This is a genomic window from Tissierella creatinophila DSM 6911 (genome assembly GCF_001940565.1).
Taxonomy (GTDB): Bacteria; Bacillota; Clostridia; order Tissierellales; family Tissierellaceae; genus Tissierella_A; species Tissierella_A creatinophila.
The window spans coordinates 1-57,671 of the sequence record NZ_LTDM01000004.1; the positions used below are offsets into that span (position 1 = coordinate 1).

General features: G+C 30.0%; 55 protein-coding genes (1 of these 55 running past the window's edge). 46 read left to right on the forward strand and 9 right to left on the reverse strand.

Going from position 1 to position 57,671, the window contains the following annotated elements:
- The first annotated feature begins 221 nt into the window (after window positions 1–221).
- From TICRE_RS01465 to hdhA, 16 genes are all read left to right on the forward strand, one after another.
- Window positions 222–890 (forward strand): response regulator transcription factor, encoded by a 669-nt coding sequence (locus TICRE_RS01465; protein WP_075724404.1) that lies wholly within the window; start codon window positions 222–224, stop codon window positions 888–890.
- Between the two features lie 2 nt (window positions 891–892).
- The gene (locus TICRE_RS01470; protein WP_084191718.1) at window positions 893–2,257 is read left to right on the forward strand and encodes a sensor histidine kinase; all 1,365 of its coding nucleotides are present in this window, start codon (window positions 893–895) and stop codon (window positions 2,255–2,257) included.
- A 144-nt stretch (window positions 2,258–2,401) separates the two neighbouring features.
- On the forward strand, window positions 2,402–3,829 hold the full coding sequence (locus tag TICRE_RS01475; protein ID WP_075724406.1) for a spore germination protein: 1,428 nt from the start codon (window positions 2,402–2,404) through the stop codon (window positions 3,827–3,829).
- A 1-nt stretch (window position 3,830) separates the two neighbouring features.
- Window positions 3,831–5,054, forward strand: coding sequence for a Ger(x)C family spore germination protein (locus TICRE_RS01480; protein ID WP_075724408.1), 1,224 nt, complete (start codon window positions 3,831–3,833; stop codon window positions 5,052–5,054).
- Entirely contained in the window at window positions 5,051–6,154 is a 1,104-nt protein-coding gene (locus TICRE_RS01485) for a GerAB/ArcD/ProY family transporter (RefSeq protein ID WP_075724411.1), read from the forward strand. The genes TICRE_RS01480 and TICRE_RS01485 overlap by 4 nt, the downstream gene beginning before the upstream one ends.
- Window positions 6,155–6,249: 95 nt before the next feature.
- Window positions 6,250–6,792, forward strand: coding sequence for an NADPH-dependent FMN reductase (locus TICRE_RS01490; RefSeq protein WP_075724413.1), 543 nt, complete (start codon window positions 6,250–6,252; stop codon window positions 6,790–6,792).
- A 91-nt stretch (window positions 6,793–6,883) separates the two neighbouring features.
- A complete protein-coding gene (locus TICRE_RS01495; RefSeq protein WP_075724565.1) occupies window positions 6,884–7,729 on the forward strand; it encodes an NYN domain-containing protein in 846 nt (281 codons plus the stop codon).
- A 171-nt stretch (window positions 7,730–7,900) separates the two neighbouring features.
- Complete coding sequence (locus tag TICRE_RS01500; RefSeq protein ID WP_075724415.1) at window positions 7,901–8,842, forward strand: C39 family peptidase; 942 nt, start codon at window positions 7,901–7,903, stop codon at window positions 8,840–8,842.
- 246 nt (window positions 8,843–9,088) lie between these two features.
- On the forward strand, window positions 9,089–9,694 hold the full coding sequence (locus tag TICRE_RS01505; RefSeq protein WP_075724417.1) for a sortase: 606 nt from the start codon (window positions 9,089–9,091) through the stop codon (window positions 9,692–9,694).
- A 21-nt stretch (window positions 9,695–9,715) separates the two neighbouring features.
- Window positions 9,716–10,630: a LiaI-LiaF-like domain-containing protein gene (locus TICRE_RS01510; RefSeq protein WP_143583002.1), complete on the forward strand. Its 915-nt coding sequence runs from the start codon at window positions 9,716–9,718 to the stop codon at window positions 10,628–10,630.
- A 191-nt stretch (window positions 10,631–10,821) separates the two neighbouring features.
- Window positions 10,822–11,061 (forward strand): hypothetical protein, encoded by a 240-nt coding sequence (locus tag TICRE_RS01515; RefSeq protein ID WP_075724421.1) that lies wholly within the window; start codon window positions 10,822–10,824, stop codon window positions 11,059–11,061.
- Window positions 11,062–11,071: 10 nt separating this feature from the next.
- Complete coding sequence (locus tag TICRE_RS01520; protein WP_075724423.1) at window positions 11,072–12,430, forward strand: tripartite tricarboxylate transporter permease; 1,359 nt, start codon at window positions 11,072–11,074, stop codon at window positions 12,428–12,430.
- A gap of 17 nt (window positions 12,431–12,447) precedes the next feature.
- A complete protein-coding gene (gene mvk, locus TICRE_RS01525; protein WP_075724425.1) occupies window positions 12,448–13,398 on the forward strand; it encodes a mevalonate kinase in 951 nt (316 codons plus the stop codon).
- Window positions 13,388–14,350: a diphosphomevalonate decarboxylase gene (mvaD, locus tag TICRE_RS01530; RefSeq protein WP_075724427.1), complete on the forward strand. Its 963-nt coding sequence runs from the start codon at window positions 13,388–13,390 to the stop codon at window positions 14,348–14,350. Before mvk ends, mvaD begins: the two co-directional genes overlap by 11 nt.
- 13 nt (window positions 14,351–14,363) lie before the next feature.
- On the forward strand, window positions 14,364–15,446 hold the full coding sequence (locus tag TICRE_RS01535) for a phosphomevalonate kinase (RefSeq protein WP_075724429.1): 1,083 nt from the start codon (window positions 14,364–14,366) through the stop codon (window positions 15,444–15,446).
- Window positions 15,447–15,600: 154 nt separating this feature from the next.
- Entirely contained in the window at window positions 15,601–16,398 is a 798-nt protein-coding gene (gene hdhA / locus TICRE_RS01540) for a 7alpha-hydroxysteroid dehydrogenase (protein ID WP_075724431.1), read from the forward strand.
- A gap of 77 nt (window positions 16,399–16,475) precedes the next feature.
- Here the strand turns inward: hdhA and TICRE_RS01545 are convergent, their stop codons facing one another.
- The 3 genes from TICRE_RS01545 to TICRE_RS01555 form a co-directional block, all read right to left on the reverse strand.
- The gene (locus tag TICRE_RS01545) at window positions 16,476–18,746 is read right to left on the reverse strand and encodes a transglutaminase TgpA family protein (RefSeq protein ID WP_075724433.1); all 2,271 of its coding nucleotides are present in this window, start codon (window positions 18,744–18,746) and stop codon (window positions 16,476–16,478) included.
- A complete protein-coding gene (locus TICRE_RS01550; protein ID WP_075724435.1) occupies window positions 18,730–19,869 on the reverse strand; it encodes a DUF58 domain-containing protein in 1,140 nt (379 codons plus the stop codon). Before TICRE_RS01550 ends, TICRE_RS01545 begins: the two co-directional genes overlap by 17 nt.
- Window positions 19,870–19,936: 67 nt before the next feature.
- Complete coding sequence (locus TICRE_RS01555; protein ID WP_075724437.1) at window positions 19,937–20,878, reverse strand: AAA family ATPase; 942 nt, start codon at window positions 20,876–20,878, stop codon at window positions 19,937–19,939.
- A gap of 291 nt (window positions 20,879–21,169) precedes the next feature.
- Here TICRE_RS01555 and TICRE_RS01560 point away from each other — a divergent pair, with 291 nt between their 5' ends.
- Complete coding sequence (locus TICRE_RS01560) at window positions 21,170–22,948, forward strand: SLC13 family permease (RefSeq protein ID WP_158016376.1); 1,779 nt, start codon at window positions 21,170–21,172, stop codon at window positions 22,946–22,948.
- Between the two features lie 70 nt (window positions 22,949–23,018).
- Here the strand turns inward: TICRE_RS01560 and TICRE_RS01565 are convergent, their stop codons facing one another.
- Window positions 23,019–24,470, reverse strand: a complete 1,452-nt coding sequence (locus tag TICRE_RS01565) for a sodium:solute symporter family transporter (protein ID WP_075724441.1) — start codon at window positions 24,468–24,470, stop codon at window positions 23,019–23,021.
- A 519-nt stretch (window positions 24,471–24,989) separates the two neighbouring features.
- On the opposite strand from TICRE_RS01565, the gene grdA reads away from it, so the two are divergent.
- The 21 genes from grdA to TICRE_RS01680 all read left to right on the forward strand — a co-directional run bounded on the left by grdA (window position 24,990) and on the right by TICRE_RS01680 (window position 44,581).
- The gene (gene grdA, locus TICRE_RS01575; RefSeq protein ID WP_084191724.1) at window positions 24,990–25,469 is read left to right on the forward strand and encodes a glycine/sarcosine/betaine reductase complex selenoprotein A; all 480 of its coding nucleotides are present in this window, start codon (window positions 24,990–24,992) and stop codon (window positions 25,467–25,469) included.
- Window positions 25,470–25,511: 42 nt separating this feature from the next.
- The gene (locus TICRE_RS01580; protein ID WP_075724447.1) at window positions 25,512–25,907 is read left to right on the forward strand and encodes a GrdX family protein; all 396 of its coding nucleotides are present in this window, start codon (window positions 25,512–25,514) and stop codon (window positions 25,905–25,907) included.
- A 27-nt stretch (window positions 25,908–25,934) separates the two neighbouring features.
- Window positions 25,935–27,221, forward strand: coding sequence for a glycine/sarcosine/betaine reductase component B subunit (locus tag TICRE_RS01585; protein WP_075724449.1), 1,287 nt, complete (start codon window positions 25,935–25,937; stop codon window positions 27,219–27,221).
- 21 nt (window positions 27,222–27,242) lie between these two features.
- On the forward strand, window positions 27,243–28,541 hold the full coding sequence (locus tag TICRE_RS01590) for a glycine/betaine/sarcosine/D-proline family reductase selenoprotein B (protein ID WP_084191726.1): 1,299 nt from the start codon (window positions 27,243–27,245) through the stop codon (window positions 28,539–28,541).
- 272 nt (window positions 28,542–28,813) lie between these two features.
- The gene (locus tag TICRE_RS01600; protein ID WP_075724455.1) at window positions 28,814–29,893 is read left to right on the forward strand and encodes a YkvI family membrane protein; all 1,080 of its coding nucleotides are present in this window, start codon (window positions 28,814–28,816) and stop codon (window positions 29,891–29,893) included.
- Between the two features lie 110 nt (window positions 29,894–30,003).
- A complete protein-coding gene (locus TICRE_RS01605; protein ID WP_075724457.1) occupies window positions 30,004–30,273 on the forward strand; it encodes an acylphosphatase in 270 nt (89 codons plus the stop codon).
- Window positions 30,274–30,388: 115 nt separating this feature from the next.
- Window positions 30,389–31,450: a Glu/Leu/Phe/Val family dehydrogenase gene (locus TICRE_RS01610; protein ID WP_075724459.1), complete on the forward strand. Its 1,062-nt coding sequence runs from the start codon at window positions 30,389–30,391 to the stop codon at window positions 31,448–31,450.
- A gap of 42 nt (window positions 31,451–31,492) precedes the next feature.
- A complete protein-coding gene (locus tag TICRE_RS01615) occupies window positions 31,493–32,014 on the forward strand; it encodes a TDE2712 family protein (RefSeq protein WP_075724462.1) in 522 nt (173 codons plus the stop codon).
- Between the two features lie 255 nt (window positions 32,015–32,269).
- Window positions 32,270–32,587: a hypothetical protein gene (locus tag TICRE_RS01620; protein WP_075724465.1), complete on the forward strand. Its 318-nt coding sequence runs from the start codon at window positions 32,270–32,272 to the stop codon at window positions 32,585–32,587.
- 10 nt (window positions 32,588–32,597) lie between these two features.
- Window positions 32,598–33,647, forward strand: coding sequence for a V-type ATPase subunit (locus TICRE_RS01625; RefSeq protein WP_075724466.1), 1,050 nt, complete (start codon window positions 32,598–32,600; stop codon window positions 33,645–33,647).
- A 5-nt stretch (window positions 33,648–33,652) separates the two neighbouring features.
- The gene (locus tag TICRE_RS01630; protein WP_075724468.1) at window positions 33,653–35,605 is read left to right on the forward strand and encodes a V-type ATP synthase subunit I; all 1,953 of its coding nucleotides are present in this window, start codon (window positions 33,653–33,655) and stop codon (window positions 35,603–35,605) included.
- Complete coding sequence (locus TICRE_RS01635; protein ID WP_075724470.1) at window positions 35,602–36,024, forward strand: ATP synthase subunit C; 423 nt, start codon at window positions 35,602–35,604, stop codon at window positions 36,022–36,024. The genes TICRE_RS01630 and TICRE_RS01635 overlap by 4 nt, the downstream gene beginning before the upstream one ends.
- Window positions 36,025–36,026: 2 nt before the next feature.
- Window positions 36,027–36,332, forward strand: coding sequence for a V-type ATP synthase subunit F (locus TICRE_RS01640; protein ID WP_075724472.1), 306 nt, complete (start codon window positions 36,027–36,029; stop codon window positions 36,330–36,332).
- Window positions 36,333–36,343: 11 nt separating this feature from the next.
- Window positions 36,344–36,973 (forward strand): V-type ATP synthase subunit E, encoded by a 630-nt coding sequence (locus tag TICRE_RS01645; protein WP_075724474.1) that lies wholly within the window; start codon window positions 36,344–36,346, stop codon window positions 36,971–36,973.
- A 19-nt stretch (window positions 36,974–36,992) separates the two neighbouring features.
- Complete coding sequence (locus tag TICRE_RS01650) at window positions 36,993–38,738, forward strand: V-type ATP synthase subunit A (protein WP_408645639.1); 1,746 nt, start codon at window positions 36,993–36,995, stop codon at window positions 38,736–38,738.
- A gap of 11 nt (window positions 38,739–38,749) precedes the next feature.
- Window positions 38,750–40,135: a V-type ATP synthase subunit B gene (locus tag TICRE_RS01655; protein WP_075724478.1), complete on the forward strand. Its 1,386-nt coding sequence runs from the start codon at window positions 38,750–38,752 to the stop codon at window positions 40,133–40,135.
- A complete protein-coding gene (locus tag TICRE_RS01660; RefSeq protein ID WP_075724480.1) occupies window positions 40,136–40,747 on the forward strand; it encodes a V-type ATP synthase subunit D in 612 nt (203 codons plus the stop codon).
- 164 nt (window positions 40,748–40,911) lie between these two features.
- Window positions 40,912–42,057 carry a baeRF6 domain-containing protein gene (locus TICRE_RS01665; protein WP_075724482.1) on the forward strand — a complete coding sequence of 382 codons (1,146 nt, stop codon included), beginning with the start codon at window positions 40,912–40,914 and terminating at the stop codon, window positions 42,055–42,057.
- 241 nt (window positions 42,058–42,298) lie between these two features.
- A complete protein-coding gene (ypfJ, locus tag TICRE_RS01670) occupies window positions 42,299–43,150 on the forward strand; it encodes a KPN_02809 family neutral zinc metallopeptidase (RefSeq protein WP_075724484.1) in 852 nt (283 codons plus the stop codon).
- 97 nt (window positions 43,151–43,247) lie between these two features.
- A complete protein-coding gene (locus TICRE_RS13705; RefSeq protein ID WP_075724486.1) occupies window positions 43,248–43,718 on the forward strand; it encodes a methylated-DNA--[protein]-cysteine S-methyltransferase in 471 nt (156 codons plus the stop codon).
- Window positions 43,719–43,759: 41 nt separating this feature from the next.
- Window positions 43,760–44,581 carry an undecaprenyl-diphosphate phosphatase gene (locus tag TICRE_RS01680; protein WP_075724488.1) on the forward strand — a complete coding sequence of 274 codons (822 nt, stop codon included), beginning with the start codon at window positions 43,760–43,762 and terminating at the stop codon, window positions 44,579–44,581.
- Between the two features lie 42 nt (window positions 44,582–44,623).
- Here the strand turns inward: TICRE_RS01680 and TICRE_RS01685 are convergent, their stop codons facing one another.
- Both TICRE_RS01685 and rpsD read right to left on the reverse strand, forming a co-directional pair.
- Complete coding sequence (locus tag TICRE_RS01685) at window positions 44,624–45,226, reverse strand: GerMN domain-containing protein (protein ID WP_075724490.1); 603 nt, start codon at window positions 45,224–45,226, stop codon at window positions 44,624–44,626.
- A 103-nt stretch (window positions 45,227–45,329) separates the two neighbouring features.
- Complete coding sequence (gene rpsD / locus TICRE_RS01690) at window positions 45,330–45,929, reverse strand: 30S ribosomal protein S4 (RefSeq protein ID WP_075724492.1); 600 nt, start codon at window positions 45,927–45,929, stop codon at window positions 45,330–45,332.
- A 192-nt stretch (window positions 45,930–46,121) separates the two neighbouring features.
- Here rpsD and TICRE_RS01695 point away from each other — a divergent pair, with 192 nt between their 5' ends.
- From TICRE_RS01695 to TICRE_RS01720, 6 genes are all read left to right on the forward strand, one after another.
- Window positions 46,122–46,541 carry a DUF1893 domain-containing protein gene (locus tag TICRE_RS01695; RefSeq protein WP_075724494.1) on the forward strand — a complete coding sequence of 140 codons (420 nt, stop codon included), beginning with the start codon at window positions 46,122–46,124 and terminating at the stop codon, window positions 46,539–46,541.
- An 11-nt stretch (window positions 46,542–46,552) separates the two neighbouring features.
- Window positions 46,553–47,083 carry an ECF transporter S component gene (locus TICRE_RS01700; protein WP_075724496.1) on the forward strand — a complete coding sequence of 177 codons (531 nt, stop codon included), beginning with the start codon at window positions 46,553–46,555 and terminating at the stop codon, window positions 47,081–47,083.
- Window positions 47,084–47,094: 11 nt separating this feature from the next.
- Entirely contained in the window at window positions 47,095–48,384 is a 1,290-nt protein-coding gene (locus TICRE_RS01705; RefSeq protein ID WP_075724498.1) for an amidohydrolase, read from the forward strand.
- A gap of 84 nt (window positions 48,385–48,468) precedes the next feature.
- Complete coding sequence (locus TICRE_RS01710) at window positions 48,469–49,905, forward strand: spore germination protein (RefSeq protein WP_075724500.1); 1,437 nt, start codon at window positions 48,469–48,471, stop codon at window positions 49,903–49,905.
- On the forward strand, window positions 49,898–51,124 hold the full coding sequence (locus TICRE_RS01715; RefSeq protein WP_075724502.1) for a Ger(x)C family spore germination protein: 1,227 nt from the start codon (window positions 49,898–49,900) through the stop codon (window positions 51,122–51,124). The genes TICRE_RS01710 and TICRE_RS01715 overlap by 8 nt, the downstream gene beginning before the upstream one ends.
- Window positions 51,117–52,238 (forward strand): GerAB/ArcD/ProY family transporter, encoded by a 1,122-nt coding sequence (locus TICRE_RS01720; RefSeq protein WP_075724504.1) that lies wholly within the window; start codon window positions 51,117–51,119, stop codon window positions 52,236–52,238. The genes TICRE_RS01715 and TICRE_RS01720 overlap by 8 nt, the downstream gene beginning before the upstream one ends.
- Here TICRE_RS01720 and TICRE_RS01725 read toward each other — a convergent pair.
- Window positions 52,216–53,571, reverse strand: coding sequence for a sensor histidine kinase (locus TICRE_RS01725; protein ID WP_075724506.1), 1,356 nt, complete (start codon window positions 53,569–53,571; stop codon window positions 52,216–52,218). The genes TICRE_RS01720 and TICRE_RS01725 overlap by 23 nt on opposite strands.
- Before the next feature lie 112 nt (window positions 53,572–53,683).
- On the opposite strand from TICRE_RS01725, the gene TICRE_RS01730 reads away from it, so the two are divergent.
- On the forward strand, window positions 53,684–54,016 hold the full coding sequence (locus tag TICRE_RS01730; protein WP_075724508.1) for a hypothetical protein: 333 nt from the start codon (window positions 53,684–53,686) through the stop codon (window positions 54,014–54,016).
- A 54-nt stretch (window positions 54,017–54,070) separates the two neighbouring features.
- Here TICRE_RS01730 and TICRE_RS01735 read toward each other — a convergent pair whose 3' ends face one another.
- Window positions 54,071–54,763, reverse strand: coding sequence for a response regulator transcription factor (locus TICRE_RS01735; RefSeq protein ID WP_075724510.1), 693 nt, complete (start codon window positions 54,761–54,763; stop codon window positions 54,071–54,073).
- A gap of 152 nt (window positions 54,764–54,915) precedes the next feature.
- On the opposite strand from TICRE_RS01735, the gene tkt reads away from it, so the two are divergent.
- Window positions 54,916–56,886 carry a transketolase gene (gene tkt, locus TICRE_RS01740; protein WP_075724512.1) on the forward strand — a complete coding sequence of 657 codons (1,971 nt, stop codon included), beginning with the start codon at window positions 54,916–54,918 and terminating at the stop codon, window positions 56,884–56,886.
- Between the two features lie 73 nt (window positions 56,887–56,959).
- Here the strand turns inward: tkt and mnmA are convergent, their stop codons facing one another.
- On the reverse strand, window positions 56,960–57,671 hold the 3' portion of the coding sequence (gene mnmA / locus TICRE_RS01745; protein ID WP_075724514.1) for a tRNA 2-thiouridine(34) synthase MnmA. 398 nt of this gene lie beyond the right edge of the window; only the last 712 of its 1,110 coding nucleotides appear in the window; its start codon lies off the right edge, out of view — the gene reads right to left on this strand; it ends in the stop codon at window positions 56,960–56,962.

Here is a 57,671-nt window from a genome sequence, read left to right on the forward strand (position 1 = left end):
AGTACCTTTATTAGTCATGCCTTCAGGTACTAAAACCATATAGGCAGAGGCTCCATATCAATGGCAAATCGGAAACAACGGAATATATTTTTTATACTAAATGCGACAACTTGCTTGACAAACTCCGATAATGACAATGAACATTACGAAGATTAGAAAAATAGGGTATAATAAATGGTGAACCTGAGGGTTCACCATTTATTTATAAGAGGAGCTAAAAGATGAAAAGAATACTAATAATTGAAGACGAGACATCCATATCAGATTTCATAAAAAATGAGTTAGAATACGAAGGATATAGTGCCATAATTTGTGCCGATGGGAAAGAGGGATTAAACGAATCTTTAAATAAAGATTATGATTTGATAATATTAGATCTTATGCTACCAACTTTAAATGGATTTGAAGTATGTAGACGTCTCAAAAAAGAAAAAGATACACCCATAATAATGTTAAGTGCAAAAGATAGTGTTATGGATAAGGTTGCAGGACTTCAAATTGGTGCAGATGATTATTTAGCGAAGCCTTTTGCAATTGAGGAACTTCTTGCTCGTATTAATGTTATCTTTAGAAGAAAAGAAAATAGTGGTTCAATAACAATTAAATTTAAAGATTTATTAATTGATCAAGGTTCTAGAGTAGTAAAAAAGGAGCAAGAAGAATTAAATTTAACAACTAAAGAATATGAATTATTAGTTTTTTTAATTAATAATCAAGATAGAGTTGTATCCAGAGATTCATTACTAGAAAACATATGGGGCTATGACTATGACCCCAAAACCAATGTTGTTGATGTCTATATTAGATATTTAAGAAATAAGCTTAATCCCAACGATAAGGAAGAATATATTCAAACAATTAGATCAGTTGGATATATTATGAGGTCATAAATATGAAGAATAAAACAAAACTTCCAGTGTTTATGGAACTTACATTTGTATCATTAGGTATAATTACTACTATTTTGATAGTGTATATGTTTATTCAGCTTATAAGTCTGAATTTTTTTAGTATTGATTACCAGAAGGAACAAATAAGAAATAAATATCATGATATTGAGCTATTATTATCCTATGCTAATATCGAAGAAGATAAATTCATTAATCTTAATGAGTTTATAAAGGGAAGAGAAGAATTTATACGTATTTATCAGGGTGGAACTATTCATTATTTCACACCTTCTAATGTGTGGGATAACATTCCGTTAAGTGTAGAAGATATTAAACTTAAGACATATACTCAGCTTATACAATTTAAAAGATATATAATATTAGATTCTCCTATTTCAATAAATGATACTGATTATAGAATTCAAATCATCCAGCGTGAAAGCATATTCAATGATTTTATTGAAAGCTTTTTTTCAACTTTTATATATGCACTATTAATAGGACTAGTACTTAGCATTATTGGAGCTATTTATGTTACTAAAATATTTTTAAAAAGACTAAACAATTTAACTGACACTATGAAACAAGTAAAAGACAAAGGGATAGAACATAGAGTAGAAATTTCTACTAAAAATGATGAGTTTGACAAGATAAATATAATTTTCAATACAATGATGGATGACTTAGAAGATTCTTTCAATAAACAAAGCAGACTTATTGCAGATGCTTCTCATGAATTTAGAACACCATTAACGGCTCTTAATGGACATTTAAATATGATTCAAAGATGGGGGAAATATGATGAAGAAAGGTCTGAAAGGTCTATAATGATCTGTTTACAGGAGGTTGAGAGATTAACTAAGATGGTAAATGACTTATTAGTACTCTCAAAATCAGATAATACCAATATTGATATAAATGGAATAGAAGCTATAAATTCCAAAGATTTAATAACAGAAACTATTGAAAACTATAAGATATTAAATCATAAGGTAGAATTTAATCTTGATATTCAAGAAAACATTAAGATTAAGATAAGAGAAGAACATTTAAATCAACTGTTAATGATATTTATTGAAAATGCAATAAAATATAATGACAAAGAAACTGTTATTATAGATATAAAATTATATAAAGAGAAAGAAAAAACTACATTATCAGTAAAAGATAACGGAATAGGTATTCCAGAGGATGAAATACCATTTATAACGGATAGATTTTATAGAGCTGATAAATCAAGAGGTAAGTCAAATAACTCTTTTGGACTAGGATTATCAATAGCTAAAAATATAGTTGAAAACTATAAAGGTCATATTGTTATTTTAAGTGAATTGGGAGTTGGTACTGAAATCAAAGTGGAAATATAATTTATGGTATAGCTAAGACATTATCATAAATTTTTCTCATCACCACAAAAGATTTAATGGGTTAACAAGGTCAATCTTAAAGTTATAGATTATATTTTAAATGGCAATACTAATATATAATGGTGTAATGAATGGAGGGCCTTTATGATATCCAGGAATATAGATGAAAATAAAATAAAAATAAAACAACTTTTCAAAAATTCATCAGATTTAGTCTTATATGAGTTTAAGACTCTAGCAAATGGTATGGCCTTAGTTGTTTATTTGAATGGATTTATAGATAAAGAGGCTTTAAATCAGCATATATTGGAACCTTTAATGAACAATTTAAAATCCTCATTAGATATTAAATCGACAGTATCAATTTCTGGAATGGAAGAAACTGATAATATGGATGATATCATATCAGCAATAACTTATGGAAACGTTATACTCTTTCATGAAGGTCTTGAAATATGTTATATATTTAATCTTGCCAGCTATGAAAAGAGGGCAGTAGAAGAATCTCAAAACGAACAGGTCCTTAAAGGTCCAAAAGAGGCCTTTGTGGAGGATATAAGTGTAAACAAAACACTTATAAGACGTAAGATTAGAAATAACAATTTGATTTTCGAAGATTTTATTTTTGGACAAGAAACAAATACAAAAGTATCCATAGTTTATATAGATGGGATAGTCAATGAAGACATCTTAGCAGAATTAAAGGCAAGGTTTAAAAAGATCAAAATCGATGCAATTCTTGATATATCCTATATTGAAGAATATATTGACGATGCACCTAAGAGCATGATAAATACTATATTTAATACTGAAAAGCCTGATGTGTTAGCTGCTAAAATTTTAGAAGGAAGAATAGGGATTTTATGTGATGGTTCACCTAGTGCTTCAACTTTGCCAAGTTTTTTTATAGAAAATTTTATGGTGCCAGAGGATTATTATGTTAAACCTAGCCATGGTACATATCTAAGGATTGTTCGATTCATATCTTTTTTGATAAGTATTACATTAGCTGGTGTATATATAGCTTTGATAAACTTTCATCAAGAAATGATACCTAAAGAATTATTGATTTCCATGGCAAGACAAAGGGAAGGTGTACCTCTTCCCAGCTTTTTAGAGGCATTACTTATAATCTTTTTCTTTGAGTTATTGAAGGAAGCAGGAATTAGACTACCTAAACCTGTAGGTCAAACAGCTACTATAGTAGGTGGCTTAGTAATAGGTCAAGCAGCTGTAGAAGCAGGTCTTATAAGTGCAGTTATGGTCATTGTAGTTTCAATCTCTGGAATAACAGAATTTGTAAATCCACAATTAAAGCAAATGATTATTATGAATAGATTGTTTTTATTTTTATTAGCTGCTTCCTTTGGATTATATGGTATAGTCTGTGGAATATTAATATTGACATTTCATCTTGTTAGTGTTAGATCTTTTGGAGTTCCATATCTTTATCCAATAGCTCCCTATGATAAAGAAGGAATGAAAGACTTTATAAAGAGAGCTCCTATGAAAGAGCTTAACTATAGACCAAAGTATATACCTAACAAGTATTCAAGAAGAAGGAGCAAGTAAAATGATAAAGAAAGCAATATCTATAATTATTTTAACTTTAATGCTAATGGTATGTACTTCTTGTGCTGGATCACGTGAATTAAATGAATTAGGTATAATAACAGCTACAGCATTGGATATAGAAAATGAAAAGATAATACTCACTAATGAAGTTGTCATACCACCAGCTACTGAACCAGGTAATCCTATAGAAGATAAAGTGGTGTATGTTCAGAGTACAGGTGATACTATTTTTGAAGCATATAGAAATGCCACATTAGAGTTTGATAGAAAGTTATACACAGCTCACAATATGGTGGTTGTTTTTGGAGAAGAATTTGCCAAAAGAGGGATTGGAGATTATATAGTTGATTTTTTAAACGATTCTGAACCAAGAGAGGCATTATATATGCTAGTAGCTAAGGGTGATAAAGGATACAATTTACTGGGGATTAATGCAGGTGTAGCATCTACTTCAGGCGATTATTTGATAGGACTAATTGAAAATTTTAAATATACTTCAAAAACTAGAAGTGTTACTTTATATGAATATTTTAAGTATTTCTATAAAAACAAGACTCCCCTGCTAGGTGTTGTCCAAAAGGTAGAAAAAATAGAAACAAATAAAAAGAAGGTTAAAGATATACCAAGCAAAACTGTGCTAAATGTAATGGGAGGTGCAGTTTTTAGAAGAGATAAATTAGAAGGATACTATACAGCGGATGAGATGATAGGATTTAATTTTATGACAAATAAAGTAAAAGGTGGCCTTATAGTATTTGAGGTGCCTGATGGCAAAATCGATAATAAGCTTATCGCCACTAAAGGGAAATTTACTACGATGGAGATTATAAGTAGTAGGACAAAAAAGGATATTGAAATAGTGGACGGACAGATACATCTAAATATAAATGTAAGACTTAAAGGAACTTTGGGGGAGGAAACAGAGGGACTCAGAGTTACTGAGTTAGATGTTAAGAATTCTATACAAAAGGCTTGTTCAAAAAGAATAGAAAAATATATTGAAACAGTTATGAATAAAGCACAAAAAGAATTTCAAATTGATAACTTAGATATAAAAAACTTAGTATATATCAAATATCCTGAAGTATGGAATGAGATTTCTGATGATTGGGACAAGGAGATATTCCCAGATATAATTTACACAGTAAAAGTAGAAACAAATATGGTAAGAACAGGTTTAACAAATATTCCCCCAAATCTTGAGAAGGGAAGAGAAAAATGATAGTGGAAAAGATAACTACAAGACAGATGATGCTATATATTATGGCAACTAGAGTATCGATTTCTATATCTGTTTTGCCAGCAATTAATCTTCCACCATATAATCATGATATATGGATAATGGTGATGTTATCGATTACCCATACATTTATTGTGATGATTCCATTACTATATTTAGCAAATAAATTTACTGAATATAGTGTAATTGGATATATGAAAAAGATATTTGGTAAAAGTATAGGTAAAATTTTGGGTATATTATATGTATTGTATTTTATAATGCTTTCAATCAATGGAATAACCATACAATCTGAGTTAGTAGCAACTAGCTTTTTAGTGGACACATCTAATATTGTTATCATAGGGGTTATGGTCATAACCTGTATATATTTAGTTACTAGAGGTATTAAAAATATTTTGACAGCATCAGAGATATTAATTCCAATAGCACTATTTATAATTACCTTATTAGTATTATTAGGTCTTGTTAAAGTAGATTATTCTATCCTATTACCAATATTAAAATATTCATCTTTTAAAGATATGAATTTAGGTGCTATACAATTAACATTTTTTTATACTGATATATTTTTATTAACTATGATTGTACCTGAACTTGAAAATAAAGAGGATATAAATAAAATATTTTTTATAACTACTGTATTATCATTATTATTTTCAGCAATAATAATTGTTGTAGTTTTTGGATCACTAGGTGTAGAACAATCTAGACATTCAAATTTTGCTTTTCTTTTATACACAAGATCCTTAAAGGACATTAAGATTTTAGAGAGAATTGATCCAGTATTTGTTATAGCTTGGTTAATTACTAATTTTATGAGGCTGACGGGATTTCTTTATTTAGCAACTAGAGTTCTAAGGGAAATATTCAATAAAGATGAAAAAGATAAGATCATTGTTTTTATAGTAGGGGGAATCAGTGCAGTGGTTTCTATGCTAATACTAAATGAAAGATCTGTTATTGGAATCAGGAAGCAATTTGATCTATTTTATGGTATTTTATTTGTAATTTTTGTAATTGCAATTCCTGTTTTGACATGTATTGTTTATTTCTTTAGAAGAAAATCTCTTAATAAATAAATTGTTTTTTAACCCCAAAAAATAACTTGCTTATTAAATATACTTAAAATGGGTAATATCTACATTAAGAGTATTAATATATGGGAGGATTTAAAATGAAAATTATTATAATAGTTGGAAGTTTAAGGAAAGAATCGTATAATAGAAAGGTAGCTCATTTTATAAAAGAAAGATATAAGGATAAACTAGAGATGGAAATTCTTTTATTAAATGATTTACCAGTATTTAATGAAGACATTGAAGAAAATCCACCAAACCCAGTAAAAGAATTTAAAGAGAAGATTAAACAAAGTGAAGGAGTACTCTTTTCTACACCAGAGTATAATCACTCAATACCAGGGGGATTAAAAAATGCCCTGGATTGGTGTTCAAGAGGTGATAGGGTTTTATCAAAGAAGCCAACATTTATAGTAGGTTCTTCCAGTGGAGATATTGGAACAGCAAGGTGTCAATCAGATCTTCGTAAGGTTTTAGACTGCCCTGGAGTAGCAGCTTTAAATCTCCCAGGTAATCATGTATTAATAGGAAATATACAAGATAAGTTTGACCAAAATGGAAAATTTAATGATGACACAACTATAAAGCGTTTGGATAAAGTTTTAGATAATTACATCGATTGGGTAAAAAAGATTAAGTAATCTTAAAATTAAGACCCTATAGATTAAAGGAAGAATTTTCTATAGGGTCTTATACATAAATTGACAATAAAAATTAAAGGGGGGAATAATGTTGGCTGAAGATAAGAAATTTGCAGTACTTATAGATGCAGACAATGTATCAGCAAGATATATTAAATATATAATGGATGAAATATCAAACTATGGTGTGGCTACATATAAGAGAATTTATGGTGACTGGACAAAACCAAATGCTGGATCATGGAAGGAAATCCTACTTGAAAACTCTATCACTCCTGTTCAACAATATGGATATACAGTTGGTAAAAATGCTACAGACTCGGCTATGATAATAGATGCCATGGATATATTGTACTCTAATCATGTAGATGGCTTTTGTATAGTTTCTAGTGATAGTGATTTTACTAAGCTTGCATCCAGACTTAGAGAATCAGGTATGCTTATTGTGGGAATGGGTGAAAAAAAGACTCCAAAACCATTTATTGCAGCTTGTAATCAATTTAAATATTTGGATGTTCTTGCTTCTACAAGTGAGAATACGCAATCAATAAAAACTAGCAAAAAAACAGATAGTAGTTCTAATAGTTCTAAAAGCAAGAAGACAGATGATGAAGAAGAAAAAGGAATGACTGATATAAATGTTATTAAAGCAGCTATAATTAAAATGATAAATGAATCAGATTCAGAGAATCAAAGTATAAATATGGCAGAACTTGGTAATAGATTGGCAAAAAGATATCCTGATTTTGATGTTAGGAACTATGGAGATACAAAGTTATCAAGATTTTTAAAGAAGATGGAATTTCTTAAAATTGAATCAGATAAAAGTGAAGGTAATTCTATATGGGTTTCTCTAAAAAGTGATGAGGATATAGAACCTATAAAAACCCCTACTATAGTTAGTAAAAAAGGTAAAAACCATTATAAGAAAAAATAGATTTGTTTATATACTTTGAGGTAATGAACTTTTAATATTTAAAGTTAAAAAAGAGTAAATTTTATGATTGTAACAGCTGCTTTATGTAATTATCATTTATATTGACATTAATTTTATTCCAAGTTATAATAAATTGTTGTAAATTGATTTGAAGGGATGGGATAAAATAAAATGAAAAAAGTAATGGCTTTATTTGTAGTATTGTCAATGATAGGTTTAAGTGCATGTACTTCTAACCCAAAAGCAGATAATGTAAAAAAACAAAAACCAGAATTAATTTCAGGTAAAGATTATGATGCTAATGGTGGTGCAGATTCTTATTCAAACGCTGGAGATAATGAAAAATCTAAGTATTATCTAAATCCAGATTTTTATAATATGAAATCTGATGATGAAGTTGTAATAATTCCTAAGTTTAAAACTATGCAGCAAACAACGGAATGGAGCTGCGGTAATGCAGCTGCTCTTATGGTACTAAATCACTTTGGTACAACTGATATTACTGAAATGGACTTAGCGGTAGCTATGAAATCATCAACGGATTTAGACACTCCTAATGCAAAACCGGGTAGTGCAAATAACTTTTATGAATATGGAACAGATGTAAAAAGGATGTATAATTATTTTAATAATCTAGAAGGATTTAAAGTGGTAGAAACGAGTTATAAAGAAAATTATAAAGATAGTGATTTAATAAAAGAAGTTGATGGAACATCACCAGCTGATATAGGAAATCTAAAACCTGTTTTTTCTTCTATGAGCCTTTATTCTAGTGAAAACAGCGATGATACAGATAAATTTGTAGATGATGCAGGTGAAAGCTACTTTGTAAAATGGCTTAGAAATAACTTAGATAAAGGACGCCCAATTATGGTAGAATGGGGTGATTGGGATGGACATTGGCAAACTATTATTGGTTATGACAATAATGGGACACCATCTATCGGTGACGATATATTAATATTTGCAGATTCTTATGATACATCTGATCACTGGCAAGATGGATACTATTACTATCCACTAGAGAGATGGTTTTATATGTGGAAAGATAGAAATATTGCTTCAAAACCTTATCAAATTCAGCCATATATTATAATTGATACTGTAAAATAAACTATTTTAATTTCCTTAGGTTTTTACTTAAGGGAATTTTTATTTATGACTATGTAAAAAATAGGTACATTAGAAATAAATTAACATGAAAATCCTAATATAGAAGTATTATATAATAATACAGATTTTGGAGTAGGAGACTAATAGTAAATAAGATATCTAAACTTTTAAAAGTTTAGATATCTTATTTACTATATAGAGGATTGGCTATATAATTTGGGTATATTATTTAAAGAGGTGGGATAGATGAAAAAACGTAAAATAATTGGATTTACTATAATATTAATTGGAATATTAACTATGGCTTATCCTATAAGGCTTAGGTTCTTTGCAAATATGGAGCAAAAAAAACTAAAAGAAGAATTTATAGAAAAAAAACAAACTTTAAATGAATCAGTCCAAAAAGATGGAAAAGAACAAAAGGAGATAAAATATGATAGATGGCCAGATACTCTTATGAACATCCCTAAGATAGATTTAGAAGCTATGGTAGTTGAGATGGAGGCAAGCAATATAGATGTTTTCGCTCAAAATGCAAACTATCCTCCAGCTCACTATAGAGATACAGACTTTCCAGGGGGAAGGAGTAATGTCGCTATAGCAGCACACAGAACAGGACCTGCGGATTACTTTAGAAATCTAGATAAACTGGAAGAAGGAGATAAGATAACTTTGGAAACATCTCAGGGAATTCATGAATATATTGTAGAAAAGGTATTTATAGTAGATCCTACAGATATTTCAGTTATAAATGCTACAGACTATGGTGCCTTAACACTTACTAGCTGTGAAAGAGAAGATGGAATAAGCAATAAAAAAAGAATCATAGTCCGTGCAAAGCTAAAAGATTAGTATATAAAATAGTTCAAAGGGGTGATTAAAATAAAAAATAAAAAGGTAAATCTAGGTATTGTTTTAATTGTAATAGGAATCATATGGATTTTAAGTAATTTAAACTTAATCAATGTAAACGTTTATAATATCGTGAATTATATGATAAGAGGAGTATTTGATTTGTGGCCACTTATTTTAGTTATAGTGGGAATTAATATAATGTTTAAAAGAGAAGGTTTAAACACCATATTGTGGATTTTATTTTTTATTGTATTAATTGTCTATAGTCTTTTTATAAAGGGTAATATATTGGAAAAAACTTCCAATGGCAATTTAAAAGATGAAATATATACTGTAGAGATGAGGGAGGATATAGAAAAAGGAAAACTTGATTTAGATGTAGGGGCTACAAGTTTTAATATAGATCCAATAGATGATGATTTTGCAAAACTAGAACATGATGGAACTTTTAATTATAAGTTTAGTAGAAAAGGAAATGAAGAGAATCTTTATATTTCAAATGAGATTCCAAATGATATTTTGAATAATAAGAATAAAAGGAGTTTTGAACTCGGATTAAATAAAGAAATTCCATGGGAACTTGATCTAGATGTAGGAGCTATATCTGGAAATTTAAATTTAAAAGATATAATGGTAAAAAAGTTAGATGTAGATATGGGTGCTGGTAAAATTGAAATAACACTTGGAGATAAGGCGGAACTTACTTCTATGGATATAGATGCTGGAGCTTCTCAAATAATCTTAAATATACCAGAGAGTTCAGGATTAAAGTTAAACTATGATGGTGCATTAAATAGTACCAATTTTGATGACTTGGGACTTATAAAAACTGAAAATGGTAAATATGTTTCTGATAATTTTAATGCTGCAAGTTCAAAATATGAAATAGAAGTAGACATGGGAGTAGGACAATTTTCAATAAATTATTATTAAAAAATAGTTTAATATATGGAAGCTAGAGTGACTTAGAAGCACATCTAAAGGAGAGAATTAATACTACTTAGATGTGCTTTTCATTGTCTAAATAAAGACAAAATATAAATTGTTGTAAATATATGTTAATATATAGTTTAGAAAGATTTTATCTATTATATAAGTATATAAAAATATAAAGGAGTTGGAAAATGGATAAGAAAAAACAAATGGTTGAAATTTGGGGAGATGTAGTTGAAATAAAGTCACTGATAATAGCTATAATTGTTTCTATAGTTTCTACTATGGGATTTTATGCGATAGCTCCAAGTGATGATAAAACAAAACAACTATTCTTTGGTCTAATAGGTGCAGTTATAGGATTTACTATTTCAGCAATTTTTATTAAACCAAAGAGAATTATAGTAATAGAGGAAAAAATAGAAGAATAAGGGGAAGTTTATGGATACTACAATTATAATACAGATGATTTTAATGTCTTTAATAGCGGTCTTTATATATACGTTTATAGGTTTTATACCGGGAACTGATGAAACTTCAGTGCTTATGCCTATAACTCTTGCAGTTATATTAGCAGGTACACCACCTGTAGTTATACTTAGTTTTTTTATAGCAGCTATAGTTACATTAAATCTTGTAAATGCTATACCAACAGCTTTAGTTGGACTTCCAGGAGGGGTTATGTCAAGTCCTATGATGGAGCATTCTCTTTATCTAAAGGAGAAGGGATTATCTGCTTTAGTTATAAGAAAGATGGCGGTTGGTTCTTTGATAGGAACTATTATCTCTATTCCTATATCTTTAATCTTATCGGGTATCTTAGCTCCCTTTGGAGCTAAGATAAAAATAATTGCTCCACTACTTTTTTTTATAGGTGCAATATTTTTATCGCTAATAGGAAAAAACAAAACACTATCACTTTTTAGCATAATACCTATGGCAATACTTTTTATGGGTTTAAGGCATCTTTACTGGGGTATTGGGATAGTGCCAGAAGGAACAAATATTACAACTTCATTTTTCTTAGGGATTACAATAGGACCACTGATAGTGTCGCTCTTTAACCTTTTAAATAAGAAGAACAGAAGTATTGTAACTACAAAAGACAAAAAAGAAATTTCAATACCAAGCAATAGTAGAGTGAGTAAAACATTAAATCCTTTTAAAATATTATCAGAAGAAGAAATTAAGAGTTCTATTATTGGGGCTTTAGTGGCAAACTTTTTATTTGTACTTAGTCCAGTAGGTCTTACTATTTTATTTGGGGAATCACTTTCAAATAGGATAAAAGACCCTACAAAGAAGGCAACTACTGCTATTACAACTATGAGTGCATTAGCCCAATCAACATATCTTTCTGGTATAATAATTCCACTAATTGCTATAGGAATACCACTTTCTCCTACAGCAATTGGTCCTGGAGGAGCCCTTTTTAATGCTCCACCTGTTTTCTCATTAGAAAATAATATACATCATTTATTGAGTAAGGGAGAATTTGTTGCAGCAATCCTTATAGGAAGCCTTATAGCAGTTTCTATAACTTATTATATTACAAATAGATTTGCAAGTAGTATCTCAGCATTCGTATTAAAAAAGATACCTCATGAGGCAATACTAGGTATTTTTATATCACTTATATTTTTATTAGCTTATATGGATGCAGGACTTATAAACATATTTGGAGTGCTTTTAATAGGGTTAACATGTGGTAGTTTAAACAAAATGGGAGTAAACTATGGGATACAGTTTATGACACTCTATGCAGCACCTTTTATAATAGAAAAGATAATCTTATTCTAAGATTAAAGGGGTAAATTATGGATAAAAAAATATCATATGGAAGTGCAATTGGAAAGATAATACTTATGGGAGAACATTCTGTTGTATATGGAGAACCTGCTATAGCTATTCCCTTTCCGAGTGCAAAGATAAAGACAAGTATTTATAAGAGTAATGGTGATACGGTTTTAAATTGCTTCTCATATAATGGAGCTTTACTAGAGGCACCTGAAGAATTTTCTGAACTTAAATCGGTCATTAAAAAGGTAGTAGAAGATCTTGATGAAAAATTAAAGGACTTTAATATAGATATAAAATCTACAATACCTTCTGAAAGGGGAATGGGTTCTAGTGCTGCTGTAGCGGCTTCTGCTATAAGAGCTTTATATGATTACTTTGATATACGGTTAGATAATAATACTCTTACATCTCTAGTAAACTTTTCTGAAATAATAGTGCATGGAAATCCTAGTGGGATAGATACGGCTATTGTAGTGGGTGAAAAACCACTTTACTATATAAAAGGTAAACCTTTGGAAGTCTTTAAATTTAAACTAGATGCTTATTTAATAGTTTCTGATACTGGAGAAAAGGGTATGACAAAGTTTGCAGTTTCAAAGGTTAGAAAGTTTATAGAAGATAATCCTGCTAGAGGTAAAGAGCTAATAGAGAGTTTAGGAAAACTCTCTAGTGATGCAAAAAAGATTATAAAAGAAGAAAAAATAATAGAACTTGGAAAAGCCATGAATAACGCCCAAAACCTATTAAAAGAGCTAAGGGTTAGTAATGAGACTATTGATAGTTTAGTAAGAGTGTCAATCGATAATGGGGCTCTAGGATCCAAGTTAACTGGTGGAGGTCTTGGGGGATGTGTTATAACACTTTGTTCTACTAAAAAAGAGGCAATAAGTATTTCGAATACACTATTAAATAATGGAGCTAAAAATACTTGGATTTCTAATATGGGAGTTGAGGAAGATGAAAGCTAAAGCAAGGGCTCATGCAAATATTGCACTTATAAAATATTGGGGTAAAAGTGATGAAAATTTGTCACTACCTATGAATAGCAGTCTTTCACTTACACTTGATGCTTTTTATACAGAAACAGAGGTTGAATTTACAAATTCTATTAATGAGGATGTTTTTTTCCTAAATGGAGTAGAAGATAAAAATACATTATCTAAGATAAGTAAGTTTCTAGATCTCTTTAGAATTGCTAGGAATATGAATGAAAGAGCAATAATTAAAACTATAAACTATGTACCAACAGCAGCTGGGCTTGCCTCTTCAGCTTCAGGATTTGCAGCTCTTGCTGCCGCTACTAATAAAGCGAGCGGATTAGATGTAAATAGTAGAGAACTTTCTACATTTGCTAGAAGAGGTTCAGGAAGTGCTACTAGAAGTATATATGGAGGAATTGTAGAGTGGCAAAAGGGGATAAATGATAAAACTTCTTTTGCTGTAGAAATAGATGATGCATCTTGGGATATAGGAATGGTGGTTGTAATAGTAAATAGGGAAGAAAAAAAGATGTCTAGTCGTGAAGGAATGAAAAGTACTATACTTACATCCCCTTTTTATAAAAATTGGCCTGAGGATTCTCAAAAGGATTTAAAAGAAATAAAGATTGCAATAAAGGAAAAGGACTTTGAAAAGATGGGATATATTACAGAGAGAAATGCCCTGAAAATGCATGCTACAATGCTCGGAGCAAATCCACCTATAATGTACTTTGAGCCCAAGAGTATTTTAGTTATGCAAATAGTTCATGAACTTAGAGATAAAGGTATACCTTGTTTTTTTACTATGGATGCAGGTCCAAATGTAAAGATACTTTGCAGATTATCCCAAGGTGAAATGATAAAAAATAGACTTATGGAAGATTTTAAAGAATATGAAATAATAGTAACCGGACCAGGTCCTGGTGTTGAAATCATCTAAAGGAGAAGATAATATGATTAGTAGTACTTCCCCTGGAAAACTTTATATAGCTGGAGAATATGCTGTGGTGGAAAAAGGTTATCCAGCTATTATAGTGGGAGTAGATGGGTTTATAACAGTTTCTCTAGAAGAAACTAAAGATATGGGAAGTATAAAAGCTTATGATAATACACCCATATCTTTTAAGAGAAAAGATGAAAGGCTCATTTTAGATTATAGAGATAATAGACTTTTTTATTTAATAAATAGTATAAATATAGTTGAAATTTTAGTAAAGGAGATGGGAAAAGAGCTTAAATTTTATAATTTAAAAGTAGAAAGTGAACTTGAAGATCTAGAAGGTAAAAAATATGGACTTGGCTCAAGTGCTGCAGTTACTATAAGTACCATAAAAGTTTTATGTAAGTTTTATGGTATAGAAACTACTAAGGAAAAACTATTTAAACTAGCATCATTAGTTCACTTAAAGGTAAATAGTAACGGTTCTTGTGGAGATATAGCTGCTAGTGTATATGGTGGATGGATTTCTTTTAAAACATTTGATAAAAACTGGGTTCTAGAAAAAAGAGCAAATCTCACTATTAAACAATTATTAGATAAAAAGTGGCCGTTTTTAGAAATTAAAAGATTAACTCCTCCTGAAGATTTAAATCTTTTAATAGGATGGACAGGGAGACCTTCTAGCACTACTATCTTGGTTGATAGGGTAAATAAAAGTAGACAAGATAATAGTCAGTTCTATAAAAGTTTTTTAGAAAAAAGCAAAGCTTGTGTAGAAAATATTATAAAAGCTTTTGAAAAAGGCGATTTACTAGGAATTCAAAATGGAATAATGATAAATAGAAATTTATTAGTAAATATGGGGCAAGAACTAGGCATACAAATAGAGACACTTGGATTAAGTAGATTGTGTGATATAGCCTTAAAATTTAATGGTGCAGCTAAATCTTCGGGAGCTGGTGGGGGAGACTGTGGTATCGCCATTTTTAATGATAAAAGTAATTTAGAAAAACTTATATATGAGTGGAAAAAGGAGGGTATAACTCATTTGCCATTAAAAGTATATATTGAGGAGGAATTAAAAAGTGATCAATAGAAAAGAAAAAAAGATAAAAAACTGGGGTATAGAAAGAGATATTTCTTATAAGGATTTTTTAAATATGATTATTGCAAGTAAAACTTAATTTTAAGTCTTTATTTTGAGTTTTAAATAAGCTTGCTATATTAAAAAAAGATGAGGGAGTGTTAAGATGAGATTAGAAGGAAAGGTAGTTTTAGTAACAGCAGCAACAAATGGAATAGGAAAAGCCATAGCCCATCTTTGTGGAAAAGAAGGGGCGAGCGTTTATCTTGGTGCTAGAAACATGGAAAAGGCAAAAGGAGTAATTAAAGAATTTGAAGATGAAGGTATAAATGTAAAAGCAGTATACAATGATGCTTCTAAAAAAGAAACTTTTGTTAGTATGATTGAAGAAGTAGTAGAAAATGAAGGCAGAATAGATGTACTTGTAAATAACTTTGGAGGATCCAATCCAAGGAAGGATTTAGATATAAAATCAACTGAGTATGAAGAGTTTATAAATACTGTTGATTCAAATCTATCAAGTGTATTTATATCTTCTCAAAAGGCGATAGAATATATGGCAAAACAAGGTGGAGGGTCTATAATAAATATTTCTTCTGTAGCTAGTACAAGCCCTGACATTAGTCAAATAGGATATGGTGTTAGTAAAGCAGCTATAAACTATTTAACAAAGATTATAGCAACACAGTCTGCTAGGGACAATATAAGATGTAATGCCGTACTCCCAGGGATGACTGCTACAGATGCAGTTAAAAACAACTTAACTCCTGAATTTAGAGACTTTTTCTTAAAACACATACCTATTAAAAGAATGGGAGAACCAGAAGAGATTGCGGCAGCTGTAGTATATTTTGCAAGTGATGAGTCCAAATATACAACTGGACAGATAATGGAAGTTTCAGGTGGATTTGGAATACCTACACCAGTATTTGGTGATTTAGCAGAAAGTAAAAGCAAGAGATAATTATAAAAGAAGAATATAAGAGAGACTAAATAGACCTATTTAGTCTCTCTTATATTTTGTAGCAACTTAATAAAGCATTAAGGTATTTCTTTTCTCTTTTTAAAATAAATATTGATATATTTCCTATATAGATAATTAGATTTTCCAAGAGTGTTTTTAAGCCTATTATCTAATTCATGTTTATATTTTAAGAGAGATAAAACATCTTTCTTTGTAGCTTCTATATCGCTATATTTAAGCTTAACGAATATAGCAGTTATATCTTTTATTCCATAGTCTTTAAAATCTATAAATTTGTATGCAATCCGATTCGCGTAGTCAAAGTGAGTTTCTCCATTTTGTATTGGAAATCCTAAGATAGTTAATAGATCTAAAACATCTTTATATAGATATATAATCTTTTCTTTGTTTGGTAATGAAGCCAAAAATTTTTCTTTAGAACGATACTTTAAAGATCTCCATATAATTCTTATAATAATAAATAATAAAACGCTTAAAATTGAGCTTAATGAGATAATTATCCATAAATTTTTAACTTTATTTTCATTTGTATCTACTACAATATTCTCATCTTTTATAGGAGTATCTATTTCTTCTTGAGGTTTCTTTGGAATATCCTCTTTTTCTGGAATTATATCTTCTTTTGTATCAGGTTTTATTTCCTCTTCTTCTTTTTCTGGATTTTCTAAAGAATCATATGCGGCGGTAGGTTCAAAACTCATCCATCCTACAGGTTCTATAAAAGCTTCAACCCAGGCATGGGCATGTTTTTGTCTAACTTGGTATTTGTTTTCATCGATTTTTTCATCTACAATATATCCTTCTACATATCGTGTGGGAATATCTTCCAAACGAAGCATTACTGCCATAGCACTAGCATAGTAGGTACAATAACCCTCTTTCTGTTCAAATAAAAAGTGGTCTATAAATTCTGCATTCTCGGGTAGTGGAGGTACATTTAGATTGTATTTATAATTATTTCTTAAATAATTTTGTATGGTGAGGGCCTTTACATAATCATCTTCTATACCTTCTACTAAAGACTTTGTTAAATCTTTAGTTCTATCTGTAATTATTCCTTCAGGCAATCCCAAATAAAAATCTAAATCTATCAATTCTAGTTTTCTTTTATTTACTCTATTAAGTATTAATGATTCATATGGTAAAGGTTTTAAAAACTCAACTGTATACCCTTCATTTTTATATATACCGTTTTGAGATGTAACTATCTCATCGTTATCTACAAGTATTGAAAAGTCTCTATTTGAACTTATACTCGTAGCTTTATATGGAGTAAATATACTTTTAGATGTAAAGGAGTCAAAAGTTATAGTTATTTCATCTCTTATATAATATCTATCTTTTTCTGGCTGTGATAATTTGCTGAAGTCTTGTCTTAAATTATATTCCCATAACAAAGAAGACATATTCACCCAACTTCTACCTGTATAAAAATGTTTAGTATTACCTCTTAAATAGAGAGGTTCGTTAGTGTCTACAGTCATTACTTTTCTTTCACTTTGAACAAGAGGACCGCCTAATTCTGAATCTATATTTTTATCTGAAAAGCCAGATTTGGAAAAATTAAATAGATTTGCGTTTGCAGTTTTTCTATTATAATCTTTATAGTATCTTAAGTCCTCAACTACAGGAAAACTATTGTATACTTTTTCTTGAAGATAAGGCCAACCTATATAGTTATTTGACTTTGGTATAAGAAAGGCAATAGATACAATTATTATACTGTAAGTAATGGCAATACTAATCCATCTACCAAAAACTTTATTATCATTTAATTTACTCTTCTTATACCCTTCAAATCCTAATAAAATTAAAAAGAGAAATAAAAATACAACTGTGAAATTATAAGCTTCATCTATAAATGAATACCAATAAGTCAGAAATACAAATAGATAAATGGGTATTAAAAGAAATATGTTTTTCATTCTATAGATTATGATAGAGGTATAAACAGAGGTAGAAGCTACAATAATAAAATACATTATAAATAGGTTTTCTTCTAGTATAGGCACTCCATTTTGAATGTTTATTATTAAGTTTGAAAAAATCAGTATTACTCTATTAGCCATATAGGGAAATATTGGGAATCTATAAGTGTTAATAAACAGCATTATTAAAAACCCTACTATTAAACTTATAAAAATAAGGATAGGATATTTAGTAAAGTATTTAATTATAGTAGATATTATAATAACTATAATTAATTGTCTAAATATATCTATTTCAAGCCCTATAACCTTTCCAACCAAACTTGTTAAAGTAAATATTATAGCTATATACAATAAGTTTAATAAAAACCTTTGCCTTTTATTATATATTTTTTCCATGCTTTATCTCCAACTCTTCTTTGATATTTGAATTATAATCTATAAAATATAGTTCTATATTTTCCTCGGTTAATCTATTTTCTATATCTTTATTTATAAGCGGATCATTATTTTCTTTATCAGTTACTATAATAAAAATAGGAATTAAGTTTTTCATTTTAAGTTTTAGTGCTATTTCGCCCATTTCTTTGTCTAAATTTGGAGTTATTATCATTATCATAGAATTATCTATAAAAGAATACATCTTTTCTTCTATTAAATCTATTATGGAGGATTCTCCATTTCCTTTAAAGCGTGCAAACATTTCTAGGAAAACTTTTAAATTCTCCTTCTTTATATTAGAAATTTCTATTAGCTCTTTTTTAGAAAATGTATTTAAAGATAAATCTATATCTAAATTTAGAAGATAGTTTACAATAGCAAGTGAAGTATCAACTATTTTATCTTCTATATGACGATCAAAGTCATCTTTAAAATAAAGTTTGTTATTATTTATAAATATATTTAAATTAGCATTACTCACAGGTTCAAAACTCTTTACCATAGGAGTTCCTCTTTTAGCAGAGACTTTCCAATGGATTTGATTTATAGAATCACCCTCTGTATATTCTTTTATAGAAGATATACTAGTCTTGTCCTCAAATATAGAGTCTTGCATAGATAATTCTCCTAAGTTTTTATTAGAATAGATTTTAAAACTATCAAGTTCAATTATATTTGGATATACTAAGAGATTAGTTTTATTGTGGAATTCTTTTTTAAATGTAAAAAGAGAATATATATCAGATATCTCTACTTTTAAATCCACAAGTTCATAGAAACCTCTTCTTTTTAATCTTATTGTATCTCTAAATCTAAAGTCTTCAAAAGGTCCTAGTGATAATGTTTTAATTGTTGTCTTTTTACCACTTAGTATTTTGCTTATATCACTAGAAAAATTAATCATTGGAATAGAAAAAAAGTTTTTATTTTTTAACCTGTATTCTATTTCTATTTTAACACCAGTGTATAGAGAATCATCCGGTAAATTTATTTGAGCTTTTATTCCTATAAATGATAATAAGAGATGAACTAGAGGAACTAAAAAGCTTAAAATAGAGATATAAAATAGAAAATAGGGCATAGGTCCTCCTACAAAAAAAGCAAAAGAAAAGCTTAGTATAAGCAAAAATATATAAGAAAGCTTAATCTTATGCATCTTTAATTACCGGTATAGAGATATTATTTAAAATGTTTTTTAAGATAGTATCTTTATTCTTTCTTTCGATTCTAGCACCAGGAGATAGGACGATTCTATGCAAAAATACAGGATAGACCATTTGTTTAATATCATCTGGAATCACATAATTTCTTCCTGATAAAAATGCTTTAGCTTTTGATGCTTTTAATAAATCTATGGAAGCCCTAGGACTTGCTCCAAGTTCTAAGTCTTTACATTCTCTAGTAGCATTTGAGATATTTACTATATAATCCATTATATCCTCATGAACTGTTAAATTATCTATAAACCCTTGTATTTCTAATATATCACAGCTTTCTAATACTGAACTTATAAGACTTAAATCTCCAATACTACTATAGTTTTTTAGTATCTCTTTTTCATTTATCTTATCCGGGTAGCCTAAGGATATCTTCATTAAAAATCTATCAAGTTGAGCTTCTGGAAGAGGAAAGGTACCCCCATATTCAAGTGGGTTTTGAGTTGCAAGCACCATAAATGGTTTTTCTAGGATAAAGTGAGCATTTTCTGTAGAAATTTCCCCTTCTTCCATGGCCTGTAAAAGGCTCGATTGTGTTTTAGGGGAGGTTCTATTTATTTCATCTGCTAAAAATATTTGACTAAAGATAGGTCCTTTTTTAAAAGTAAAATTACCAGTGTGCTTATCATAGATGCTAACTCCTATTATATCTGAAGGCATGATATCTGGTGTAAATTGAATTCTTTTGTAAGATAGATCCATACTCTTTGCGAGTGCCTTTACAAGGGTAGTCTTACCTACACCTGGTACATCTTCTATAAGAAGATGGCCTCTAGAAAACAAAGTGATTAAAACAAGCTCTAATACTTCTTTCTTTCCCTTTATAACTTTATTTAAATTTTCAAGTAAGATTATAGTTTTTCTATTATTCATAAATACCTCCCTAAATATCTATATTTAAATAGATTATATCATAGATATATAAATAATTATTCTGATATTATAGAATTCTTTTAGCTTTAATATTTCTATGGTTCCATAAAATGGCATAAAAAACTTGATTATCAAAATAATTAAATAAACATAGAGTATATATTAAACAAACTTAATAGAGAAGAAGATTATATAGATGAGAAAATTAATTTTTCAAATGGGTATATACATAATATGTATTTTTCTTATAAAAAAATATAAAAGAAATAAAATCTGAAGAGGTGAATTGATTTGAACGCACAAATTATTGTATTTATAGTTATATTTGCTACTCTTTATCTTTTTATAGATGGAAGAGTACGCTATGAATTTGTTTCTTTATCTGGACTTATAGTTCTTGTTATAGCGAGGGTTATTGACCCTCAAGATGCATTTTTAGGTTTTAGTCATCCTGCAGTTATAACTGTAGCATCTGTACTTGTAATAAGTAGTGCTCTTGTAAAGTCAGGAGTAGTGGAACTTTTAGTAGTGTTTTTAAATCAAAGGAGCAAGAAAACTACAACTAAAATAATGAGTCTTATGGTTGTTACATCAATACTTTCAGCATTTATGAACAATGTAGGAGCACTTGCTCTTATTATGCCTATTGCTATAAAGGTAGCTAAAGATAATAAATTATCTCCATCTATATTGCTTATGCCAGTATCATTTGCATCTCTTTTAGGAGGAATGATAACAGAAATTGGTACACCTCCAAATTTGATTGTTTCAAGTTACAGGACAATAGGGGGAGGAGAATCCTTTAGATTTTTTGACTTTGCCCCTGTAGGTATAACACTCACATTAGTAGGTATTTTATTTACTATACTTATTGGGTGGAAACTAATACCAAGGAGAAAATCTCAAGATGAGAAAAGTTTATTTAATATTGAGAGTTATCTTTCTGAAGTAGTTGTAACTGAATCATCTAAAATGATTGGAAGAAATTTAATGGATTTTTCTAGAGTCTATAAGCTTGAGTTAAATGTTTTAAGCATAGTGAGAGAGGGAAGAAGGATAGTAGCTCCAAATGCTTATGAAACTTTAATGTTAGGAGATGTCCTTATAATTAGAGCTATCACATCCGAACTTAGTGATCTTGTAAAAAGGACTGGACTTTCTTTAAAAGGTGCAAAGATGGATCCTTCTTCTTCACTTAGTTCAAAGGAGATGGCTTTAGTTGAAGTTGTTTTAAGAGAAGATTCATTTTTAATAGGTAGGACTGCCCTACAATTAAAACTTAGAAATAGATTTAATGTAAATCTAATAGCAATTTCAAGAAAAGGAGTATCTTCTATTGAAAGACTTAAATCATTTAGATTTAAGTCAGGAGATATACTTCTTATGCAAGTTCCAGTTAGTATTCTTCAAGATACCTATTCTAAACTTGGATGTCTTCCATTGGCTGAAAGAAAAATCGAAATAGAAGGTAACAAAGATAAAAAGAAAGAAGTACTTCCTTTACTGATTTTTATTATATCCATTGCAATAACTACTGTTGGACTTTTACCAGTGCAAATTGCATTTTCACTTGCAGCTATAAGTTTAGTACTTCTAAAAGTAATTACTCCTAGAGAATTTTATGAGGCAATAGAATGGCCAACGATTTTAATGTTGGGTGCTCTTCTTCCTTTAGGAAGTGCACTTCAAAGTAGTGGTGGATCAAAAACTATAGCCAATATCCTTAGTAGGGTTTCAATAGTATTGCCACCTTATATGATGGTAGTGCTTGTTATGTGTATAACTATTATCCTTACAAATCTTATAAGTAACTCGGCATCAGCAGTTTTAATGGCACCTATTGCATTTAGTTTAGCCAAATTTATGGGAGTATCACCTGATGCACTTCTTATGAGCGTATCTGTAGCATCTTCATCAGCTTTTTTAACTCCTATAGCTCATCAATCAAATATGCTTGTAATGGGTCCTGGAGGATATAAGTTTACTGATTATTGGAAACTAGGTCTTCCTTTAACTATATTAGTTTTAGTGATAGGAACACCTCTAATTCTATATTTATGGCCATTATAAAAACAAAGATATTATAAAAGGCTACTAGAAAACGATTAATCGTTTGCCAGTAGCCTTTTATATATCTAATTTATGCTTTTAATGTTTTATTTGAATATACTTTACTTAATATAAACATAACTGTAGCTGAAATTAAAACAGCTAGCATAGAAGAGAACCAAAGATTAACATTTAAAATCATTTGGAATATTATATATGCTATAGGACCTACTATACAAGCTCCAAGTGCCCCTTCTTTTGTAGCTCCAGGCCACATAAGTGATGCAAAGAGTGGAACTGCAATAGATGAACCTATACCACTTAAACCTAGATATAAGAATATTGATAAAAATTCTGGTGGATTAAGCCATGTCATTACTAGAACAATTACACTAATTATTCCAACAGCGGCTCTTGTAATATTTATTACTGTTTTTCCAGATGCTTTTGGATTTATAGTTTGTACATAAAGATCATTTGCTATGGCTTGTGCTACTACTAAGAGCATAGCTTGAGTAGTACTCATCATTGCACCAAATATTCCTATCATCATAACTGCTGATAAAACAGTTGGAAGATAATCTATAGCTAGTTGTGATGTAATATAGTCTCCTGGAAGGTCTGGATAAAGTATTCTTCCTGAAAGACCTGTAAAGTATAATGTGTTTAATGCTATGGTTAATACTAAAACAACTATTAAAAAAGTTCCTATAGTTTTTTTGCTAGTATCTTTTATACTCATAAATCTAGCTGCAAGATATGGTTGAGATACAAACATGATTGCCCAATAGAAAAATACTCCTATAATTCCCTCTATAGGAAATAATGCACCTGGACTTCTAGGCTCAACTATCTTTAACATATTTGGGTCTATTGCTTTAAGACCTATTTCTATTCCTTCAAATCCCCCTACTGCTTTAAGAGCAGTAACTACTAATATAATGGCTATGAAAAACATTGGAATTCCTTGGATAAAGGAAGCCAAAACAACAGAATTAAGACCACCAAACGCTACATAAAAACCAATAAATACTGTGAATATAACTATCCCTGTATTAAATGGGATATTAGTAAAAGATTCCAATAAAACAGCTGCACCTTTAAACTGTGCCACTAATGGAAATAAGTAAAATACACATATTGCAAGCGCTATCACGATTCTTACGCCATCACTTTTATAGTGTTGTCCTAAATACTGTGGAATCGTAAGAGAACCAAGTTCCTCTGATTTAGTTCTTAGTTTTTTCATTAAAAGTAATGCTGGAAATATCATCCCTGGTATAATAGCAACAACTATCCAATAATAAGGCCAACCTACTTGTGACATAACTCCTGGTTCCCCCATAAATGCTGCGGCACTTACAGAACCAGTAACATAAGAAAATGCTAACATAACGGGACCTGTATCTCTTCCTCCTAGATAATACTCTTCCCCTACATCTCCTGAAGAATTTTTACTTTTTTTAGCTGACATTATTCCTGTAATAACCATTGAACCTAAAAAAAGTGCAAACATTATTATAGACCAAACTTTTAAACTCATATTAATTTTCCCTCCCAGGTGTAATCATGTAAACAATTATAGCAATTAAAGAAATAGTAGTGGTTAGTGCTTGAAGTCCAAGCATAATTTTCCATGTAGCCATAATTTACCTCCTCATTTGTATTTTTTTTAAACATAAGTGAGATTATATACTAAACTTTCTATCTTATAAAACGAATAAAAATAGAGAAAATTCGATATTATTCGACAAACCTCTATGTAAAAATTCGCTCAAACATATTGAGAACATAAACTCTAAAACGATTGCATATTTTTAATTATTACAAGTAAAATATTAACCTTGAATATAACGAATTTAATTATAAATATTATTATAATATGTTGAAATTTCAATTATTTAAAGGGTTTTAAAATAAATATTTTAAAATTATTATATGTTTTTATAAAATGCACTTGAAATACAAGTGGAAAACATATACAATACTAAATATAAACAGTTGAAAAACATTCAACACAATTTAAAAATCAATACAATATATTTTAAAGGGAGGTTACAATATGTCAATTTTCAATAAAGATTCAAAAGTAATAATTATTGGAGATAGGGATGGTATTCCAGGACCAGCTATGGAAGCATGTGTAAACACTACATCTGCAGGTGAGATAGTTTTTTCATCTACAGAGTGTTTTGTCTGAACGGCTGCAGGAGCAATGGACCTAGAGAATCAAAGAAGGGTAAAAGAAATCGCAGATAAACACGGTGCAGAAAATGTAGTTGTGATTATAGGCGGAGCAGAAGCAGAAGCGGCAGGGCTAGCTGCCGAAACCGTAACTGCAGGAGACCCTACTTACGCAGGCCCATTAGCAGGAGTTCCGTTGGGACTTAAAGTATATCACGCAGTAGAACCAGAATTTAAAGCAGAAGTAGATGCTGAAGTTTACGAAGACCAAATCGGTATGATGGAAATGGTATTAGACGTAGATGAGATTATAGAAGAAGTAAGTGGAATTAGAAATGAGCATGGAAAATATAACTAATTAAATAAATATATAACAGAACGTATGGAGGGAGGTAAACGCATGGAAAATACATTTGATTATGATATAGTAACAAACAATCCAAGTGTAAAAGATAAATATGAAAATATTATATTTGTAGATGGTGGTTTTAAAGATGTATTATTTAAAGTTAGGGACTTAGTTCATAATGGTGCTGAACTTATTAATCATCCACTAGGAGCAAGTATAAGAATGTTCTTCTCCCCATATCGTTCTATTATAATAAGAGAGAAATCTGAGGGAAATTCTGAGATAAATAAAGAATACTATATAAATACTATTGAAAATAGTATAGAAAACTATAACAAGCAGATGGAGAATAGAAATCCAGATGTAGTAAATAGTGAAGATTATTCTTTAATTGATGAAAATCTATTAGAATCAGCTATAGGTGAATTCAAAAGAATGCAGAATTAAAAAAAATAAATGTGGAGGTGACTTTCCTTGAGACTAGAACAAAGAAGAATCCATATCAAGGATATACAATTAGGAAATGAAACTAGTGTAAAGAGTGGAGTTCTGACAGTAAACAAGGAAGAATTAATAAGCAAGCTTAAAGAAGATAAAAAGATTAAAGATGTTAAGCTAGATGTAGCTAGACCTGGCGAAAAAACAAGAATTATACCAGTAAAAGACGTTATTGAACCAAGAGTGAAAATAGAAGGAGACGGAAACGGTTTTCCAGGAGTTTCTACAAAAATGGCTCAATTAGGTGATGGAAAAGTAAATATACTTTATGGTGCTGCAATAGTAACTGTAGGGGATATAGTAGGTTTCCAAGAAGGTGTAGTAGATATGTGGGGCGAAGGTGCAAAATGGACTCCATTTTCAAGTACTTACAATCTAGTGGTAGATATTATACCAGTAGAAGGCTTAAAACCACATGATCATGAAGCTGCTGTTAGACTTGCAGGACTTAGAGCTGCTGAGTATGTAGGAGAAGCTGGAAGAGATGTAGAACCAGATGAAGTAAAAGTATATGAAATGGGAAGCCATGTTGAGGAAGCTAAAAAATATCCAAATCTACCAAAGGTAGCTTATGTAGAAATGCTTATCTCTCAAGGTCTACTTCATGATGGATATATATATGGAGTAAATAGTCAACTTATACTTCCAACTCTTCTTCATCCAAATGAAGAATTAGATGGAGCAGTTATAAGTGGTAACTGTGTTGCAGCTTGTGATAAAATCACAACTTATCAACATCAAAACAACTCATCTATCTTAGACTTATATGAGCAACATGGAAAAACTATAAACTTCTTAGGAGTTATCCTTACTCCAGAACTTACTACTCTAGAAGGTAAGTTTAGAACTTGTGATTATACAACTAAACTATGTATGAACCTTGGAGCAGATGGAGTTATAGTATCTGAAGAAGGATACGGAAACCCAGACTCTGACCTTCTTATGATTTGTAAGAAATTAGAAGATAATGGAATAAAAACTGTTTTAATAACAGATGAATGTTCAGGAAGAGATGGCATGAGCCAGCCTCTAGCAGATACTACTAAAGAAGCAGTAGCAGTAGTTTCAACTGGAAACGTAAGTCATGTTGTAAAATTACCACCAGCAGATAAAGTAATCGGAAATGATAAAGCGATTGCAACATTAGCAGGAGGATGGGAAGGCGCTCTAGAAGAAGATGGATCATTACAGTGTGAGTTAAATGCTGTTATAGGAGCTACTTCAGAAATAGGATATCACAATTTAACAGTTAAATTATATTAATTTTAGAGAGGAGGATGAAATATGAAATTCAAAGTATTATATTATGTTAATCAGTTCTTTGGACAAGTAGGTGGAGAAGATAAAGCGGGAATGGCTCCAGAATACAAAAAAGAAAAAATAGGACCTGCTTTAGGATTCAATGGTCTTCTAGGTGATGAAGGTGAAGTAGTAGGAACACTAATTTGTGGAGATAACTATTTCAACGAAAATAACGAAGAAGCTTTAGAATATATAAAAAATGTAATAAAAGAAGAAAACCCAGATGTAGTAGTAGCAGGACCTGCTTTTAATGCAGGAAGATATGGTATGGCATGTGCAGGAGTTGTAAATGCAGCAGCAGAGATGGGTAAAAAAGTTGTTACTGGAATGTATATAGAAAACCCAGCAGTAGATCATGCTAAGGGAAATGCTATAATAGTAGAAACAAAAGACTCAGCAGCTGATATGAGAAATGCTCTTCCTAAGATGGCAGCAATAGTTAAAAAACTAATGTCAGGAGAAGAAGTAGGAACTCCAGCAGAAGAAGGATATATAGCACAAGGAAAGAGACTTACAGTATTTGCAAAAGATAGAGGTTCTAAAAGAGCAGTTGATATGTTACTTGCTCGTTTCAATAATGAAGAATTTGAAACTGAACTTCCAATGCCAGTGTTTGATAAAGTAGATATAGCTCCAGCTATTAAAGATTTATCAAAAGCTACAATAGCTTTAGTTACATCGGGAGGAATTGTTCCAGAAGGAAACCCTGATAGAATTCAATCAGCAAGTGCTCAAAAATGGGGTAAATATGATGTAAGTGGTGTAGATTCACTTCAAGAAGGTGGATATGAAACTATCCACGGTGGATATGACCCAGTTTATGCAAATGAACTTCCTGATAGAGTAGCTCCATTAGACTTTATGAAGCAAGCTGAAAAAGAAGGAAAGATAGGTAAAGTATTCAAATACTTCTATACAACTACTGGTACTGGTACTGCTGTAGGAAAATCTATAGAGTTTGGTACTGAGATAGGAAAAGAGTTAAAAGAAGCAGGTGTCGATGGTGTAATCCTTACATCTACGTGAGGTACTTGTACACGTTGCGGTGCAACAATGGTAAAAGAAATAGAAAGATACGGTATTCCAATAGTTCATATGTCTACTATCACTACGATTTCAGAATCAGTAGGTGCTAATAGAATAGTTCCAACTATTGCTATTCCTTATCCAGTAGGAAATCCAAATCTTGACAAACAAGAAGAAGAGGATTTAAGAAAAGATATGGTAAATAGAGCATTAGATTGTTTAGCTACAGAAATTACAGAAACAACACAATTCTAATATAAATCAAAATCAAGAGAAAGTATATTTATACTTTCTCTTGATGGTTTTTGTTATAATTAATAGAAATTTAACAATATCAAATCTTTCTAGTTAAGATAAAATGAAACTTCTACTATTTACCTTTTAATACTTTAATGATATAATGTGTTAAAGTGACTTTGAGATGTTTAGCCTTTAAAATTTATTATGTAAATTAAGTAAAGATTAGTATCCATTTAAGGATTTTAAATTGATATTAGTTTGTATTTAAAAAAGCGAGGAGGGAATTTATGTTAAAAGGAAAAATTGATTTAAAAATGGTTTTTAGTTATGCTGGGGCATTTATTGCATTTTTAATAGGTTCTGGTTTTGCAACAGGTCAAGAAGTATTACAGTATTTTAGTTCTTATGGTTTCAAAGGATTGCTTGGAGTGTTAACGGTATCTTTATTATTCTTTTATGTAGGAAGTAGCTTTATGAGTGTAGGACAGGAGCATAAGTTTGAAAACGGAAATGAAATATATAAATACTACTGTGGAAATAAAATAGGAACCTTTTTTGATTATTACTCTATAGTTTTTATATATATGTCATTTATAGTAATGATAGCAGGTGCTGGCTCGGCTATAAATCAGCAATATGGATTGCCCATCCCCATAGGAGGAATAGCACTTGGAGTAATTGCAGGGGCAACTGTAATATTTGGACTAAGCAATATAGTAGATGTAATAAGCAAAATAGGACCTGTTATTATCCTTTTAACAATAACCCTTGGTATATTTGCAATTGCAAGAAATCCAGAAGGATTAAGGAATGCAAATACTATTCTCTCTCAAGTTGAAGTTTTAAAGGCATCTACAAATTGGTTTTTTGCAGCACTATCATATGTAGGGTTTTGTATGATATGGTTAGCAGGATTTTTAGCTTCTATGGGAAGTACAAGTAAAAGCAAAAGAGAATCTGTTTTAGGAATACTCTTTGGTACTCTAGGATTTGGTTTAGCATTAGCTATTATAGTTTTAGGAATCCTAGCTAATATAAAAGAGCTAGCTGGATCACAAGTTCCTAGTTTAGCATTGGCTCAAATGATACATCCTATTTTGGCTATTATTTTTTCAGCTATAGTAATAGCAGGTATATATACAACTTCAGTTCCTCTACTTTGGCAAGTAATTGCTAGGTTTGCAGAGGAAAAAACAAAAAAGTTTAAAACTTTAACAATTTCTTTAACAGTAATTGGAACTACTATAGGAGTATTGATTCCATTTGATAAGCTAGTAAATAAGGTATATGTAATAAATGGATATATAGGTATTATATTAATAGGATTTATGATTTTTAAAAGTATAAGAAACAAAAGTCTGTTTTAACAATATAAAAAAGGAATACTTGGATCTTTTCTTTCAAGTGTTTCTTTTTTTAATATCTATACAATAATATATAGACAGAACTTGGGTATATATATTTAGAGGTGAGATATATGAGAAGAGTAGTTATAAATGTATTTGGTAGAGTTCAAAGGGTAGGCTTTAGATTTAGTACCCTACAAAAGGCGAGAGAATTTGATATAAGTGGATTTGTAAAAAATTTAAGAGATGGTAGCGTTGAAATAGAAGCTCAAGGAGAAGAAGAAAAGATAGAAAAATTTATACAATGGTGTAAGGTAGGACCAATTTATTCAGAAGTAAAAAAAGTAATGGCAGAAGATATAGAAGTTATAGATGGAGAAGATGAATTTAATATATTTTAATTTTAACATTAATCAATAGATGTTTTTATATCTATTGATTAATGCGTTTAAATAAGTTAAAATAATTGTAAGAGAAAATGATTTCCAGCAAGATATATAAAGAGGAGGCGTTTTAATGAATATATTTGACTACTTAAAAGAATATGATTATGAGCAAGTTGTATTTTGTCAAGATAAGCATAGCGGATTAAAGGCTATTATAGGAATACATGATACAACCCTAGGACCTGCCCTTGGTGGAACGAGAATTTGGGACTATAAATCAGAAGAAGAAGCAATTATAGATGTATTAAGATTAGCTCGTGGAATGACTTATAAAAATGCTGCTGCAGGACTTAATCTTGGTGGAGGGAAAGCTGTAATTATAGGAGACCCAGAAAAGATAAAAAGTGAAGAACTCTTTAGAACTTTTGGCAGATTTGTAGAAAGTCTTGGTGGAAGATACATAACTGCAGAAGATATGAATGCAGGGACTAAAGATATGGCTTATATAAACGAAGAAACAAACTATGTAGTAGGACTTGAGGGTAAAAGTGGTAACCCATCGCCTGTTACAGCTTTTGGTGTATTTAAAGGAATTTTGGCTGCAGTAGATGAAGTATATGGTAGTGAAGGTTTAAAAGGAAAGACTGTAGCAGTACAAGGGCTAGGAGCTGTGGGATATGGACTATGTGAATATCTTCATAAGGCAGGAGCAAAACTTCTTGTAACTGATATTAGAAAAGATAGTATAGAAAAGATAGTAAATGAATTTGGAGCTAAAAGTGTAAATCCAGATGATATATATGGCGTAGATTGTGATATATTTGCACCCTGTGCTATGGGTGCTATTATCAATGACTTTACTATAGACAAATTAAAATGTAAAATAGTGGCAGGGTGTGCAAACAATCAATTAGCAGAAGAAAAACATGGTGATATGCTAATGGAAAAAGAGATTTTATATATACCTGATTATGTAATAAACAGTGGCGGAGTTATAAATGTATATGAAGAATTAAAAGGATATAATAAAGAAAGAGCTATGGATAGAGCAGCGGGAATATATGATAGCGTTAAAAAGATAATAGAAATATCTAAAAGAGATAATATTCCAACTTATAAAGCAGCAAATAGAATGGCAGAAGAGAGAATCGCTGCAATTGGAAGAGTAAAGAAGATGTATTTAAAAAAATAATTAAATAAATAGTTAAATAAATGATTAGGGAGATGGGGAAAAATGGTAAAAACAATAACAGTAAACTTAGATGTAGTAGAAATGATGCTTTTTTATTGGCAATCTATTAGAGATAGACAAAAGGTAAGTGATGCTTTTATGATAGAGGTTGCAGAAAAAGAAGATATGAAATATCTTTATAATGACAACTTTAAAGAGGAGTCTGTAAGAAAAGTGCTTTCTGCTATTTCAAATAGAGAAAAAGTAAATCATCCTACTAAAGAAGAATCAAGATTTTGGAGCCATAATATGTGGATGCTGGAAGATTTAGATAATATGAATAATATGGTAAGACCTATAAAAGTTTTAAATTTAGATTATTTAAAGGAAGATTTAGAGAGCAATTTTGAAAAATTAGAAGTTGTATTTATACCAGGGCATTTAGAAGAATACTATATTGATGGAAACAAACTAATAATCAATTTCTTTAATATTATGGTAGATAGTATGGATGAAACAAAAGTGAATCTAGCTGGAAAACCTATTGAAAAATATGTAGAAGAAAAGTTGAAAGAATTAAGATAATATTTTAGCTAGAAGAATATACTTTAAAAGGTGTATTCTTTTTTTATAATTATATATTTAAATAGCACTAATTTATAATTTATTTAAGAATAGCCGTAAAACGGAGAAAATCAATGTATAAGCATAAGAAACAAGTGAAATATGACTAATCCTCTACACAAAATCACTTTTAGGTTTAAAACAACTTAATAGCTAATATTTGTAAATTTACTTAATTAATATTAAGAGTATAATAGGGTAAATAGGAGGGATTGCATGAAAGAAATAATAAATAGAATTATAGAAATTGATAAAGAAACAAACTCTATAAGAATAGAAGTAGAAGAGCTTATAGAAAAACAAGAATTAGAATTAAAAAAAGCCATTTATAATTTGGAAAAAGAATCTAGTATCAAAACAAAACTAGAAAGTGAAAAAATATATGAACAAATTATTAGTCAGGGAAAAGAAGAAGTGAAAAAACTGGCAAATAAAGATATAGCATTACTTAATAAGATCCATATTAACTACAATAAACAAAAAGAAAAGCTAGTAGAAAAAGTATTTGAAAACCTTTTCCTAGGTCAAGAATAGAGGGATTTATATGAGTAATGAAAGAATATTTTCAGCTATAAACACCAAGATAAGAGTTTTAAAATCAAATCTCTTAAATGAGTTAGATTATATAAACTTAATGAAGAAAAAAGATTTAAAATCTCAGATAGAATATCTTATTGAAAACACTGTGTATAAAAAAGAGATGGAGTCAATAGACGATATAAATAGTTTAGAAGATGTAGAATTTGCATTAAGAAATCATATAATAGATCAATATGAAAAGATATTAAACTTTTTTACTGATGAATATAGAGATCTATTTAAAACTTTGTTATTGCGATATGATATTGAATTTTTAAAAGTTTATATAAGGATATTAGAAAGAAAAGATGAGTCTATAAAACTTGATAAATATACATTTTCAAATGAAAAGTATCATAGTTTTAATTTAGCAAAAATAATGAAAACTTCTAATTTAGAAGAATTTGTAGATAGTCTAAAAGGAACAATTTATTACAATGCATTACTTTCTTATAAAGATCAAAAAGATAAAAAGACAATATTTTATATGGAAATGAATTTAGATAAATTATACTTTAATCTCCTATATACTAAATCTAAATTTTTAGGTAAAAAAGATAGAGATTTATTTCAAGAAATTCTTGGTATCAATGAAGACCTCTTAAACATTGAATGGATTTATAGAGGAATTAAGTTTTACAAGCTTCTTCCAGAGGAACTAATAAACTTTACACTCACCCATGGCTTTGTATTTAAATATAACGATTTAAAAAAGATGGCTTATGGAACTGAAGAAGAACTAATAGATAGGGTCTTAGCTACTAAATATGAGTTTTTATTTAATAGTGAACAAGAGATAGATTTGTATATGGATAGAAGGATACACAGATATCTTTATTATATGTTCTTAAAACTGTTAAAAGCAGGAGGACTCAATATAGTTCTTTCAATTGCATATATTCATCTTTTAGAATATGAAGCTAAAGATATAATTTCTATATTGGAGGCGAAAAGATATGGATTAGATATTGAAGAGATCAAAAAATATATGATAAGAAGTATTGAAAGGGGGTAAATATAATGGCTGTAGAAAAAATGCTAATGATGAATGTAATTGGTAGAATTGAAGATGTAGATAGTGTATTAGCGGATATAATATTGTCTGAAAAGGTAGAGTTAGTATCAGCCCAATCCCAAATTGAGGCAAACAACTTTGTATTTAAATTAAAAGATGAAAATATAGACAAAGCTATAGATTTAAACTATATTACTGAATTTGAAAAGGATAATATTTATGAAAATGAATTAAAAAGAGCAAGTGAATTAAAAGAAATGTTAGATATAAAATCAGATTATTTAAAAGGGCTTTCTAAGAAGAAATTTAATCAAATAAATGATAATGATAGATTTAATAAGATTTATGATAAAGTTAAAAATTGCTATGATAAACTAAATAAAAATAAACTCAAGTTAGAGGAAATAGACAATATTTATAAAAGTTTTTGTAAAATATCTAATATAGATATAGATATGGAAGATCTTGGTAACCTAAACTATTTCGACTTTAAATTTGGAATTTTATCTAAAGAAGATAGAATAAAGTTGAAAAAGAATTATGAAAATATATTGGCAGTTATCTTTCATACAGGGACAAGTGATGAAGGTGAAGTATATTTAGTCCTATATCCTTGTAATATAGAAGAAGAAATGGGTAGAATTTTGCGTTCTTTAAACTTTAAAGAACTGATGGTTCCAGATGAATATACAAATACACCAAAAAGTGTAGAAGATACACTTGCAGAAACAAAGATTAATTTAGAAAAAGATATAGTTATATTAGAAAAAGATTTACAAAAACACAAGGAAACATATAGTGAAGATATAGGTTTTATTTATAATAACTTAAAGATTAAAGAAAGAATAGAAGAATTAAAAATTTATATGTCAAAATCCAATAAATATTTTTATCTATCTGGATGGATTGGTATTAAAGATAAAGACTATATAGTGGATATGTTATCACAATATAAGGACCTTTTAATAATATTTGAAACCGAAGGTGGAACAACTCCTCCTACAAGATTAAAAAATTTAAAAATTTTTAAGCCATTTGAGATGCTTGTAAAGATGTATGGAACACCATCTTATGATGAACTTGATCCCACTCCGTTTTTAAGTCTTTCTTATATGTTTTTGTTTGGTGCAATGTTTGGAGATTTAGGTCAAGGTTTAGTATTAATTTTGGGAGGGATCTTCTTAGCTAGAAAAAACAAGATGTTTGGAGGACTGCTTTCACGGTTAGGGTTTAGCTCTATGATTTTTGGAGGATTGTATGGTGCAGTATTTGGGTTTGAAGATATTATCCCTGCCCTACTTATTAGACCCTTTGAAAATATAAATACAGTTCTTGCAGCTGCTGTATTTATAGGAATTATTCTGATACTGATCTCTTACATCTATGGACTTATAAATAGTGCTAAGAGAAAAGATATGGAAGATGGATTGTTTGGTAAAGAAGGGGTTGCAGGATTGTTGTTTTATATAACACTACTTCTATTAATAGGAGGTAAACTTATAAATAAAACTATATTAAGTATGTGGATAGGCATACTCATTATAATAATATGTATAGTAGCTATGGTCTTTAAGATGCCTTTAACTCATCTTATCAAGGGAAAGAGACCTCTTCATTGTGAAGATATATCAGGATATTATATTGAATCTGTGTTTTCCATTATAGAAACTCTCCTTAGTATGTTAAGTGGAACAGTTTCTTTTATAAGAGTAGGGGCCTTTGCTTTAACCCACGTGGGATTATTTATAGCATTTGAAACAATTGGAGAAATGATAGGAACTACTTCTGGAAATATAATAGTACTAATCATAGGAAATATAATAATCATTGGTCTTGAAGGTCTTATAGTATTTATACAAGGATTAAGACTTCAATATTATGAATTATTTAGTAGATATTATAAAGGAGAAGGAAGAGAATTTAAATCAGTTAAAATTAATGGAGGGGAAATAATATGAAATTTATATTGATATCAGTAAGTTTAATAGTTTTATTAACAATTGGAACTGGAATTTTTATGATCTATAATGATATGTCCGCTAGTAGAAAGAAGCTTAAAAAAATTTTAAGAGCCAATCTTTTTGTTTTTTTACCTCTTTTAATAATATCTATAATAACTTTAGTACCACAGGCTATAAATGCCACATCAGCTCAAGCATCTGATCCTTCAGGACTTGGATTTATAGCAGCAGCTCTTTCTACAGGGCTTGCAACAGTAGGAGCAGGATATGCGGTAGGAATAGTAGGTTCTTCTGCTCTTGGAGCTGTTTCAGAAGATCCAAGCATACTTGGTAAAACATTAATATTTGTAGGACTTGCAGAGGGTATAGCTATATATGGTCTTATAGTTTCTATATTGATCTTAGGAAGAATATAAAAATGAAATCTTTTTTAATTAGTGATAATAAAGATACCCTATGGGGACTTAGACTCTCTGGTATAGAAGGAGTTTTAGTTAATACTGATGAAGAAATAAAAAGTGAATTTAAAAGAGTTATAAACAATCCTGAGATTGGTATTGTAATTTTAACAGAGGATATATTTGAAGAGATAAAGGATGAAGTACTAGAGTTTAAACTATCCTCTGATACTCCTCTTATAACTACTATTCCAGATATTGGTGGATTGAGGGATAAAAACTTTATAATGAGGTATGTAAAAGAGTCTATAGGTATAAAAATTTAGGTGGTGATTTTTTGATTACTATTGAAGATAAATTAGATATTTTCTATAAATTGGTATTTAAGAATGAAGAAGAAAAAGCTCAAGAAAGATTAGAAAATATAGAGATACAACATAAAAGGATTTTAAATGATAAGATAGTAGAATTAGAAAAAATGAAGGAACAAAATATTAATAGAAGAAAAAACTTAGCACAAATTCAAAAAAACGAAATGATATCTAAAGCTATTGGAGAGGATAAACGCAAACTTTTAATAAAAAGGGAAGAGCTTCTAAAAGATTTAATTAGTTCTCTAGAGATAAAAGCTAAAGAATTTACTAGTACAATAGAGTATAGAGAATATATGTTAAAAAGATTAAAAGACACTTTAAAGGAATCAGATGAAAAAGATATAATAATAAAATTAAACAAAGAAGATAGTAAAAAACTACAAAAAGAATTATTAGAAGTAGCTAAAGAGTTCAACGAAAACTTATCTTTTGAAGAATTAAATAAAGATGCAATTGGCGGATTTGTAATAACAGATAAAGCTAAGACTTATAGCTTAGACAATAGTTTTAAAAGTATTATTGAAGAGAATAGATATAAGATAGGGAAAGAACTTTATACATCTTTAGAAAAGATAGGTGATTTAAATGAGTAGCTTGGTGGGGAAAATCTCTATGATAAATGGTCCTGTAATCCTAGGGGAAAATATGACTGGATTTAAGATGAGAGAGATGGTTCTTGTAGGTGAAAAAAAACTTATAGGAGAAATAATTTCAATAGATAAAGACAGTGGTATTATACAAGTATATGAGGAAACAGAAGGACTAAAAAGGGATGAAAAAATTGTATCTACAGGTAAGCCTTTATCACTTAAATTGGGTCCTGGAATGCTAGGAAATATGTTTGATGGTATTCAAAGACCCCTTAAAAGTATAAAAGATAATTTTGGAGATTTTATTCCAGAAGGTATAGGGCTTATATCTATAGATGAAGAAAAAGAATGGGATGTAGAAATAGATGTAAAGGTAGGAGATACCGTTAAAGAAGGAGAGATATTTGCAAAAGTGCAGGAAACAGAATTAATAAAGCACAAACTTTTAGTTAATATAGGAGTAAATGGTAAGGTTACTAAAGTTATAGAGGATGGAAAGTACAATATAGAGACAGATCTTGTAGAGGTGGAAGATGAAAAGGGTAAAAAACATAATCTAAAGATGTATCAAGAATGGCCCGTTAGAATTCCAAGACCTATAAAAGAAAGACTTCCTATAGATAAACTACTAGTTACAGGGCAAAGGGTATTAGATATATTTTTTCCAATAGCAAAGGGTGGTACTGCTGCTCTCCCAGGGGGCTTTGGTACTGGGAAAACTATGACGCAACATCAACTTGCAAAATGGTCTGATGCAGATATTATAGTATATGTAGGTTGTGGTGAGAGAGGAAATGAGATGACAGAAGTACTAGAAGATTTTCCAAAACTGATAGACCCTAAGACTGATAAGCCTATAATGCAAAGAACAATCCTTATAGCCAATACTTCAAATATGCCAGTAGCAGCGAGGGAAGCAAGTATATATACGGGTATCACTATGGCAGAATACTTTAGGGATATGGGTTATCATGTAGCTGTTATGGCGGACTCGACTTCTCGTTGGGCTGAGGCACTAAGGGAAATATCAGGTAGATTAGAAGAGATGCCTGCAGAAGAAGGATATCCTGCATATCTTCCATCTAGACTTGCACAGTTTTATGAAAGAGCTGGCTATGTAGAATCCCTCTCTGATAATGATGGTTCTGTAACTATAATAGGTGCAGTTTCACCTGCTGGAGGAGACTTTTCAGAACCTGTTACAGAAAATACTAAGAGATTTGTAAATGTGTTTTTAGGATTGGATAGAGAACTAGCTTATTCAAGGCATTATCCTGCTATCAACTGGCTAAATAGCTATAGTGGATATATGAATATGCTTAAAAATTACTATGAAATGAACCTTGATGAAGATATAGAAGATTTAAGAGCTAAGATGTTAAAGGTTTTATATGAAGAAAGTAGATTGCTTGAAATAGTGCTTCTGGTAGGAGAAGATGTACTGCCTGATGAACAAAGACATATTCTTGAGATAGCCAAGGTAATAAAAATTGGATTTTTACAACAAAATGCTTTTCATAGAGAGGATACGTACGTACCTCTGCAAAAACAATTAGAAATGCTAAAGACAATAGACTTACTATATGAAAGAGGTCTTGAAGCTATAAAGATGGGGATTCCTATTTCTAAGGTAAGAAATGGAGAATTGTATGATGAAGTTATCAAGATGAAATATACTATACCAAATAATGATATAGAAAAAATTGATAGAATTAAAAATCTAATAAATAATTTTTATGATAAATTAGAATTAGATTATTCTAGATAGTGGGTGATTTTTTGAAAAAGGAATATTTAGTATTAGATAAAGTAGCAGGTTCTATTATAGAACTATCAAAAGTTCATAGGGTAGGGTATGGAGAAATAGTGCATGTAGAAGATAGTGAAGGAGAAAAAAAGCTAGGGCGAGTAATTAAAATAGACAAAGATAAAGTAATAGTTCAAGTATTTGGAGCAACGCTTGGTCATTCAATAGAAAATACTAAGGTAAGTTTTGCAGGTAGGCCTTTTGAGATACCACTTTCAAAAGATATATTGGGAAGAACCTTCAATGGTGTAGGGGAAGCCATAGATAATGGAGGGGATATATACTCAGATAAATTTTATAATGTAAATGGTAGACCTATAAACCCTGTAGCAAGAGAATATCCAAGAGACTATATTCAAACAGGAATCTCCACTATTGATGGACTAATAACGCTTATTAGAGGTCAAAAGCTACCTATATTTTCTGGTTCGGGTCTTCCTCACAATGAGTTAGCCGCTCAAATAGTTAGACAAGCAAAGATACAAACCAAGGAAAATGAAAGTAATAACTTTTCTATAGTATTTGCAGCTATAGGGGTAAAACATGATGAAGCATTTTTCTTTAAAGAAGCCTTTAAAAAAGCAGGAGTAGAGAGTAATGTGGTTATGTATATAAACTATGCAGATGATCCTATAATGGAGAGGATAATAGCACCAAGATGTGCACTTACGGCTGCAGAGTATTTAGCTTTTGAAGAAAACAGACATGTATTAGTAATAATGACAGATATAACCAGTTATGGTGAGGCGCTTAGAGAAGTATCATCTTTAAGAGAAGAAGTTCCTAGTAGAAGAGGGTATCCGGGATATCTTTACTCTGATTTAGCAAGTCTTTATGAAAGGGCAGGTATGCTTAAAGATGGAGAGGGTTCTGTAACGCTAATTCCCATTCTGACCATGCCAAATGATGATATAACTCATCCTATCCCAGATCTTACAGGATATATAACGGAAGGACAGATAGTTTTATCAAGAGATCTTTTTCAAAAAAATATCTATCCTCCAATAAATGTACTTCCTTCACTTTCAAGACTTATGAAAGATGGTATAGGAGAAGGATATACAAGAGAAGATCATCCAGATATATCAAACCAACTTTTTTCTGCTTATTCTAAAGTACAAGATATAAGAGCACTAGCACAAATAGTAGGAGAAGAAGATTTATCTGAAAATGATAAAAAATATATGGAGTTTGGAGAGGCTTTTGAAAAAGAATTTGCAAATCAAGAGTATAATGAAAATAGAGATATAAATGATACACTAGATCTTGCTTGGAAAATAGTATCTCTATTACCTAAAGATGAGTTGGATAGGCTTGATCCTAAGACAATACAAAAGTATATGAAAACAGGTGATTAGATGGCAGTATATAAAATGACTCCCACTAAGGCTAATCTTATAAAAGCTAAAAACTCATTAGAATTTGCTAAAAAGGGATATGAGTTACTAGATAGAAAGAGGACTGTATTAATAAGAGAAATGATGAGCCTAATAGATAAGGTAAAAGAACTTCAGGAAAATATTGATAAAAAGTTTCAAGCTTCTTATGAAAATTTAAAATTTGCCAATATAACTATGGGTTCTGAAGCAGTTGAAAAAATAGCATTATCTCTTGAAAAAGAAGATCAATTTGAAATATTATTTAAATCCGTTATGGGAGTTGAGCTTCCAACTATAAAGAGAGATGATACATCATTTACTACAGAATATGGTTTTTTTAGAACAAATCCTGCATTTGATAAAGCAGTTTTAAGTTTTGTAGATATTAGAAAGCTTATATATGAACTTGCAGAGTTAGAAAACTCAGTATATAAACTTGCAATGGAAATAAAGAAGACTCAAAAAAGAGCTAATGCACTAGATAAAATTCAAATTCCAAAATATATTTCTACAATTAAATATATAGAGGAAGTACTTGAAGAAAAAGAAAGAGAGGACTTCTTTAGACTTAAAAGAGTTAAAGGAAGATAAAGATAAAAAATGATTGAACTTTAGATATATGAGTTCAATCATTTTTTATTTTGCTATATAATCAGTTGATAATAAATTATACAATATAGAATTTATTTAATAATTATAAATTGGGTAAGAGAAGAAAGAAGGGGAAAAAAGAATTAAACGGAGGGATGAAAGTTATGTATGAAATAGTAAAAGATTTTCCAAATAAGATAATATTTGAAAAAGAAGGACCATTTATGAGTCTTTATCAGCCAACTCATAAATCACGTCCTGAAAACATGCAAGATCCTATTAGGTTTAAAAACTTAGTACAACAACTAGAAAACTCATTAAAAAAAGGGTATCCTGAACAAGTAGATAAGCTTATGAAACCATTTTATGATATAGCAGAGGATAAAATCTTTTGGAACAATACAAGTGAAGGGCTAGTGGTTCTTGCTAATAAAAATAAATGTGTAGTCTATAAATTAAATAGGAGCGTAGATGAATTAGCAATTGTAGCAAATAGTTTTCATATAAAACCACTTATTAGAAATTTTCAATCTGCCGATAATTATCATGTACTTGGTATAACTAGAAATGACTTTAATATTTATGAAGGAAATAGATATGGAATTGAAATGATAGATCTAGATAAAGATACTCCAAAGACATTAGAAGAAGTATTAGGTGATGAATATACACAATCTCATATTAATACGGGTAGATATAGTGGTGGAGTCACTGGCTCACCAGTATTTCATGGACATGGTGGAAGAAAAGATGAAGTTGAGATTGACACCGAAAGATATTTTAGGTATATAGATAAGTTTATACTAGAAAACTTTTCCAATGAGATGAAACTTCCCCTTATATTAGTTGCACTTGATGAACACCAAGGAGAATTTAGAAATATAACTAAAAATAAATATTTATTAGATGAAAAAGTAAGTAAAGACCCTGAAGCACTAGCAAGAGAGGAGATAAAAGAACTTACTTGGAATAAAATGGAGACTTTATATATTCAAAAGACAAAAGATTTAGTTGATAGATACGGTCTTCAAAGCTCTAAGTTTTTAGGAACCGATGATTTAGCAGAAATAGCTAGGGCTGCACTTGAAGGTAGAATAGATACACTTATGATAGAGTCAGGACACATAGAACCAGGTATGGTGAATAGACAAACTGGAGAAATTGAAAGAGGAAATTTAGATAATCCGGAATTTGATGATATACTAGATGACTTAGGAGAAATGGCACTTAAATCTCAAAGTGAAGTAGTAGTCCTCCCCAAAGAAAGAATGCCAAGTAATAGAGGCATAGCTGCAATATTTAGATATTAAAATGACAACAGTTATGTTTATATCACTATTGTAAAGTAAATGTTTTATAATAAAAAATTAAGCAGTCAAAGCTCGATATTATGTCGAACTGAGGCTGCTTAATTTTTTTATAGTAAACATTATTATAAAAACAAATATAATTGTTTTACTATCAAAATATCAGGTATAAATTATATAAGTAGAATAATAATAAAACAAATGATTATTTATAGATATATAATAAATGCAGGAGGAAAACATTATGAAATGGCAAGGTAGAAGAAGGAGTTCCAATGTAGAGGATAGAAGAAGTAGTGGGGGAGGTGGACTTGCCTTCGGAGGTGGAGGAATAGGACTTATAATAATAATAGTTCTATCTCTACTTGGTGGAGGAAATATAGGAGATATCTTGGGAAATATAACTGGAGGAGATACAGGAGGACAAGTCCCCTATGAAGAGACTTCTAGAGATAAAGAGCTTGCAGAATTTGTTTCTGTTGTACTTGCTGATACAGAAGATGTTTGGAAAGAAGTATTTAGAAAAAATGGTTTAGAATATAGAGAGCCAACATTAGTACTTTTTAGTGGAAGTGTACAATCTGCCTGTGGAGTAGCAGGGTCAGCTACTGGACCATTTTATTGCCCTCCCGATGAAAAACTATATATAGACTTAAGTTTTTATGATGATTTAAACAGAAAGTACGGAGCACCGGGCGACTTTGCAATGGCCTATGTAGTAGCTCATGAAGTAGGTCACCATGTACAAAATTTACTCGGAATATCAGAAAAGGTTCAGGCTCTTCGTCCAAAGCTTAGTGAAAAAGAGTATAATAAGTACTCAGTAAAACTAGAACTTCAGGCAGATTATTTAGCTGGTGTATGGGCTCATTATCAAGAAGATATGGGACTGTTAGAGGAAGGAGATTTGCAAGAAGCACTAGATGCTGCAAGTGCTGTTGGAGATGATAGGCTACAAAAGCAAGCTACAGGAAGAGTCGCTCCAGATAGCTTTACTCATGGTACTTCTAAGCAGAGGATGGAATGGTTTTATAAAGGATATAATCTTGGAACATTAGAAGGTGGAGATACTTTTAATGATAGAAATTTTAGGTGAGAAATAAAAAGATGGTAGAAAAATTAATTTTTCTACCATCTTTTTTATTTTGTAGTAAAATAGTATATAGATAAATATAATAGGAGGGAAAGATTGGATGAAAAATTTATACTTTTATGATACAATACTTGGAGTAGTTGGAATAATTGACGATGAAAGTTCGATAATAGAAGTATTTTATGGTAAAGAAGAAAGAGAAGGATGCTATGTTTATGAGAGCCCTCTTATAAAGGAGACTTATAGACAACTAAAGCTCTATTTAGAAGGACAACTTAAAAAGATTGATGTTCCAATACATTTTGAAGGAACTGAGTTTCAAGTTAAAGTATGGAAGGCTTTAATGGATATACCATATGGAGAAACTAGGAGTTATAAAGATATAGCTAAGAAGGTAGAAAGCCCTAAAGCATATAGAGCAGTAGGTATGACTAACAATAAAAATCCTATATCCATAATAGTTCCATGCCATAGAGTAATAGGTGCAAATGGTAAATTAATAGGTTATGGAGGTGGGATAGATATAAAGAAAAAATTACTAGATATAGAAAAATCCAATTTGGATCTATAGAATCAGATAAAATACATATTTACATAATAAAGGAGAAAATAATGAATCTTTTAGAAACTATAAAAATAATTATACTTGGAATTGTTGAAGGAATAACTGAATGGTTACCTGTTAGTAGTACGGGGCACATGATACTTGTAGATGAATTTATAAAATTAAATATAACACCAGAATTTAAAGAGATGTTTTTTGTTGTAATACAACTTGGAGCTATAATGGCCGTTGTACTTCTTTTCTTTCATAAGCTAAACCCTTTTTCACCTAAGAAAAACAGTAGAGAAAAGATTGATACATTGGTACTATGGATTAAAGTGTTAATTGCTGTAATTCCAGCAGGTGTTATAGGAGTATTTTTTGATGATTGGATAAATGAAAGATTTTATAATTATATAACTGTAGCTATAACATTAATATTATATGGAGTGTTTTTTATACTTATAGAAAATAAGAATAAAAATAAGTTACCCAAGATAGATAAATTTTCAGAACTTAGCTATAAAACTGCATTTTTAATAGGAGTATTTCAAATCTTATCTCTTATACCAGGAACATCAAGGTCTGGAGCAACTATAGTTGGTGCTATGCTTCTTGGTACTTCAAGATATATTGCAGCGGAGTTTACTTTCTTTTTAGCTATACCTGTAATGTTTGGAGCAAGTCTTCTTAAAATCCTTAAATTTGGATTTGTATTTACAGGATTGGAGATATATATTCTTTTCTTAGGAACTATTGTATCCTTTATAGTTTCAGTAATTACTATTAAATTTTTAATGAGTTATATAAAGAAAAATGATTTTAAAGCTTTTGGATATTATAGAATAGTACTAGGCATTATAGTTTTATTATATTTTAGTTTAAGTTAATTAAAAAAAGTTATGGAATTTAAATTCCATAACTTTTTTTAATTATTCGCTAAATGTAAAAGGTTTATCAATTGAAACATGACCCATAAGGGAGTCCGCTTCCTTTCCATCAACAAGAAATTGAACTTTTTTCACAGTGTCAAGACCCAGTAAGCTCTCTACAATTTGATTTATAGTGAAAGATTCTTGCATAGATCCACCAGTTAGATTTTCACTAGAAAAATCTACATATGCCGTATCATCCATTACTTTTACTTCTAACAGATTTATATTATCAGGTATGGGTGAAGTAAGGTTTTCTTTATCCTCTGGCCCTTTTAAAACTTCTCTTACAACTGCTTCCTCTAGCGTGGTATCTTCATAGTTTACTGTTCTCTTTTCAGATTTTAATTTTTCTAAAGATTCATCACCAGTTTCTACATATTTTTGATTAGCAAAATAAAGATCTACTTCTTTTTCTTTTTTAGCTTCTTCTTCATCTTCCTTATCCTTATCATCTTCAATGTCTGCATCATCATTATCCTTATTTGAGTCATCTACTGGCGGAGTATCAGACTCTCCAGGTTTTTCATTTTGAGTTGATGCACAAGCTGATAGTGAAATAACCATAAGTAATATTAAAAATATCGAAAGAAATTTTTTCATTTTTAAACACTCCTTTAAAATTATTATGCTTATTATAATTTTACCCTTTATATATATGCTATAACAAAATACATAAAAAAACAAGGGGTTAATTAACCCCTTGTTATATAAGCTTAGAGTAAAACTCTACTATTAGCTGATCTTCTATTTCTATTGGAACTTCTTCTCTTTCCGGCGTATTAACAAGAGTGGCAGAAAAATTATCTTCATCCTTTTCAATATATGGATAGCTATTTAAAAAGCTGTTTTGGAAGTTTTCTTTAAACATTTCAATATCTCTTGATTTTTCTCTTAAAGATAAAGTATCTCCAATATTTACTCCATAAGAAGGTATATTTATTTTCTTACCATTTAATAATATATGACCATGAACTACCATTTGCCTTGCCTGTCTAATAGAAGAGGCAAATCCCATTCGATAAGTTAAGTTATCTAGTCTTGTCTCTAAAGATTTAATAAGCGCAGTACCGGTTAGTTCTGGAGACTTCATTGCCTTTTGTACATATTTTATAAACTGGCCTTCCATTACTCCATAATATGCTCTTAGTCTTTGTTTTTCAAGAAGTTGTTTACCATATTCTGTTAGTTTTCTATCTGCTCTGGAAGTTCCTTTAGTAGCCCTTTCCATAGCTTTTGGATGTCCACATACATTTAATCCTAATCTCCTAGATTGTTTGAATCTAGGCCCCATCATTTTTGCCATATTTTCTTCATCTCCTAAATTATTTGCCGCGGATAATTTAAGCCTTAAAAAAATTATAACATAAAGTCTTATATTTGTAAATGATAACTACTATCAATATATTGCATATTATAAAGAGAAATAGTGTAAGTGGATGATTTTTTTAGCAAATCCTGATATAATGAGATTAATATAAAGAAAAGGAGAAATAATATGAAAGATATAGAGATTGCTAAGGAATTACTCCAAAAGGAAGATTATACTTTGGTAGTTGTAAAATCAGGAGAAATCTTATTTACATCAAGAGATAAGGGTATAAAGCCTATGTATAGATTAGTTAAAGATATGAAAGAAATATCTATTGGTGCTTCTATAGCTGATAAAGTAATAGGTAGAGGAGCTGCCTTATTATCTGGATATTTAAGGGTAAAAGAAGTATATGGAGAGGTTATGTCTAAAGAAGCAGTAGAGGTTTTAGAAAAAGATAGTATAGACTATAGTTTTTTAACTCTTTGTGATTATATTAAAAATAGAGATAGGACAGGCCTTTGTCCTATAGAAAGTTTATCTTTAAATAAAACTGATCCTATAATTTTTATAGAAGAAGTAGAAGAGTTTTTTAAATCAAAATAAGGGGTGTTTTTATGAATTATAGAACAAAGACTACAAATATTGTAATATCTGGATTATTAATTGCAATAGGAGTTATAGTTCCTAGTATATTTCATACTACTGGAATTGCTGGAGATATATTTTTACCTATGCATATACCTGTTTTAATTGGTGGATTTTTACTATCACCTATTTATGCATTTTTAGTGGGAATATTAACTCCTTTATCAAACAGTTTATTAACTGGAATGCCGCCTTTATTTCCTATTGCCATTATAATGGTGTTTGAATTAGGGATATATGGGGTTCTAGCTTCCTATCTTTATAGAAAACTTAGAGTACCAGTTATTATATCTTTAATATTTTCCATGATAGTTGGAAGAATAGTAGCAGGAGCCGTTGTATATGTACTAACTATAGCTTTTAGTACTGTTAAGATGGATCCATTGTTATTTGTAAGAGGTGGAATCATAACAGGAATTCCTGGTATAATAATTCAAATAATCCTTATTCCAATCCTTATTCATGGAATCAACAAATATACAACAATTAATTTAGACTAGGATGTGAGAAATTGAATATATTGATAAAAGATATAGATATAATACCAGTAAATAGAAAAGATGAAATATTAAAATCCACAAACTTATATATACAAAAAGGTAGGATTAGCCATATAGGTAATCTAAGAGAAGATATAAAAGTAGATAAAAAAATAGATGGTAAAAATAAACTCCTTATGCCAGGACTTATAAATTCCCATACTCACTTAGGTATGAGTTTACTTAGAAATTTTGCAGATGATATGAATCTTACCGATTGGTTAACTAAAAAAATATGGCCAATGGAAGCAAAGTTAAATGGTGAAGATATCTATTGGGGATCTCTTTTAAGTATGGGTGAGATGATAATGACGGGAACTACTTCTTTTTGTGATATGTATTTTTTTATGGATGAAGTAGGAAGGGCATTAGAAAATTCAGGCATGAGAGGTGTACTAACTAGAGGGATTATAGAGGATCCTAAAAATCCAAAGGAAAAACTAAATGAAACAAAAGAACTCTACAAAAAATGGAATAATAGCTTAAATGAAAAAGTAAAGGTAATGGTAGCACCTCACGCTCCTTATACATGTAGTCCCGAATTTTTAATTAAAACTATAGAACTCTCTGAGGAACTAAATACTGGAATTCACATTCACTTATCTGAAACTAAGAAGGAAGTGGAAGATAGTTTTAAACTATATGGTAAGAGTCCTATAAAACATGTATATGACTTAGGAATGTTTAACTCTCATACTATAGCTGCCCACTGTGTGCATATAAGTGATGAAGATATAGATATATTAATGGAAAATAATGTCTATCCAGTAAATAACCCAGCCAGTAATTTAAAGCTTGCTTCAGGTTTTGCTCCAGTATCTAAAATGCTTAAAAAAGGTATAAAAGTCTCTCTAGGAACAGATGGAGCTTCTAGCAACAATAACTTAGATATGTTTAAAGAATTAAATCTTGCAAGTTTAGTAAATAAAGCAGTAGATCTAGAACCCTTATCAGTACCAGCTATTAAGGCTATAGAGATGGCAACTTTAAATGGAGCTTTTGCACTTGGACTAGAAAAAGAAGTGGGTTCTATTGAAGTAGGTAAAAAAGCAGATATGATCTTAATAGATATGGATAAACCTCACCTTTATCCAAAGCACAATCTCGTTTCAGCTATATCTTATAGTGTTAATGGAACAGATGTAGATACTGTTATAATAGATGGAAACATAGTGATGGAAAATAGAGAGTTAAAGACATTAGATATGGAAAAGATAAAATATATGACAGAAAAGAGAACCAAAGATCTACTTAATAGATAAAGATAAAAATATAACAAGAAAAGTTTCTTTCTTGTTATATTTTTTTATCTTTTTGTCTATAATCTATACAAAGTAGGTGAAGAAATGATTTCAGAAGATATAATTATAAATAAAATAAATATAAAAGAGCTTTTTAACAATACATCTGACTTAGTTCTATATGAATTTAAAACTGTATCAGAGATAAGTATTTTAATAGGATATATTGATGGAATGATAGATACAGATATACTAAATTCAGACTTGATAAAACCTCTAAAAGAAAGTAAAAAGATAGGCCAATCGATTATATCAGAGGTATACATATCCAAATATAAAGAAATAAAAGACCTAAAACAAGCTATAAGACCTATATCTACAGGTGGAGTTATAGTTTTTATAGATGGAATAGACTCCTCTTATACATTTAATATAGGTCAGTGGAGTAAAAGATCTATAGATATTGCACAAAATGAAACTAGCATAAGAGGGCCTCAAGAAGCTTTTATAGAGGATATAGGTGTAAATAAAACCTTAATTAGACGTAAAGTAAAAAGTAATAATTTAGTATTTGAAGATTATACACTTGGAAATGTTACAAATACAGATATTTCTTTAGTTTATATAAAGACAATAGTAAAGATGGAAGTATTAGAAGAGTTAAAGAGTAGACTTCAAAGAATAAAGACGGATAAAATAATAGATAGTGGAAACATAGAACAGTATATCGATGATGATATAAGTAGGATATTTGCAAGTCTTTCTTATACAGAAAGACCGGATATATTGGTGGGTAAAATGTCAGAAGGACATATAGGAGTACTTTGTGATGGCAGTCCAAACGTTTTAACACTTCCTAAATTATTTATAGAGAACTTTCATACTTCGGAAGACCAGTATATAAGACCCCAATATGCAACATTTTTAAGAATAATAAGACTTATTGCCTTTGTTATAAGCTTTACCTTTCCAAGCGTTTATCTCTCTTTAATACTATTTCATCAAGAAATGATACCTACTGATTTACTTATCTCTATTGCAACTCAAAGGGAAGGGGTACCACTTTCATCACCTTTTGAGGTTATAATGATGATACTTTTTTTTGAACTTTTAAAAGAGTCTGCAATAAGACTACCAAAATCTATTGGGCAAGCGGTAACTCTTGTAGGAGGACTTGTCATAGGTCAAGCGGCAATAGATGCACGCATTGTAACTGCAACTCTTGTAATTGCAGTTGCAGTATCTGGTATGGCAGAATTTGTAGTGCCAAAACTTAGAGAGATGATAACTATATATAGGATTCTACTTGTGCTAATTGCAAGTGTTTCCGGTCTATATGGAGTATCGCTAGGACTAGTTATGATTGGAGTACAACTTACTAGTATGAAATCTTTTGGGATTCCATATATGTGGCCTATAGCTCCCTTTGATAGGCAAGGTATGAAGGATAATATACTAAAATTTCCAATGCCAAGCTTAAACAAAAGGCCAAATGTCTTAACCCCTAAAAAATCTAGGAAAAGAGATGAAGACATTGAATAAAAGCAAAAAAAGATTATTAGTTTTTATAATCATCATTTCAAATATATTTTTAACTTCTTGTAAATCGGCTAAAGAAATAGATACTCTTGGAATAGTAGTTGCAGTGGGTTTTGACTTAGATGGGGAAGATGTAATTATTACAAATGAAGTAATAAATCCAATGGGGTCATCTACTTCACAACAATCTAGTGGTCAAGAGTCTACTAAATTCGTAATAGGCCAAGGAAAAACAATAGAGGAGGCAATTCTTAATACAAGTCTTACATTTGATAGAGAACTTTACTATCCGCATGCCCATACAATAATAGTTGGAGAAGATTTGGTAAAGGATGGGTTTGATGGATATATAGACATGCTTAGTAGAGATAAGCAGTTAAGAGAAACAACCTTTTTAATGGTGGCAAAGGGAGCAAAGGCATATGAAATTATGGGTATAAATTCTGGGCTTTCTAATTCTCCAGGAAGATATCTCCATGATATAACACAAGAAAATATGGAAACAGGTAAGCAAAGACCTCTTGATATAAATAGATTTTTAAAATATTTTTATAGAAAAAGTGGAGGAGTTGTGCTTGGAGTAGTTGAAAAAAGAGATAAAAAAACAGCAAATAAAGATGGTAAGGCAGATACTATAGAAGTTTTAAGTGTAGAAGGAGGAGTAGTACTAAAGGAGAAGAAATTAGTAGGATACTTTACCGGAGAAGAAATGATGGGTTTTAATTTTATAGTAGGGGAGTTTCAAAGAGGTCCTATAGTCTTTCAAACTCCAGAAGATGATAAAGATAAAGGAAATTTTAAAAAAAATCATTATTCTACTTTTAAAGTCTTTAAAAATAAAACTACTCTAGATATGGAATTAAAGAAAGATAAACTTCATTTGTTTATAGATTTAAAACTTAGAGGGGCACTTAAAGCAACTCAAGAAGGAGTTGATTTAAACAATCCAAATATAGTAAAAGAAATGGAAAAATCAATAGAAAAAGAAATAAAAAGAAAAATTGCAACCACTTTAGAAAAAGCACAAAATGAGTTTAACGTAGATACATTTAGCATAGCAGAATTAACTCATAGAAAGTATCCAGAACTTTGGAAGGAAATAGAAGATCAGTGGCCTGAAATCTTTAAAGACTTAGATTACACGATAAGAGTCGATGCAAGTATAAACGATGTAGGATTTATAAATACAACAAAAAAAACCAGGGAGAGTATATATGAATAATAATACTATAAGTTCTAGGCAAATGGTAATAATGCTTGTCATGTTTAGAGTTACAATGAGCTTATCTTATTTTTTAAGTATGGATTTTCCCCCAAGTAATCAAGATAATTGGATAACAATTCTATTTTCATCAATTTACATCATATTATTTTCTCTGCCTCTTTTATTTTTGACAAATAAATTTTCTGGATTTGATATGATAGAATATTTTTCTATAATATTAGGTAAGTGGGTAGGGAAAATAGTTATCATCCTCTATGGAATATATTTTTTAACATATACTATTTACCTAGTTGTTCTACAAAATCAACTAGTAGCTGTAAGTGTGTTGCCACGGACTATAAATTTGATAACTATATCCTTTATATTGGTACTAGCTCTTTATATGTTATCTAAAGGTATTATACTCTTATTTTGGTCGGCAGAACTTATAGCCTCCGCTGCATTTGGGGGTATTATTATCTTAATTCTTTTAGGACTTAAAAATGTAGACATTATGGAACTATTTCCAATTTTAAGGGATTCTTCTTTTAAAGATTTAAATAAGGGCTCTTTTTTAACTTCATTAATATTTGTTGATATATTTCTCTTAACAATTGGGGGAAAGTTTTTGGAAGATAAAAAAAAGATAAATAAAATTCTTTTAAAATCAGTAGTTTATTCTCAATTTACTGTTACGATTATACTTATAGTAATCCAAACCTCAGTAGGATTACAACAGGCAAGTCATGCTATATATCCATTTTTATTATACACTCGACTTATAAAGTATAGCTCTATACTTGAAAGAATAGACTTACTCTATGTTATTACTTGGCTAAGTTTACATGGTGGAAAAGTAGGCTTATATCTTCTTTTCTCTTTAAAGTGTTTTAAGGAAGGACTTAATATAAAGAAAAACAAATTAATAACTTTATGTCTAATGATAATTGTATTGATAGTATCAAATCTTCTAGCTAATAGAGTAGTTCTTGGTATAAATATAGTTCTTTTAACTGACATGCTCTATATTCCATTTATCTTTACTACAATACTACCTTGTTTTATATCTATAGTATACTTTTTTAGAAGAAAAACTTTAAAAAAGTATACTATAGAGGAAAGACAATTGTAAATTTGGTAAATTCATTTTCCAGGCTTTCTACATTTATTTCTCCATTATGGGCTTTAACTATAGACTCTACAATAGAGAGTCCAAGTCCTGTTCCCCCTGTTTCTTTGTTTCTAGATGAATCTACTCTAAAAAATCTATCAAATATAAATGGTAGATTTTCTTTTTTTATGCCTATTCCATTATCTTTTATAGTTAAAACTAAATTTGTCTGAGATCGTTTAAGTTCTATAAATACCTCACCATTTTCTCCTAGATATCTAACCCCGTTTGAAAGTAGGTTATTTATTATTTGTTTTATCTTATCTTTATCCATAAATACTTCTATATTATCTTCAATATCATATTTTATATTATAGTTTTTAGAATTATAAATAGGTAAAAATGCTATTATCGTATCTTTTACTACAGTTGAAATATTAAACGTGGATTTATTTAAATTCACTTTATATTCCTCCTGTGTAAATGAATCCTTTAAATTATCAATAAGAATTTTTAATCTACGTGTTTCAGACATAAGTATTTCTAAATGTTCTTTGGTAGGATCCCATACTCCATCTATTATTGCTTCTAGATGAGTTTGAAGAGTTGTTAGGGGAGTTCTAAGTTCGTGAGATATGTCTAGTGCATATCTTTTTCTAATATCTTCTTGGTTTTTAAGGGTCTTGCCAAGAAAATTTATGGAATTAGATAATTCTATTATTTCTTTTATATCTGTATCTATATTTGAACTAGCATTTAAATTTCCCTCTTTTATTTCATTTGCAGTATTCTTAATCATTATAAGTGGTTTTGTAAGACGTTTTGAAAGAATAATACTGATTATAAGTCCAATTAATATAGTGATAAATCCAGAAATAATAAAAGATCTAAATAAAGCATTTTTAAATAGATTAGCACTATCTGTAAGATAAGCATTGTCAACATACCCTATTAAGAGATATGCAATAGGATTGTTATCATTGTATAGTGTATATGATTTTTCTATGAAGTTATCATTATTTTGCATGGAGTTATTATGCATATTTCCATACATTCTGCCCATACCCATCCTTTTGGAACTATATTTTGTTTTTCCATTTAAATCTTTTATAGTTATTACAATATCATTTGAAAGGGATAAATGTTTTAATTCCATAGAATCTAGTTTAAAATCGTTATCTATATATGAAGTGTTTATTTCTTTGTATATTCTTTTAAATTTGTCTTCTCTTTCTTCTGTTAAATAAAACTTAAAGCTTCTATTTATCATAATATTTGATACAGAAGAAATAATAAGAATGGAAACGATTACTAAACTTACAAAGCTTAATATCATCTGTTTAGATAATTTCATATGTTTTACCTCCTAAAATAATATAATTTTATTATATCATAATATAATCTTCATAATTCCTTCACATTTATATACTATAATAAAGTTAATAAAATATAGGAGGGATTTAGATATGAAAAAGATGTTATCAATATTAAGCTTAGTAGGAGTAATAGGAATAGGTTCATTTGCATTTGCTTCTGATGGAGAGATCGAAAATAGATTTGATGGAAAATTTACCAATAACCCAAATTATGAAGAAACCATGCAAAAAAGACGCGAGTATATGATGGAGTCTAAGAGAGAAGATTTAAAAGAAGCTTTAAAAAACGGAGAGATTTCCCAAGAAGAAGCTAAAAAGTGGGAAGATCATTATAACTATATGGATAAATTCCACAGTGAAAACGGGTTTGGCGGTTGCCATGGTAGAGGAAGAGGAGGAATGGGAAGAGGCAATAGGAACTAGTTTTAAATGGCCTTAAAAAAGAGAGTTCCCGATTGCAATCGGGAACTCTCTTTTTTAATCTAGAAATTTATAACCTACTCCATATACTGTTATTATATATTTAGGGAGTTTAGGATCGTCTTCTATTTTTTGACGAATATTTTTTATATAAGTATCTATTGTTCTATCAAAGCCTTCATATCCTAGTCCTAAGGCATTTTGTATTAGCTTTTCTCGCGTAAAGACTATCTCAGGGTTTGAAGCTAAGGCTAAAAGAACTTTGAATTCATTAGTTGTTAAGTCTATAATATTTCCATTTTTTTCCACTAAAAACTTTTTTTTATCAATCTCTAGATTTCCATTAAAAATAATCTTTTCTGCTAAAATGGCATTATCTCTATATGTTCGTCGTAGCAGTGCTTTTACTCTGCTTACTAGTTCACGAGGGCTAAATGGTTTAACTACATAATCATCTGCACCTATATCTAATCCTTCAATCTTACTATTTTCATCAGATTTAGCTGTAAGCATTATAATAGGCACCTCAGAAGTGTTTCTAATTATTGAGCAAAGCTCTTCTCCTGATATTTTAGGTATCATTAAATCTAATAGAATTAGAGAAATATCTTCTTCTTTAAAAATTTCCATAGCTTTTTCTCCGTCAAAAGCTACAAATGTATTATAGCCTTCTTTTTCCATATAAGCTTTTATTACATCGGAGATGTTTTTCTCGTCTTCAACTATAAGTATAGTGTGGTTTTCTTTCATAGTATTCACCTCTATTATAATTATACAACATATTAAAATAAAATAAAGTTGTTTAATCTTATGCTTAACTCTAGTAATATATCTAAAAACAAGGTATAGTATATATGTATGTTAAAGAGAAAATTTATTTAAAGAAAGGATAGATAATTTTTATGAATATGGATAATTTAACCATTAATACGCTTAGAATATTATCAGCTGAAGCTGTAGAAAAGGCAAATTCAGGTCATCCTGGTCTTCCACTAGGTGCTGCTCCCATGGCTTATACACTTTGGGGAAAGGTAATGAATCATGATTCTAAAAACCCAAACTGGATAAATAGAGATAGATTCATCCTTTCCGCAGGGCATGGTTCAGCGCTACTTTATTCATTACTTCATGTATTTGACTATGGAATTACTAAAGAAGATTTAGAAAACTTTAGGCAAATTGACAGTAAAACACCAGGTCATCCTGAATACCGTCATACTGTAGGAGTAGAAACTACTACAGGTCCTCTTGGACAAGGACTTGCAAATTCTGTAGGAATGGCTATGGCTGAAGCTCATTTAGCGGCTACTTTTAATACAGAAAACGAAAAAATCATAGACCACTATACTTATGTAATATGTGGAGATGGAGATATGATGGAGGGAGTAGGCTATGAGGCTACTTCGCTTGCTGGAACTCTAGGACTTGGAAAACTTATAGTTTTATATGATTCAAACTCTATAACTATTGAAGGTGGAACAGATTTAGCTTTTAGAGAAGATGTGATGAAAAGATTTGACGCGCAAGGTTGGGAAACTTTTGAAGTTGAAGATGGGAATGATGTAGAAAAGATATATGAAATGATAACTAAAGCCAAAAAAAATCTAGACAAGCCTTCACTTATTAAAATAACTACAGAAATAGGCTTTGGAAGCCCTAGTAAACAAGGAAAGAGTGCTGCTCACGGAGCTCCTCTAGGGGCAGATGATTTAAAGGGAACCAAAGAGTATTTCAACTGGACTGAAGAAGATTTTGTAGTACCAAAAGATGTTAAAACCCATATGGAAAAAGTAATAGCCAATGGACATAAATCTTTTAAAGATTGGGAAAAGTTATATGAAGGATATAAGAAAAACAATCCAGAACTAGCTAAAAAGTTTGAAAGCTATTTTAATTTAGAACTTCCAATGGATTATCTAGAATCAGATGAATTTTGGAACTTTGATAAAGGTGTATCTACTAGGGTAGCATCTGGAATGATTATAAATAGACTTTCTGAAAAACTTCCAAATCTTATAGGAGGTTCAGCAGACCTTGCTCCTTCAAACAACACTTATATGAAGAATAGAGAAGATTTTTCAAAAGAAAACTATAAGGGTACAAATCTTCGATTTGGAGTTAGAGAACATGCCATGGCAGCAGCTATAAATGGCCTTTATCTTCATGGAGGACTTAGACCATATGGTGGAACGTTCTTTATATTTTCAGATTATATGAAGCCATCTATGAGACTTTCTGCGCTTATGGAGCTTCCAGTAACATATATATTAACTCACGATAGCATAGGCGTAGGAGAGGATGGACCTACTCATCAACCAATAGAGCAATCAGCTATGCTTAGGGCACTTCCAAACTTTAACTTATTTAGACCTTGTGATGCTAGGGAAACTGCAGCAGCATGGTATTCATCACTTACAAGTAAAAAGACACCTACAGGGCTTGCTCTTACTCGTCAAGACCTACCTCTTTTGGAGGGAACAGGTAAAGATGCTATCCGTGGTGGATATATAGTTAAAAAGGAAAAGGCTGAATTACAAATGATACTTTTAGCCTCAGGCAGTGAAGTTCAGCTTGTATATGAAGTGGCAGATTTACTAGAAGCTAAGGGAATAGGAACTAGAGTTGTAAGTATGCCTTGCTTTAGTTTATTTGAAAAACAAAGTAAAGAATACAAAGAAGAAGTACTTCCTAAATCTATAACTAAAAGACTTGCTGTAGAAGCTGGAAGTGAATTAGGTTGGTATAAATATGTAGGACTAGATGGCGATGTTATAGCTATGGAAGGTTTTGGAGCATCAGGACCTGGAGAAGAGCTATTTAAAAAGTTTGGTTTTACTGTAGAAAACGTATTAGAAAAAGCTTTAAAATTATAAAAATACCATAAATTAAATCATATAAAATGCACCCATTAAGCTTAGGATAACTTAATGGGTGCATTTATTATTTCTAGTTATTTAAATATCTATATTTTTCTTCGAGAGGTTCTATTTTCTTTATAATGCAGCTTCCAAGGCAAGCTTCATCTTGATATATAACGGCTATCTGCCCAGGGGTTATAGCCTTAACTGGATTATCAAATTTTATAATTATTTCCCCATCACCATTTTTATCAACTGTAACAGGAATATCTTTTTGCCTATATCTAAATTTAGCAGTACATTTAAAAGGCATTTGAGGATCTTTTTCTAAAATCCATTTAGGAGATTCTCCTATTAAAGAAGTAGAATATAGTGCCGGGTTTTCCTCTCCTTGAGCTACATATAGTATGTTTTTATTTAAGTCTTTACCTACTACAAACCAAGGTTCACCGCTTCCAACCCCTCCTATGCCAATTCCTCTTCTTTGTCCTAGAGTATAGTGAATAAGACCTGTGTGAGTTCCTACCTTTTTACCATATAAGTCTAAGATATCACCTTCTTTAGTAAGTAGATATTTATCTAAAAACTCATCAAAATCTCTCTCGCCTATAAAGCAAATCCCTGTAGAATCTTTTTTTGTAGCAGTATATAAATTATGTTTTTCGGCTATTTTTCTAACTTCACTTTTGTCTAAATCGCCAATTGGAAATAAGGTTTTAGAAAGTGCTCTTTGATTTATTCTAGATAGAAAATAAGATTGATCTTTATTTTCATCTCTTCCTCTTAATAGATAATAACCG

Coding starts and splice junctions, on each gene's coding strand:
- TICRE_RS01680 (WP_075724488.1), top strand. CDS start 43,760: ATGAATCTTTTAGAAACTATAAAAATAATTATACTTGGAATTGTTGAA.
- rpsD (WP_075724492.1), bottom strand. CDS start 45,929: ATGGCAAAAATGATGGGGCCTAGATTCAAACAATCTAGGAGATTAGGA.
- TICRE_RS01650 (WP_408645639.1), top strand. CDS start 36,993: ATGATAAATGGTCCTGTAATCCTAGGGGAAAATATGACTGGATTTAAG.
- TICRE_RS01520 (WP_075724423.1), top strand. CDS start 11,072: ATGGATACTACAATTATAATACAGATGATTTTAATGTCTTTAATAGCG.
- TICRE_RS01550 (WP_075724435.1), bottom strand. CDS start 19,869: ATGCCCTATTTTCTATTTTATATCTCTATTTTAAGCTTTTTAGTTCCT.
- TICRE_RS01720 (WP_075724504.1), top strand. CDS start 51,117: ATGAATAATAATACTATAAGTTCTAGGCAAATGGTAATAATGCTTGTC.
- TICRE_RS01580 (WP_075724447.1), top strand. CDS start 25,512: ATGGAAAATACATTTGATTATGATATAGTAACAAACAATCCAAGTGTA.
- TICRE_RS01640 (WP_075724472.1), top strand. CDS start 36,027: ATGAAATCTTTTTTAATTAGTGATAATAAAGATACCCTATGGGGACTT.
- TICRE_RS01735 (WP_075724510.1), bottom strand. CDS start 54,763: ATGAAAGAAAACCACACTATACTTATAGTTGAAGACGAGAAAAACATC.
- TICRE_RS01635 (WP_075724470.1), top strand. CDS start 35,602: ATGAAATTTATATTGATATCAGTAAGTTTAATAGTTTTATTAACAATT.
- TICRE_RS01700 (WP_075724496.1), top strand. CDS start 46,553: ATGAATTATAGAACAAAGACTACAAATATTGTAATATCTGGATTATTA.
- TICRE_RS01685 (WP_075724490.1), bottom strand. CDS start 45,226: ATGAAAAAATTTCTTTCGATATTTTTAATATTACTTATGGTTATTTCA.
- mvk (WP_075724425.1), top strand. CDS start 12,448: ATGGATAAAAAAATATCATATGGAAGTGCAATTGGAAAGATAATACTT.
- TICRE_RS01725 (WP_075724506.1), bottom strand. CDS start 53,571: ATGAAATTATCTAAACAGATGATATTAAGCTTTGTAAGTTTAGTAATC.
- ypfJ (WP_075724484.1), top strand. CDS start 42,299: ATGAAATGGCAAGGTAGAAGAAGGAGTTCCAATGTAGAGGATAGAAGA.
- TICRE_RS01505 (WP_075724417.1), top strand. CDS start 9,089: ATGAAAAAACGTAAAATAATTGGATTTACTATAATATTAATTGGAATA.
- TICRE_RS01625 (WP_075724466.1), top strand. CDS start 32,598: ATGAGTAATGAAAGAATATTTTCAGCTATAAACACCAAGATAAGAGTT.
- mvaD (WP_075724427.1), top strand. CDS start 13,388: ATGAAAGCTAAAGCAAGGGCTCATGCAAATATTGCACTTATAAAATAT.
- TICRE_RS01615 (WP_075724462.1), top strand. CDS start 31,493: ATGGTAAAAACAATAACAGTAAACTTAGATGTAGTAGAAATGATGCTT.
- TICRE_RS01660 (WP_075724480.1), top strand. CDS start 40,136: ATGGCAGTATATAAAATGACTCCCACTAAGGCTAATCTTATAAAAGCT.
- TICRE_RS01535 (WP_075724429.1), top strand. CDS start 14,364: ATGATTAGTAGTACTTCCCCTGGAAAACTTTATATAGCTGGAGAATAT.
- tkt (WP_075724512.1), top strand. CDS start 54,916: ATGAATATGGATAATTTAACCATTAATACGCTTAGAATATTATCAGCT.
- TICRE_RS01465 (WP_075724404.1), top strand. CDS start 222: ATGAAAAGAATACTAATAATTGAAGACGAGACATCCATATCAGATTTC.
- TICRE_RS01545 (WP_075724433.1), bottom strand. CDS start 18,746: ATGGAAAAAATATATAATAAAAGGCAAAGGTTTTTATTAAACTTATTG.
- TICRE_RS01665 (WP_075724482.1), top strand. CDS start 40,912: ATGTATGAAATAGTAAAAGATTTTCCAAATAAGATAATATTTGAAAAA.
- TICRE_RS13705 (WP_075724486.1), top strand. CDS start 43,248: ATGAAAAATTTATACTTTTATGATACAATACTTGGAGTAGTTGGAATA.
- TICRE_RS01555 (WP_075724437.1), bottom strand. CDS start 20,878: ATGAATAATAGAAAAACTATAATCTTACTTGAAAATTTAAATAAAGTT.
- TICRE_RS01490 (WP_075724413.1), top strand. CDS start 6,250: ATGAAAATTATTATAATAGTTGGAAGTTTAAGGAAAGAATCGTATAAT.
- TICRE_RS01630 (WP_075724468.1), top strand. CDS start 33,653: ATGGCTGTAGAAAAAATGCTAATGATGAATGTAATTGGTAGAATTGAA.
- hdhA (WP_075724431.1), top strand. CDS start 15,601: ATGAGATTAGAAGGAAAGGTAGTTTTAGTAACAGCAGCAACAAATGGA.
- TICRE_RS01500 (WP_075724415.1), top strand. CDS start 7,901: ATGAAAAAAGTAATGGCTTTATTTGTAGTATTGTCAATGATAGGTTTA.
- TICRE_RS01565 (WP_075724441.1), bottom strand. CDS start 24,470: ATGAGTTTAAAAGTTTGGTCTATAATAATGTTTGCACTTTTTTTAGGT.
- TICRE_RS01475 (WP_075724406.1), top strand. CDS start 2,402: ATGATATCCAGGAATATAGATGAAAATAAAATAAAAATAAAACAACTT.
- TICRE_RS01730 (WP_075724508.1), top strand. CDS start 53,684: ATGAAAAAGATGTTATCAATATTAAGCTTAGTAGGAGTAATAGGAATA.
- TICRE_RS01605 (WP_075724457.1), top strand. CDS start 30,004: ATGAGAAGAGTAGTTATAAATGTATTTGGTAGAGTTCAAAGGGTAGGC.
- TICRE_RS01710 (WP_075724500.1), top strand. CDS start 48,469: ATGATTTCAGAAGATATAATTATAAATAAAATAAATATAAAAGAGCTT.
- TICRE_RS01620 (WP_075724465.1), top strand. CDS start 32,270: ATGAAAGAAATAATAAATAGAATTATAGAAATTGATAAAGAAACAAAC.
- TICRE_RS01610 (WP_075724459.1), top strand. CDS start 30,389: ATGAATATATTTGACTACTTAAAAGAATATGATTATGAGCAAGTTGTA.
- TICRE_RS01485 (WP_075724411.1), top strand. CDS start 5,051: ATGATAGTGGAAAAGATAACTACAAGACAGATGATGCTATATATTATG.
- TICRE_RS01695 (WP_075724494.1), top strand. CDS start 46,122: ATGAAAGATATAGAGATTGCTAAGGAATTACTCCAAAAGGAAGATTAT.
- TICRE_RS01515 (WP_075724421.1), top strand. CDS start 10,822: ATGGATAAGAAAAAACAAATGGTTGAAATTTGGGGAGATGTAGTTGAA.
- TICRE_RS01480 (WP_075724408.1), top strand. CDS start 3,831: ATGATAAAGAAAGCAATATCTATAATTATTTTAACTTTAATGCTAATG.
- TICRE_RS01600 (WP_075724455.1), top strand. CDS start 28,814: ATGTTAAAAGGAAAAATTGATTTAAAAATGGTTTTTAGTTATGCTGGG.
- TICRE_RS01470 (WP_084191718.1), top strand. CDS start 893: ATGAAGAATAAAACAAAACTTCCAGTGTTTATGGAACTTACATTTGTA.